Source organism: Williamsia sp. 1135 (genome assembly GCF_002095395.1).
Lineage (GTDB): Bacteria > Actinomycetota > Actinomycetes > Mycobacteriales > Mycobacteriaceae > Williamsia.
Genome location: NZ_MJEI01000085.1, coordinates 1 through 57671, shown reverse-complemented (window position 1 = coordinate 57671; position 57671 = coordinate 1). Strand labels below are relative to the sequence as shown.

Annotated in this window: 56 protein-coding genes (1 of these 56 running past the window's edge); 26 read left to right on the top strand and 30 right to left on the bottom strand. The window is 65.5% G+C overall.

The window, feature by feature from the left end; translation table 11 throughout:
- Both BFL43_RS10615 and BFL43_RS10610 read left to right on the top strand, forming a co-directional pair.
- Positions 1-454, top strand: the end of a protein-coding gene (locus tag BFL43_RS10615; protein ID WP_084892543.1) for a septum formation family protein. Its footprint begins 644 nt before the window's first position; the window shows 454 of its 1098 coding nt (coding positions 645-1098); the start codon falls outside the window, past its left edge; it ends in the stop codon at positions 452-454.
- 3 nt (positions 455-457) lie between these two features.
- On the top strand, positions 458-808 hold the full coding sequence (locus tag BFL43_RS10610; protein WP_084892510.1) for a metallopeptidase family protein: 351 nt from the start codon (positions 458-460) through the stop codon (positions 806-808).
- A gap of 13 nt (positions 809-821) precedes the next feature.
- Here the strand turns inward: BFL43_RS10610 and BFL43_RS10605 are convergent, their stop codons facing one another.
- Together BFL43_RS10605 and pheA are read right to left on the bottom strand one after the other, a co-directional pair.
- Positions 822-1484: a histidine phosphatase family protein gene (locus BFL43_RS10605; RefSeq protein WP_084892509.1), complete on the bottom strand. Its 663-nt coding sequence runs from the start codon at positions 1482-1484 to the stop codon at positions 822-824.
- Positions 1481-2401, bottom strand: coding sequence for a prephenate dehydratase (gene pheA / locus BFL43_RS10600; protein WP_084892508.1), 921 nt, complete (start codon positions 2399-2401; stop codon positions 1481-1483). Before pheA ends, BFL43_RS10605 begins: the two co-directional genes overlap by 4 nt.
- 109 nt (positions 2402-2510) lie before the next feature.
- Between pheA and BFL43_RS10595 the strand changes: the two genes are divergently transcribed.
- The 4 genes from BFL43_RS10595 to BFL43_RS10580 all read left to right on the top strand — a co-directional run bounded on the left by BFL43_RS10595 (position 2511) and on the right by BFL43_RS10580 (position 6215).
- On the top strand, positions 2511-3275 hold the full coding sequence (locus BFL43_RS10595) for a DUF2470 domain-containing protein (protein WP_084892507.1): 765 nt from the start codon (positions 2511-2513) through the stop codon (positions 3273-3275).
- A 36-nt stretch (positions 3276-3311) separates the two neighbouring features.
- Positions 3312-4118, top strand: coding sequence for a type II CAAX endopeptidase family protein (locus tag BFL43_RS10590; protein ID WP_084892506.1), 807 nt, complete (start codon positions 3312-3314; stop codon positions 4116-4118).
- A 249-nt stretch (positions 4119-4367) separates the two neighbouring features.
- A complete protein-coding gene (locus tag BFL43_RS10585; protein WP_240498188.1) occupies positions 4368-5534 on the top strand; it encodes an LCP family protein in 1167 nt (388 codons plus the stop codon).
- Positions 5535-5675: 141 nt separating this feature from the next.
- The gene (locus BFL43_RS10580) at positions 5676-6215 is read left to right on the top strand and encodes a ferritin (protein WP_084892505.1); all 540 of its coding nucleotides are present in this window, start codon (positions 5676-5678) and stop codon (positions 6213-6215) included.
- Positions 6216-6286: 71 nt separating this feature from the next.
- Here BFL43_RS10580 and BFL43_RS10575 read toward each other — a convergent pair whose 3' ends face one another.
- The 5 genes from BFL43_RS10575 to BFL43_RS10555 form a co-directional block, all read right to left on the bottom strand.
- Positions 6287-7201, bottom strand: coding sequence for a DUF5926 family protein (locus BFL43_RS10575; RefSeq protein ID WP_084892504.1), 915 nt, complete (start codon positions 7199-7201; stop codon positions 6287-6289).
- Positions 7202-7243: 42 nt separating this feature from the next.
- Positions 7244-8029, bottom strand: a complete 786-nt coding sequence (locus tag BFL43_RS10570; protein ID WP_084892541.1) for a glycerophosphodiester phosphodiesterase — start codon at positions 8027-8029, stop codon at positions 7244-7246.
- Positions 8026-9099 carry a DUF4328 domain-containing protein gene (locus BFL43_RS10565; protein ID WP_143695247.1) on the bottom strand — a complete coding sequence of 358 codons (1074 nt, stop codon included), beginning with the start codon at positions 9097-9099 and terminating at the stop codon, positions 8026-8028. Before BFL43_RS10565 ends, BFL43_RS10570 begins: the two co-directional genes overlap by 4 nt.
- A complete protein-coding gene (locus BFL43_RS10560) occupies positions 9096-9461 on the bottom strand; it encodes a rhodanese-like domain-containing protein (protein ID WP_084892502.1) in 366 nt (121 codons plus the stop codon). The genes BFL43_RS10565 and BFL43_RS10560 overlap by 4 nt, the downstream gene beginning before the upstream one ends.
- A gap of 386 nt (positions 9462-9847) precedes the next feature.
- Complete coding sequence (locus BFL43_RS10555; RefSeq protein ID WP_084892540.1) at positions 9848-10720, bottom strand: S49 family peptidase; 873 nt, start codon at positions 10718-10720, stop codon at positions 9848-9850.
- Here BFL43_RS10555 and BFL43_RS28560 point away from each other — a divergent pair.
- Positions 10719-10898, top strand: coding sequence for a hypothetical protein (locus BFL43_RS28560; protein WP_143695246.1), 180 nt, complete (start codon positions 10719-10721; stop codon positions 10896-10898). The two genes, BFL43_RS10555 and BFL43_RS28560, sit on opposite strands and share 2 nt — an antisense overlap.
- A 5-nt stretch (positions 10899-10903) precedes the next feature.
- Positions 10904-11650, top strand: a complete 747-nt coding sequence (locus tag BFL43_RS10550; protein WP_084892539.1) for a VOC family protein — start codon at positions 10904-10906, stop codon at positions 11648-11650.
- An 18-nt stretch (positions 11651-11668) separates the two neighbouring features.
- On the opposite strand, the gene BFL43_RS10545 is transcribed toward BFL43_RS10550, so the two are convergent.
- The 5 genes from BFL43_RS10545 to BFL43_RS10525 all read right to left on the bottom strand — a co-directional run bounded on the left by BFL43_RS10545 (position 11669) and on the right by BFL43_RS10525 (position 19308).
- On the bottom strand, positions 11669-12421 hold the full coding sequence (locus BFL43_RS10545; protein ID WP_084892501.1) for an SDR family oxidoreductase: 753 nt from the start codon (positions 12419-12421) through the stop codon (positions 11669-11671).
- Between the two features lie 88 nt (positions 12422-12509).
- Positions 12510-13592, bottom strand: coding sequence for a winged helix DNA-binding domain-containing protein (locus BFL43_RS10540; RefSeq protein ID WP_084892500.1), 1083 nt, complete (start codon positions 13590-13592; stop codon positions 12510-12512).
- 3 nt (positions 13593-13595) lie between these two features.
- Positions 13596-17003 (bottom strand): SbcC/MukB-like Walker B domain-containing protein, encoded by a 3408-nt coding sequence (locus tag BFL43_RS10535; protein ID WP_084892499.1) that lies wholly within the window; start codon positions 17001-17003, stop codon positions 13596-13598.
- Entirely contained in the window at positions 17000-17785 is a 786-nt protein-coding gene (locus tag BFL43_RS10530; protein ID WP_084892498.1) for a DUF4194 domain-containing protein, read from the bottom strand. The genes BFL43_RS10535 and BFL43_RS10530 overlap by 4 nt, the downstream gene beginning before the upstream one ends.
- Positions 17782-19308 (bottom strand): DUF3375 domain-containing protein, encoded by a 1527-nt coding sequence (locus tag BFL43_RS10525; protein ID WP_084892538.1) that lies wholly within the window; start codon positions 19306-19308, stop codon positions 17782-17784. The genes BFL43_RS10530 and BFL43_RS10525 overlap by 4 nt, the downstream gene beginning before the upstream one ends.
- A gap of 217 nt (positions 19309-19525) precedes the next feature.
- On the opposite strand from BFL43_RS10525, the gene BFL43_RS28915 reads away from it, so the two are divergent.
- The 8 genes from BFL43_RS28915 (at position 19526) to BFL43_RS10490 (ending at position 26217) form a co-directional block, all read left to right on the top strand.
- On the top strand, positions 19526-19690 hold the full coding sequence (locus tag BFL43_RS28915; RefSeq protein WP_168176601.1) for a hypothetical protein: 165 nt from the start codon (positions 19526-19528) through the stop codon (positions 19688-19690).
- Between the two features lie 195 nt (positions 19691-19885).
- Complete coding sequence (locus BFL43_RS10520; protein WP_084892497.1) at positions 19886-20515, top strand: superoxide dismutase; 630 nt, start codon at positions 19886-19888, stop codon at positions 20513-20515.
- Positions 20516-20786: 271 nt separating this feature from the next.
- Positions 20787-21344 carry a peptidase gene (locus tag BFL43_RS10515; RefSeq protein WP_084892496.1) on the top strand — a complete coding sequence of 186 codons (558 nt, stop codon included), beginning with the start codon at positions 20787-20789 and terminating at the stop codon, positions 21342-21344.
- Positions 21345-21526: 182 nt separating this feature from the next.
- On the top strand, positions 21527-22279 hold the full coding sequence (locus tag BFL43_RS10510; RefSeq protein ID WP_084892537.1) for a TMEM165/GDT1 family protein: 753 nt from the start codon (positions 21527-21529) through the stop codon (positions 22277-22279).
- Between the two features lie 57 nt (positions 22280-22336).
- Complete coding sequence (locus BFL43_RS10505) at positions 22337-23098, top strand: SDR family oxidoreductase (RefSeq protein WP_084892495.1); 762 nt, start codon at positions 22337-22339, stop codon at positions 23096-23098.
- Between the two features lie 80 nt (positions 23099-23178).
- Positions 23179-23529, top strand: coding sequence for a DoxX family protein (locus BFL43_RS10500; RefSeq protein WP_084892494.1), 351 nt, complete (start codon positions 23179-23181; stop codon positions 23527-23529).
- A gap of 163 nt (positions 23530-23692) precedes the next feature.
- The gene (locus tag BFL43_RS10495; protein WP_084892493.1) at positions 23693-24637 is read left to right on the top strand and encodes a diiron oxygenase; all 945 of its coding nucleotides are present in this window, start codon (positions 23693-23695) and stop codon (positions 24635-24637) included.
- Positions 24637-26217, top strand: a complete 1581-nt coding sequence (locus BFL43_RS10490; RefSeq protein WP_084892492.1) for an FAD-dependent oxidoreductase — start codon at positions 24637-24639, stop codon at positions 26215-26217. Before BFL43_RS10495 ends, BFL43_RS10490 begins: the two co-directional genes overlap by 1 nt.
- 7 nt (positions 26218-26224) lie before the next feature.
- Here BFL43_RS10490 and BFL43_RS10485 read toward each other — a convergent pair whose 3' ends face one another.
- From BFL43_RS10485 to BFL43_RS10475, 3 genes are read right to left on the bottom strand one after another with little or no spacing between them, the layout of a single operon-like run.
- Positions 26225-27355 (bottom strand): MAB_1171c family putative transporter, encoded by a 1131-nt coding sequence (locus BFL43_RS10485; RefSeq protein WP_084892491.1) that lies wholly within the window; start codon positions 27353-27355, stop codon positions 26225-26227.
- Positions 27356-27362: 7 nt separating this feature from the next.
- Complete coding sequence (locus tag BFL43_RS10480; protein ID WP_206186650.1) at positions 27363-27875, bottom strand: hypothetical protein; 513 nt, start codon at positions 27873-27875, stop codon at positions 27363-27365.
- A gap of 26 nt (positions 27876-27901) precedes the next feature.
- Complete coding sequence (locus BFL43_RS10475; RefSeq protein ID WP_143695245.1) at positions 27902-28432, bottom strand: helix-turn-helix transcriptional regulator; 531 nt, start codon at positions 28430-28432, stop codon at positions 27902-27904.
- A gap of 270 nt (positions 28433-28702) precedes the next feature.
- Between BFL43_RS10475 and BFL43_RS28910 the strand changes: the two genes are divergently transcribed.
- A complete protein-coding gene (locus tag BFL43_RS28910; RefSeq protein WP_168176600.1) occupies positions 28703-29521 on the top strand; it encodes a hypothetical protein in 819 nt (272 codons plus the stop codon).
- Between the two features lie 9 nt (positions 29522-29530).
- On the opposite strand, the gene BFL43_RS10460 is transcribed toward BFL43_RS28910, so the two are convergent.
- Positions 29531-31201, bottom strand: a complete 1671-nt coding sequence (locus BFL43_RS10460; protein ID WP_084892536.1) for a TM0106 family RecB-like putative nuclease — start codon at positions 31199-31201, stop codon at positions 29531-29533.
- Between the two features lie 138 nt (positions 31202-31339).
- Between BFL43_RS10460 and BFL43_RS10455 the strand changes: the two genes are divergently transcribed.
- From BFL43_RS10455 to BFL43_RS28905, 6 genes are all read left to right on the top strand, one after another.
- On the top strand, positions 31340-32032 hold the full coding sequence (locus BFL43_RS10455; protein ID WP_084892486.1) for a DUF6474 family protein: 693 nt from the start codon (positions 31340-31342) through the stop codon (positions 32030-32032).
- 32 nt (positions 32033-32064) lie between these two features.
- Entirely contained in the window at positions 32065-32514 is a 450-nt protein-coding gene (locus tag BFL43_RS10450; RefSeq protein WP_143695243.1) for a DUF2946 domain-containing protein, read from the top strand.
- A 73-nt stretch (positions 32515-32587) separates the two neighbouring features.
- Complete coding sequence (locus BFL43_RS10445) at positions 32588-33280, top strand: YcnI family protein (RefSeq protein ID WP_084892484.1); 693 nt, start codon at positions 32588-32590, stop codon at positions 33278-33280.
- The gene (locus BFL43_RS10440; protein ID WP_084892483.1) at positions 33277-33792 is read left to right on the top strand and encodes a copper resistance CopC family protein; all 516 of its coding nucleotides are present in this window, start codon (positions 33277-33279) and stop codon (positions 33790-33792) included. The genes BFL43_RS10445 and BFL43_RS10440 overlap by 4 nt, the downstream gene beginning before the upstream one ends.
- Before the next feature lie 3 nt (positions 33793-33795).
- Positions 33796-34722 carry a CopD family protein gene (locus tag BFL43_RS10435; RefSeq protein WP_084892482.1) on the top strand — a complete coding sequence of 309 codons (927 nt, stop codon included), beginning with the start codon at positions 33796-33798 and terminating at the stop codon, positions 34720-34722.
- A 67-nt stretch (positions 34723-34789) separates the two neighbouring features.
- On the top strand, positions 34790-35440 hold the full coding sequence (locus tag BFL43_RS28905; RefSeq protein ID WP_084892535.1) for a hypothetical protein: 651 nt from the start codon (positions 34790-34792) through the stop codon (positions 35438-35440).
- 68 nt (positions 35441-35508) lie between these two features.
- Here BFL43_RS28905 and BFL43_RS10425 read toward each other — a convergent pair whose 3' ends face one another.
- The 4 genes from BFL43_RS10425 to BFL43_RS10410 form a co-directional block, all read right to left on the bottom strand.
- Positions 35509-37308, bottom strand: a complete 1800-nt coding sequence (locus tag BFL43_RS10425) for an alkyl sulfatase dimerization domain-containing protein (RefSeq protein WP_084892481.1) — start codon at positions 37306-37308, stop codon at positions 35509-35511.
- 162 nt (positions 37309-37470) lie between these two features.
- Positions 37471-39024 carry a succinic semialdehyde dehydrogenase gene (locus BFL43_RS10420; RefSeq protein ID WP_084892480.1) on the bottom strand — a complete coding sequence of 518 codons (1554 nt, stop codon included), beginning with the start codon at positions 39022-39024 and terminating at the stop codon, positions 37471-37473.
- Between the two features lie 13 nt (positions 39025-39037).
- Positions 39038-39523: a ribonuclease E activity regulator RraA gene (rraA, locus tag BFL43_RS10415; protein ID WP_084892479.1), complete on the bottom strand. Its 486-nt coding sequence runs from the start codon at positions 39521-39523 to the stop codon at positions 39038-39040.
- A gap of 54 nt (positions 39524-39577) precedes the next feature.
- Complete coding sequence (locus BFL43_RS10410; RefSeq protein ID WP_084892478.1) at positions 39578-39823, bottom strand: RNA-binding S4 domain-containing protein; 246 nt, start codon at positions 39821-39823, stop codon at positions 39578-39580.
- 119 nt (positions 39824-39942) lie between these two features.
- On the opposite strand from BFL43_RS10410, the gene lysX reads away from it, so the two are divergent.
- The 3 genes from lysX (at position 39943) to BFL43_RS10395 (ending at position 45079) form a co-directional block, all read left to right on the top strand.
- On the top strand, positions 39943-43236 hold the full coding sequence (lysX, locus tag BFL43_RS10405) for a bifunctional lysylphosphatidylglycerol synthetase/lysine--tRNA ligase LysX (protein WP_240498187.1): 3294 nt from the start codon (positions 39943-39945) through the stop codon (positions 43234-43236).
- 204 nt (positions 43237-43440) lie between these two features.
- Positions 43441-44181: a hypothetical protein gene (locus BFL43_RS10400; protein WP_143695242.1), complete on the top strand. Its 741-nt coding sequence runs from the start codon at positions 43441-43443 to the stop codon at positions 44179-44181.
- Between the two features lie 25 nt (positions 44182-44206).
- On the top strand, positions 44207-45079 hold the full coding sequence (locus tag BFL43_RS10395; RefSeq protein WP_084892476.1) for an alpha/beta hydrolase: 873 nt from the start codon (positions 44207-44209) through the stop codon (positions 45077-45079).
- Here BFL43_RS10395 and BFL43_RS28900 read toward each other — a convergent pair.
- The 10 genes from BFL43_RS28900 to BFL43_RS10350 form a co-directional block, all read right to left on the bottom strand.
- Positions 45069-45236 carry a hypothetical protein gene (locus BFL43_RS28900; protein WP_168176599.1) on the bottom strand — a complete coding sequence of 56 codons (168 nt, stop codon included), beginning with the start codon at positions 45234-45236 and terminating at the stop codon, positions 45069-45071. The two genes, BFL43_RS10395 and BFL43_RS28900, sit on opposite strands and share 11 nt — an antisense overlap.
- A 284-nt stretch (positions 45237-45520) precedes the next feature.
- The gene (locus tag BFL43_RS10390) at positions 45521-46429 is read right to left on the bottom strand and encodes a cutinase family protein (protein WP_084892533.1); all 909 of its coding nucleotides are present in this window, start codon (positions 46427-46429) and stop codon (positions 45521-45523) included.
- Between the two features lie 111 nt (positions 46430-46540).
- Complete coding sequence (locus BFL43_RS10385; RefSeq protein ID WP_084892475.1) at positions 46541-48007, bottom strand: glutamate synthase subunit beta; 1467 nt, start codon at positions 48005-48007, stop codon at positions 46541-46543.
- Positions 48000-52583: a glutamate synthase large subunit gene (gltB, locus tag BFL43_RS10380; protein ID WP_084892474.1), complete on the bottom strand. Its 4584-nt coding sequence runs from the start codon at positions 52581-52583 to the stop codon at positions 48000-48002. Before gltB ends, BFL43_RS10385 begins: the two co-directional genes overlap by 8 nt.
- A 335-nt stretch (positions 52584-52918) precedes the next feature.
- A complete protein-coding gene (locus BFL43_RS10375; RefSeq protein WP_084892473.1) occupies positions 52919-53530 on the bottom strand; it encodes a response regulator transcription factor in 612 nt (203 codons plus the stop codon).
- Positions 53527-54546, bottom strand: coding sequence for a sensor histidine kinase (locus tag BFL43_RS10370; protein WP_240498191.1), 1020 nt, complete (start codon positions 54544-54546; stop codon positions 53527-53529). The genes BFL43_RS10375 and BFL43_RS10370 overlap by 4 nt, the downstream gene beginning before the upstream one ends.
- A gap of 82 nt (positions 54547-54628) precedes the next feature.
- Entirely contained in the window at positions 54629-55279 is a 651-nt protein-coding gene (locus BFL43_RS10365) for a PaaI family thioesterase (RefSeq protein ID WP_084892471.1), read from the bottom strand.
- A gap of 54 nt (positions 55280-55333) precedes the next feature.
- Positions 55334-55630 (bottom strand): antibiotic biosynthesis monooxygenase, encoded by a 297-nt coding sequence (locus BFL43_RS10360; protein ID WP_084892470.1) that lies wholly within the window; start codon positions 55628-55630, stop codon positions 55334-55336.
- Positions 55631-55679: 49 nt separating this feature from the next.
- Positions 55680-56480 carry an ABC transporter permease gene (locus BFL43_RS10355; RefSeq protein ID WP_084892469.1) on the bottom strand — a complete coding sequence of 267 codons (801 nt, stop codon included), beginning with the start codon at positions 56478-56480 and terminating at the stop codon, positions 55680-55682.
- The gene (locus BFL43_RS10350; RefSeq protein WP_084892468.1) at positions 56480-57409 is read right to left on the bottom strand and encodes an ABC transporter ATP-binding protein; all 930 of its coding nucleotides are present in this window, start codon (positions 57407-57409) and stop codon (positions 56480-56482) included. The genes BFL43_RS10355 and BFL43_RS10350 overlap by 1 nt, the downstream gene beginning before the upstream one ends.
- Positions 57410-57671 lie beyond the last annotated feature (262 nt).

The following is a 57671-nucleotide window of genomic DNA, read 5'->3' as shown; positions in this document are numbered from 1 at the left end:
CGATCCCGTCGATTGCTCCGAACCCCATTCGTTCCAGGTGACCGCGGTGATCGACCTCGGCCTTAAATACGGGCCTGCCGGTTCACCCTGGCCGAACGTAGACGAGCAGAACACCTACCTGCAGTCGACCTGCCCCGGTGTCACCGATCAGTACCTCGGCGGCAACGACAAACTCGACCAGACGACGCTCAACCTGCAGTGGTCCACCCTGACCGAGACCAGTTGGCTGGCCGGTAGCCGAAAAGTCGTGTGCTACATCGGCCTACCCGATCAGGGCGGATTCGCGACGCTCGTCGGAGATGCGAAGGGCAACCTGCTGATCAACGGAGCGGTGCCCATCCCACCACCGGCCGAGCCACCGGGCCGACTCAATCCCACCCCGGTTCCGCTGCCCCCCGGTGTCGAGGCCAACCCTCTCGAGACGCCGGCACCCGCCGGTGGCGGCGGAGGCTGATCGATGCCGGTTGTCATGTCGGACAAAGCGTTCGACGAGCTGGTCTCCGACGCGCTCGACACCATCCCCGAAGAACTCGCCGCGGCGATGAACAACGTCGTGATCCTGGTGGAACCGCACAACGAGGAAGAGCCCGATCTGCTCGGGCTCTACTTCGGCATTGCTCTCACCGAACGCGACAGCCACTACGGCGGCACGTTGCCCGACACCATCACGATCTATCGCGAACCGATTCTCGACATGTGCGATGACGACGAGCAGGTGGTCTCAGAGGTGGCGATCACCGTGGTGCACGAGATAGCGCACCACTTCGGCATCTCCGACGACTGGCTCCACGCCAACGGCTGGGGCTGACCGGCCCGACCCGCTAACCCATCGGGTCGCGGGCCAACTCGGGCTCGTCGTCGGTGTGGAACGGGGGCAGTTCCTGGCCCCAGCGCTCGCAGGTCCACCCGTCCGGCGTGCGGGTGAGCTCGATGGAACCAGTGTTCTTCAGGTGATGTGCCAGCGCGAACTCGGCAGGCATGCCGACCAGATGCGCAGCGACGAGCCTGATCGCGGCGCCATGGCTCACCAGGTGCACCTCGCGGGCGTTCGGCCCGGACAAATACTCCTCCGCGATCGCATCGATCACCGGCAGATAGCGGGCGTAGACGTCGTCGAGCGACTCGCCACCCGGGATCCGCACCGCGGTGTCGCCGGAGAACCAGCTGCGGACCGTGGCCCCGAACACCTTGTGCGCATCCTCGGAGGTCTGGTCCTCCAGGTCGCCCACCTGCACCTCGAACAGTCCGTCGCGGACTTCGTTCGGGACGCCCCACACCGATCCGATCAATTCGGCGGTCTGCTGGGCGCGCCGGGCTGCCGACGAGATCAGGATCGGCGTCCCGGCGTCGGGACGCTCGAGTGCGTAGCGGGCAGCCTGGCGGGCCCCGAAGTCGGTGAGTCCGGCCCCCGGTAACGCCGTGTCCAGACGTTGCAACACATTCGACGTGGTCTCACCATGTCGGACCAGGTGCAGCGTGCTCATCGGTCCTTCCCCAGCCGAATCGATTCGAGCCATCTGTCGGATTCGTCGTGGCGGGGCGGCGGGGTCCCGTTCGATCGGGCCGACGGCCATGACCCCAGGAAATGCATCGCGGTGGCGCGGCGATGCAGCGCGCCGAGCGCCTCCGCGATGGGCGGATCGTCCAGGTGCCCGACGACGTCGAGGTTGAAGAAGAATCCGCCGGTACGTCGGGGCCGGGATTCGATTCTCGTCAGATCGATGTTGCGCGAGGCGAATTCGTACATCGCAGACATCAACGACCCTGGGACGTTCGGGAGGTCGAGCGTGACCGACGTGCGGTCCTGACCCGTGCGAGGTGGCACCGGTCCCGGTCTGCCGACGAGCACGAAGCGGGTGTTGGCGTCGGGTGAATCGGCGAGTCCTGTTGCCAGCTCCAGCAATTGGTTCAAACGAGCCGCCAGCGCCGTGGTCAGGGCAGCGTCGGCCCGGCCGGCCGCGACATCCTGGGCGGCCGCGGCATTGGAGGCGCTGGTGACCACCTGCGCGGCCGGAAAGCGTTGTTCGAGCGTCTCACGGACCTGCGCCGACGCCACCGGATACGCCGCGATGGTCCGGATGTCCGCCGCGTCGAGGTGTTCGCGAGCGGCGAGCGTGAACGCGATGTCCAGCACGGTCTCGGCGAAGATCTGTACTCGCGACCCCTTGATCAAGGCGTCCAGCGTCGCAGATACCGACCCTTCGATGGAGCTTTCTATCGGTACGCAGCCGTAATCGGCGCGCCCCTCGCGGACAAGGGTCACGGTTCCGGCGGGACTGCTGGCGCTGATCCGCTCGGCGGGGCCCTGGTCGGTGAGCCATGCGTTCTGCGCGAGCAACTGGTCGAGCGCCATCTCGGTGAACGTCCCGGATGGTCCGAAGTAGGCGATGGCAGGCACCATCCGAGATTACGGCAGAGATCAGAGTCGCTTCGAGGGTTGCCAACTCACCGCCAGCGGGTTTAGGTTAGGGTTACCTACACCGGCTCACCAACACCCCGCGAGGACCGAGATGCAGAAAACCGCGATCGATCGACCGTCCGACGCCGAGTCGGTTCGTACCGCCTGCATGCGGGTGACCGATGCGATGCTCGCCATCGAAGGCAGCGAACCCTCACCGGTGACGATGGTGCATCTGTATGACTCGCAGGCGTTTGTTCTCGTACCCACCGACAGCGCGGCCAGTGCACTGGCGTGGCAGGCCGGATCGAACGGGTTGCCCGCGATGGTAGAGGTCACCGACGTGGCTCCCATCGACCTGCGAGAGCAGGTCCGCTCCCTCATCTGGCTCAACGGCACCCTGCACTCGGTCCCGTCGGACCTCGAGCGCGACCTCGCCTGCGAGATCGCCACAGACCATCCCTGTCCCGGCCTGCTCGACATCGGCCACGGCTACTCACTGCTCAGACTGGGCCTGACATCGGCGGTCCTCGCGAACAGCGGCGGCGCAGCCTCGGTCAGCTCGGATGAACTCGCGCAGGCCGTGCCCGACCCCTTCTGGGAGTTCGAGGCCGACTGGGTCGCACACATGGATTCCGATCACGCCGACCTGGTCACCGCACTCAGCAACCGCCTCCCCACCGAACTCCGCGACGGCCGGGTGCGGCCGCTGGGCATCGATCGCTTCGGTATCCGGTTCCGGATCGAAGGTCCGGAGAGCGACTCCGACGTGCGGCTGCCATTCCCGCGCCCGGTCGGCGATGTCTTGGAGCTGTCCAAGGCACTGCGCACGCTGGCCGGCTGCCCATTCCTCAACAGCCTCCCCGGTCACAGCTGAGAACGCCTCACATACTCCGTCAGTAATCTCAATCGGGTGAACCTGCGCCCATGGCTGACGCCGACTCGTCCGGCGCAGATCGAGGTCGTCACCGATCCCACTGCGCGCCGCGGGATCGGTATCGAGATAGCGATCGTCCTGACCCTGACGTTCGGTCTTTCGGCCGCGTCCTCGCTCCTCTCGATCATCGAGGACCTGCTGTCCACGGAAGGTCTCGGCGGCGCCAGCGTCGCGCTGAACTCCAGCTCGTCCGACCTGGGTCTCATCGACTTCTTCCGGCAGTTGCTCTCTGCCACGAAACTCTTCGCCATCGCGGCGTTGGGGATCTACCTGATCTGGCGCGCCGGGGTTCCTTTGGCTCGCATCGGTTTCCCGAAGCTCAGGGCCAAGTTCGACGTGGGCCTGGGCGCCGGTCTCGCCGCGCTGATCGGCATCCCCGGACTGGGCCTCTATCTGGTGGCCCGAGCCCTCGACCTCAACGTCCAGGTGTTGCCGTCGAACCTCGACGAGACGTTCTGGCGCCTTCCCATGCTGGTGTTCTCTGCGATCGCCAACTCTGCGGCCGAAGAGTTCGTGGTGGTCGCCTACCTCATCACCCGGCTCCGGCAGCTCGGGTGGAGCGAGAACCGCAGTGTGCTGTTCTCGGCGGTGCTGCGCGGCAGCTACCACCTGTACCAGGGTTTCGGCGCGGCCCTCGGCAACATCGTCATGGGCCTGGTCTTCGGCAGGGTGTTCCAGCGCACCGATCGGATATGGCCGCTGGTCATCGGACATGCCCTCATCGACACCGTCGCCTTCGTCGGCTTCGCGCTCCTGAGGGACCATCTCAGCTGGCTTCGCTAAAGTCTGTGCAATGACAGCTGGCCAGATGCGATGAGCGACCGGGAAGAGCCGTTCATCCGCCGCCCCCGCCAGGGCCCGCCGGCGGCCAATCAACCTGATCCGACCCGGCGGATGGGGCCTGGTCAGCCGCCACATCAGGGACCGCCCCAGCAGGGACCGCCGCGACACGGGCGTCCACCCCAACCGAACCCGCAGCAGCGTCCGCGGCCCAATCCGAACCAACAGGGCGTTCCTCCCATTCCCCCGCCCATGACCCGCAAGGGCCCACCCCCGGCTCAACCCGGCTATCAGTCCCCGCGGGCCTGGTCGCAGTCCGAGGCTCCGGAGACCCGCACCGGGCAGCCGCCGCGGCAGAGTCCGCCACCGCCGATCGTCGCCTACAACCGGCCCCGACCACCCGAACCACCGCGGGATCGGCCACCGCGGCCGGCAGATCGCTATGCGCCGCCTCCGCCGTCCCGAACGCGCCGCAAGCGTCGTATCCCGATCCTGCGCACGATTCTCATCCTGCTGCTGGTGATGGTGCTGGGCACCGTCGGCCTGCTCGCGTACTTCGACACCAAACTGAACCGGGTCGATGCGCTATCCAACTACGAGGGCAGGGTCGCAGGCACGGCCGGGACGAACTGGCTCCTCGTCGGTTCCGATTCACGGGCCGACCTCAGCGAGGAAGAACGAGCAGCGCTGGCCACCGGGGACAGCGAGGGGTCCCGGACCGACACCATCATGCTGGTTCACTTCGGGTCGGGCGGTAAGCCGATGATCATCTCGATCCCCCGCGATCTCTTCGTCGACATCCCCGGCAACGGCGCGCACAAGATCAACGCCGCCTTCAGCATCGGCGGCCCGGAGCTGCTGGTGCAGACGATCGAGACGAACACCGGGGTGCACATCGATCACTATGCCGAGATCGGCTTCGGCGGTTTCGACAAACTCGTCGACGCCGTCGGCGGCATCGAGATGTGCCTCGACGCACCCATCAACGATCCCCTCGCCGGCATCGACCTGCAAGCCGGATGCCAGACACTGAACGGCAAAGAGGCCCTTGGCTTCGTCCGGACCCGGGCCTTCGCGAACGCCGACCTCGATCGCGTGGTGAATCAGCGCAAGTTCATGGCCGCGCTCATGCAGAAGGCCACCAGCTTCTCGACCATCCTGAACCCTTTTCGCTTCTGGCCGTTGGTCAGTGGCACTGTGGGATCGCTCACTGTCGACAACGGCGACCACATCTGGCACCTCGCCAGACTCGCGTGGGCGCTGCGCAGCGATCCCGTCACCGTCACCACCCCCAACGGAGGACCGGTCTTCACCGATGACGGAGACTCACTTGCGTGGGGAGATAACACAACTCAGTTCTTCAAAGCCATCGCCGATGGTGACGAAGTACCGCCGGAGCTGATTCAAACAGGCGGATGAGGGTTCGCGCCGGACTGAGATTGGGCGTCAAATCCCTTGTATTCCAAGGTTAACCTTGCCTCAGAACCCTTTGGATAAGCCATCCTAAGTAAGGATGAACTTGGGTGACAAGGGGTTTGACCTGCTACTACCTTGGTTTCCATGAGCAACAAGATGACCAAGTTCCACTCGCTGCTGCAGGAGCAGATCCGCCACGAGTTCTCGTCCTCACAGCAGTACATCGCCGTGGCCGCCTTCTACGACAACGAGGACCTCCCGCAATTGGCCAAGCACTTCTACGGCCAGTCCGTCGAAGAGCGCAACCACGCGATGATGATCGTGCAGTACTTCCTCGATCGCGACATCACTGTGCAGCTGCCCGGCATCGAGCAGCCCGAGAACTCCTTCGCGGACTACCGCGCGCCCATCAAGCTCGCGCTCGAGCAGGAGCAGCGTGTCACCGACCAGATCGTCCAGCTGGCCAAGGTCGCCCGCGACGAAGGTGATTACCTCGGCGAGCAGTTCATGCAGTGGTTCCTCAAGGAGCAGGTCGAAGAGGTCGCTGTGATGCGCACCCTCCAGACCGTCGCGGACCGCTGCGACGGCAACCTGTTCGACCTCGAGAACTTCATCTCGCGTGAGATCGGCGTCGCCGCCACAACCGACGCCACCGCACCGGCCGCCGCCGGTGGCTCGATCTAGACCATCTCTGCAGCCAGCAACGGGCGCCCCCTTCTCGGGGGCGCCCGTTGTGTTGTGTACAGCGCTTGTTGCTAGCGCAGGGTGACCTGACGGCCACGGATGCCGTCGCGAGACCTGCGCTCGGCACTTGTCAGTTCGGCGTCCGAGGCCAGCGCCTCGTTGAGAGCGGCGTTGAACTTTTCCGCGCCCTCTGTCCACTCCTGATGGTGCATTTCGCGGTCCAGGTCGAACACCGGCACCAGCAGACCGTGGGTGCGGAACGATCCTGCGAATCGCGAGCCCTCACCCAGGGTCAGACCGCCTGCGGCATGGACCCGCGCGAGTGCTGCCATCACGTCATCTTCGTCTTCGGGACGGACCCAGCGCAGATGTGCACGTTCGCCGGCGTCGACCCACCAGGGTGCGCCGACGAAGTCGCCGACAAGTCGCGCCGTCGGGAGGATGGCGGCGTTGGCCTGCTCGATCATCTGAACGATCTGCGGGGCCGGATCGGACTGGCCTTCAATCCACCAGTTGAAGTCCTTCTGCACGGTGACATCCAGCGACGCCTTCGGGTCGAGGATGTCGGAGAGCGCCTTGGCCTCGGACGCGTCGACCTCGGTGAGCGTCTCGCCCGCCTCGGCCCCTGCGGCCCACTCGATCGCGACGGACAACGCATCACCCGGGTCCGCGGGCTCGGGTTCGGTCTGCAATGCCACCAAGGCCACCGGCTTGCCGTCCTCTTCACGAACCAGCGCGGGGCCGGCGCCGGGCAGGACGGTGACCAATCGAACGGTGTTCGCGGACGAACCGACGAGGGTCAGATCTGCCGTTGCAGAGGCGACGAACGACCGCAGCGCGACCAGATCGCATTCCGCGGCGACACCGGCGAACGGGCGCTCGACGGGCGCGATCTCTTGTGCTTGACGCTCTTTACGTGCGGCGACCCGCTCAGCGCGGTTACTTCCGGGGCGCGGACCACTGCCGCGTTTGCTCTTTTTAGCCACGCTACGACGTTACGCAGCGTTCGGAAGTCTCGGACTCCCGGGTCAGGCAGCGAGCCAGCCCAGGACCCGGTCGGGATAGTTGGTGGCGATCCAACCGACGCCCAGATCTGCGCAGTAGGTCGCGTCACGACGTTCATCGACGGTCCAGCAGTATGTTGCCCGTCCGGCGGCAGCGGCTCGATCGACGGCATCCGGATGCTCGCGCAGGGTGGTGATCGACGGCCCGATCGCGGTGGCGCCGACCGCCGTCGCAGCGCTGCCCCCCAGGAATCGTGCGGTGTCACCGAGCAGCACCGTCGGGAGCATCGGGGCGTTGCGGCGAATGCGCCAGACCCCGGCGGTCGAGAACGAGATGACCACTGCCCGGCTGTGATCAGCCGATGCCGGGGCCGCGACCCCGAACCGCTGCAACTCGGCCAGCAGGAGTTGTTCGACCAGCCCGCCGAAACGAACCGGATGCTTGGTCTCGATGAACAACCGGACCGGACGTCTCCAGTCGAGCGTCAGCTCGAGCAGCTCCCGCAGCGTGAGCACCTGTGCGTCCAGACCGGAGGTGTGCCATCCACCGAAGTTGAACTCGCGTAGCTGGGCGAGGGTCAACTCGCTCACGGCACCTGATCCGTCGGACGTCCGGTCGATGGTGCGGTCGTGGATGCAGACCAGTTCGTGGTCGGCAGTCAGTCGCACGTCGCACTCCAGGCCGTCGGCGCCCTGCTCGAGCGCCAGCTCGTAGGCCGCGAGAGTGTGTTCGGGTTTGTGCCCGGACGCACCGCGGTGCGCAACCACTGCCGGCATGTCCTGTCGCAGTACCCGGTGGGTATCGCTCATACCGCGGCCAGCCATCGCGTCGGGGCGGCCGCCGGGGCTTCGCGGGCGAACAGCCGGGTGATCGTCCACCAGAGCCCGCCGGCGAACGCGGCACTCACGAGATTCGAGATGATCACCAGCACGACGGCATTGGCCTGCCAGACCAATGATTCCGAAAAGATCCGCACCAGGACCCCGACGACCACCAGCGCGTTGACGGCCAACCATCCGGACCACAACCACCACAGTCGCTTACGCGTGTGGTCGGGCAGGAGATCGTCGCGGCGGTCGAGCAGTTCACGGAAGAACGCGACCGGCCAGAAGAGATTCAGGACAGGTACCCACAGGCCGATCATCAACTGCCTGCGCGACCTCGGGTCGAGTTGTCCGTGATCGGAGTACGCCTTCTTGCGTTCGTCGATCAGCCAGCCGGCAACACCGCCGAGGCAGGCCACCATGAGGACGACCGCGGCCAGACCGGTGATCCAGACCGCGGTCTCGGCCGCGACCTGCATCGGCCTGCTGATCGGGTCTTCCAGGTTCACCACGAGCAATGCGTAGATCCACGCCTCGGCCGCCGCGGCCAGCACCAGTACTCCCGCGGCTGAGAGCAAGAGGTTCGGCAGCCAGTCCCGGAGCCGTTCGATCGGACTGCGTTGCGGCTCCGCGGGCTCGACCGGCGGGAGGTCGCGCAGTCCCCAGCCCGGGGTGTGTTCGTATCGCGGCGTAGGGCTCGTCTCGGCATCGGCGACGGCGCGGGGCTTCGGTCGTGCAGACGGGGGCCGCAGCGCCACCCAGCGCACCCGCGCTCGGCCTCCATGCGCCCGGCCGCCTGCAGGCCGCGCGGGCGCAGGCCGCGTCGGTGAGGTGCGCGCCGGAACGTACAAGTTGTTCGCCTGGGCCCGCGGCATCGGCGGGGCCGGCATCCTGACCGGCTGCGCCACCCTGCCGTAGGCGTCGAGCGGGGTCAGCGGCCCACCACACCGGGGGCACTGCGGCCTGCCGATGTCGTGGGGTCCCGCGATCCGGCACCGCGGGCAGTAATCCCTGGCGGGCGGCCCGCTGGGCGTGCCGCCCCGGGGTCCACTCACAGGGAGGCTCCAGAATCCGGGGCAACGCCCCGGGACCCTCCCGGACCGGTCTGCATCGGCCGGCCTGCACCTGCCCACGCGGCCATGCCTCCACTGACGTTGGTTCCCTCATAACCGCGCTGGATAAGATAACCCAGCACTCGCTCCGATCGACCGCCCGCGTGACAGATGACGAACAGCTCGGCATCGGGGTCGATCTCATCTATGCGTGCGGGAACGTCGCCCAGCGGGATGTGCAGGGCTCCGGCCACGTGGCCGGACTCCCATTCGTCGTGCTCGCGGACATCGAGCAGGAGGCGGCTTGTCTCTTCGGTGAAATCGTCCGGCAATTCGGAAACGGGCACCGACGGAATCTCCGACATATTCACCTGACCATGGTGGCACGCAGCTGGGGAATGCGCCGTCACCCCGCACTTTTCAACAGGTTATCCACAGGCCTTTGTTCTGCTCAATTTTCTTACACCATAAGAGCAGTAATTAACCATCTGACATTCTTTTAGATCAGAGTGAACTCAAATTGTGACCCGATTCACTAATGCTGCCGGATAGTTGCCGAGTTCTCCACAGTTTCCACAGCCTCATCCACAGGTTGAGTGTTGGTCAGCACGCGCCGAACCAGCACATTAGGAGCAGCCTGTGGATAACTTCGGAACTCGGCCCGGCGACTACTCACAGGTGGCCGGCGGGTGGACGTCGGACATCGACACACGCCACAGATCCGACTCGCCGCGCCCGACGCGCCGAACCACTACAGGCCGTATCGCGTCCAGTGGGCGCGTCGTTCCATGGCGGCCACGACACCGGTGACGATCCCGTCGACAGCGTCCGAGGCGAACGACGACAGGGCTGCGTCCGGAGACGCGACGCTACCGGTCAGTCGCGCAAACAGAGGCTTGGGGGACGCGATCACTTCCAGCTCGGCATCGGGATAACGTTCGGCCAGCACGGACCGCAGCACGCCGACACCGTCAACCAGACCGACGTCGAGGGCGCCGCGCCCGATCCAGACGTCGCCGCTGAAGAGTTCCGCGTCGGTACCGACAAGCTTTGCACCGCGCCGCTGGCGCACCCAGGTGATGAAGGCGGCGTGCAGATCTTGCTGGAGCCCACGCAGCCACTCCACGTCCTCGGGCTTCTCCTCCAAGAACGGGTCGAGCCGGGCCTTGTTGGCTCCCGCGGTGTACACACGCCGTTCGACACCTGCCTTGCCCATCAGCTCTTGGACCCCGAAGCCGGACGACACCACACCGATGGAACCGACCATCGAGGTGTGTGCCGCATAGATCTCGTCGGCTGCGCACGCGATCCAGTAGCCCCCGGAGGCAGCAACGTCTTCGCAGAATGCGAGGACCCGAACACCCTTCTCCGACGACAGCTGCCGTATCCGCTCGGCGATGTATTCCGACTGGGCCGGCGATCCGCCCGGTGAGTTGATCACCAGAACAACCGCTTTGAGCCGCTCCGTGTCGAACGCCTTCTTCAGGTTGGATTCCAGATTGTCGGCAGTGAGTCCACCACGACCCGTGCCGCCGACGCCGATCGTGCCATCGAGACGCACCACCGCGACCTTGTCAGCGTGTGCCTTGGCCAACTTCTCTGCGATCTTCTTGAATGGACCCATGTCTGCCAGCCTATGCGGGACGTCGGTCAGGACCGCTGCTGCCGAGGCCGCCGTACCGACCGCGCGAAATGCCGCTACTGCAAGACTGAGCGTCATGGTCATCGTTCCGCCGCCCGGCCGCACTCACCCCGTATCGCCCGTCAGCGCCAGTGACGACGCGCAGACCGAGGCCCGGTGACGCCCGTGGCGATCAAATGGCTCACCGCGTTCCTCGACCTGCCTGCCGACAGCTTCGGGCCCGAGGTCACGTTCTGGCGTGCCATCGCCGGCAGCACCGTCTCGCCGGCCCGTGGGGTGGACCGGGAGTTCGCGTCGCTGGAACCCTTCAACGGTGATCCACACCTGAGAGTGCAACGCGTCAAAGAAGGACCCGGCGGCGTTCACCTCGACATCCACGTCGACGATCTACGCGAGTCCACCGCCCACGCGAAAGCGCTCGGCGCGAAAGTGGTCTCGGAGAGCAAGAGCCTCGTGGTCTTGCGCTCGCCTGCCGGCTTCCCGTTCTGCCTGGTGCCCTGGCAGGGCGAGCACGAACGTTCGCGGCCCATTCGCTGGCCCGGAGACACCATCAGCATCATCGACCAGTTGTGCATCGATGTGCCCGCGGCGGCGTTCGACGCCGAATGCGCGTTCTGGGCGACCCTGACGAACTGGGCATGGCGCCAGGGGGTGATGCCGGAGTTCCGAAACCTGCAGCGACCCAAGGACATGCCGCTACGCATCTTGTTGCAACGGGTGGGATCACCCGAGGTCGGGGGTCATCTCGACCTGGCGAGCACACATCCCGAGGAGGAGGTTGCCCGGCACGAGGGCTGGGGTGCGAGGGTGCTCGAGCACCAACGCTTCTGGACGGTGATGGCGGATCCGATCGGTCGCCGATACTGCATCACCCACCGAAATCCGCGCTCCGGCAACTTGCCCGACGACTGAGTGTGCGCGGGGGCCGACCTACATCGAGGGGTGGGTGTTGACGATGCCGCCGTCGACGACGAACTGGGCGCCTGTCGAGAAAGTCGAATCGTCCGAGGCCAGGTAGACCGCCATCGATGCCACCTCCGAGGCATCACCCATACGTCCCACCGGGGCCATATTGCTGAAAACCTCGAACAATTCGGGCCGCTTCTCGACGTGCCCCTGCAAGATCGCCGTGTAAATGGCGCCCGGGTGCAGGGTGTTGACCCGGATGCCCAACCGTTCCTGGGCGCAATACGCGGCGCTCGACCGGGTGATGCCGACGACAGCGTGCTTCGACGCCGTGTACGCGACGTCGAAGGCCAGGCCGAGGAACGACGTGGTCGACGCGACGTTGATGATCGATCCGCCGCCACTCTTGCTCATGCTGGTGATGGCGGCCTGGGTTCCGAGGGCGACGCCGGTCACGTTGATGGCCAAGACCCGGTTGAACGTCTCCAGGTCGGCATCGACGATGGACTGATTGCCGACGATCCCGGCATTGTTCACCAGGACGTCGAGGCGGCCGTGCTGCTCTTCGATCGAGCGCACCACCTCGGTCCAGGTCTCGGGGTCTGCGACATCCTGCCGCAGGAACGTCGACCCGGTCTCTCCGGCCAGCTCGGTACCGTCCGCGACATCGGTGAAGACCACTCGAGCGCCTTCGTCGACGAACCTGCGAACAGTGGCTTCACCGATTCCGGAGGCCCCGCCGGTGACCAGGGCGACCTTGTCCTGCAAACGCGTCATGATGAAACCTCCGGGCTCGACGGCACGTACTCGGCAACGATGACTTACTTGTCACCATAGACAGTAACTGCCGCACGCGGCGGTCGCCTCAGGTGTTGCAGAAATCGACCAGCTGCTCCCGCTCGTCCTCTACTGCCCGACGATCGGCGGCGGAGATCTTCGAGAAGACATCCACCTCGATCGTGGTGGCCTTGCCGTTCTTGCGCGGGTGCCACATGCCTGCGACGCGACCATCGATCAGCACGAAACCAGGCGAGCGGCCGTTCGGGGTGGCGAGCTTCTTGAGGATGTCGTCGTCGACGACCCGCCCACGATCGGGGCCCTGGGCCAGCACGATGTTGTCGAAGGGGGCCACCAACCTCACCGGCGCCGCGGCGTCCTCGTCGGCCAGCGCGAGTCCGTCGATGTCGAACAGCTCTTCGCCATCCGGACCTTCGAGCTTCCCCAGTTCCCAGTCGGCTTCCATGGCCTCCACGATCGGCCGCAGCCTGGTCATGCCGGCCCAGGTCTGGATGCCTTTGATGCTGGCCGGCCCAAACCCGCGCAGGTACAGCCTGATCAGATCCTTGATCGCGTCCTCGCCCGTGACCGACGATTCGCCGGGGCCGCACCACTCGTCGTAGAGGCTGTAAGTGGTGGTCGCCGAACCCGTCCAGGTCCCCCTCGGTGGCACCTGCACCAGGGGCTCCAGGCATCGGACCACGGTGACCAGGGAAGAACTGTCGGCATCGGGCCAGCGAGCCGCCAACGAGTCCTTCAGCGACTTGACGGGAAGCTGTGTGCCCGAGAGCAATTGCCGACCGTATTCGGCGACGTCGGCAAGATCGGCACCGGCAAGCCTTTTCGCGTGGTTGGACCGTAGTTCACCGTCCAGACTCGCCTGGGCGAGCGGACGGACCCAGCGGGCGTCCTCGGCATCCATCAGGAAGACGGTGCTCCTCAGCAACGCCATTCGGATCACTTCGCGGTCCGTCATCAGATCGTCGAGATCCAGCGGATCGAAATCGGAGATACGGGACCACAATCCGTAGAACGCGGCGCGAGGATCCTGGGATTGCAGTCCGACGCAGCGATCGAGCACCTCCAGGATGTCCTCGTCGACGCGCTCGAGTAGATGCTGGCGCTGCAGCAGCGTCCGATTCCACTGTCTGAGCGTGATCTGGCGGGCCACGATCTACTTTCTTCCGCCGGTTGCCCGGGCCGCTGCGAGCTCACCGAAGGTCGCTGCGCGAGCATCCGAGCGAGCGCCGCCTTCCCCGGTCTGCTTGTCCACCAGGATGACCTGACCGATGAACGGTTCGACGATGCCGACCATGCGGATCGGGGCCGCGATGATCAGTTGGAAACCGAACTGCTCGAACGCCCGCAGCGATTGCGAGCTGAAGGTCTCGTCCGATTTGCTGAACGCCTCGTCCAGCATCAACGGAGCGAAGCCCGGTCGGTGGTCTTCTCCGTGCGAGAGAGAAAAGCTCAGTGCCGCAGCAAGACAGAAGGCGACGAGCTTCTCCTGCTCGCCACCGGAGTTGGACGCGGTGTTGCGGTAGGTGTGTACCGGAGGGTCGTCAGCGGGGGCCCCGGAGCTGAGTTCCTTACCGTAGAAGGTGTAGCTGTTGCGAACATCCAGCACGTTGTCGCACCAGCGGCGGTTCTCCGCATCGGTTCCTGTGAGCCGCGCGACGAGACCGCGGATGCGATAGAACTGCCGCGCCAGTACGGCACCGTCGCCGGACTTGGCCGCCGGAGCATCCCGGATCATCGAGTCGACGATCTTGGCGAACTCCCGTGACTCCTCCGTCGGGTTGTGCAGTTGGGCGATCTGCAGGTAGGTGTCCTCGTTGAAGTCGACCCGCTGCAAGCCGATGTTGACCTCGGCGATACCGCGGGTGATCCGCTTGTTGGTGTCCGCGATCTCCTTGTACAGGTTGGACACCGAATGACTGATGTCGGTGGTGATCAGCTGCCGGAAGCGCTGCTGCGTCGAGGCCAGTCCGTGCTCGACCAGACTCTGGTGGATGGACACCAGGTCGGCTGCGTATTCGACACTCGCACTGAGGTTCGCCGACGCCTCGGGCCACTCCCGCAGGAACGCCTCACCCGCACGCACGATCCGGTTCTCCGCGCCGTCACGCTCGGCATTGGCCTTTCCGACCACAGCTTCCAGGGCGTTTCGCAGGTCCGAGCGCACCTCGCCGTAATTGTCGAGGGTCAGCGTCTTGCCGCCTGCCGCGAGAGTCTCCGCGAGCACACCCGCGAGATACTCCCGGTCCGCGTCATCGAGTTTCGTGCTCTCGGCCTTCACCTGTTCGGCTTCGGCAAACCACCGGTCCCAATCCGAACCGACATGGCCCAGTTGGTCACCGAGCGCACCGACCCGGGCCACGGCCTCTCTCCAGTCAGCGCGGGCGATCTCGACCTGCTCTTCGAGTTCTGCGAGATCGACCCGATTCTCGCGGACACGGTCGATCCGGGCGTTGAGTTCATCGGCGTCGCGACGAGAGGACCACCAGTTGAGCTCGGCCCACGAGGCGTACGCCGCGAGCGCGTCGGCGTTCTTCGCGCGTTCGCGATTGGCCTCCAACAGATCTCGCTTGTCCTGGGCCGCCTGCCGGGCCTCGGCGAACAGCGCTTCCCGGTGATCGCGCAGTTCCTCGAGCGCGGTCCGCTTGCCGTCGGTGTTCGATCCGAGAATCCACTGCGTGCGATCGGAGACCGAGCGTCGATCGTCCTTGCGGAATCGGTCTCGCCCCGACTTCACCAGGCCCTGCGGTGTGACGGCGAGTGGATGCTGGTCGAGCTGCGCCGGGAGATCGACACAGATGTGTTCCGCGCTCCGCGCCACCACACCCGCGAGCCAGCCGCCTGCCGGATGGCGTTCGTCGACCAGCAGCTTCTCCGCCAGTGAACCCGGAACCGGATCAGCGCCGCCGGATGAATGGTTCTGATAAACACGGTATTCGAGGACCCCACCGAGATTCGTGCGGTTCACGAAGTCACCGATCGTCGTCCGGTGCGCCTCGGGTACGAGCATTGTCATGCCCAACCCCCGCAGCACCCGCTCGGCGGCACCGGCCCACCGATCCTTCTCGGCCGGATCGACGTCGATCAGCTCCGCGGCGAACGGCAGGTCTTCGGCGGGCACACCCGTGGCCTGGGCTATCCCGTCCCGCTGGCCCAAGACCTCGCGGGGCAACAGGGATCGTCGGGTGTTGAGGCTGGCGAGTTCCTCGACCGCGGCTTCGAACTCGCGGCGGGCATCGGTCTCCGCAGCGAAGAAGCTGTGCGCCGTGGTGGCCAGCTTGTCTGCGGATTCTCGTGCCGCACGAGCGATTTCGGGGGCCCGCAACCGCAACGCCGCGAACTCGTCCTGCGTCTCCGGGGTCTGTTCCCCGAGGCCACCGACCAGGGTCGCATACCGCTCGTACGCCCGGTTCCGCGCAGTGACCTGCTGCTCGAACGATTTCAGCTCGGATTCGAGGGTGGTCAGCTCGCCCTTCTCCGAGGTCAGTTGATCACGCAGCGACGTGTGGCGCTCCTCGCGCTCGTCGGCAAGGTTCTCCCAATTGGCCACCTCGTTGTCGAGACGCTCACGGTCGGTGTCGATCTGGTCCAGGCGCGCTTGCAGCAGCGTCATCCGGTGCTCGCGCATGAACGCACGCATCGGAGGACCCAGCAGAGTCCCCGCGCGGGTCGTCGATTCTTCTGCGCTGCAATAGGTGTCCCAAGCGTCAGGGATGGGACGCAGTACCTGCTCCTGCGCGTTGGCGCGGGCGGCAGCCTGGTAGGCCTCGTCCAGCTGGGTGAAGTTCTCCACCAGCCGTTCCGCTTTCGCGTACGTCTCCGGCCGGTCGAGCATGTAGGTACGGATGAACAGGTTGAGGTCGCCGACGTTCTTCATCGCCTTCGCCTTGCCCATCAAAGACAGCGCGGCCGACGACTGGCCGATACCGACCCGGCGCCGCAAGGCCTCCTGATACGCACTCTGCACGTCGAAGCACTCCACCGCCGGATTCGCCGCGCGGTACCTGCGGATGTCGAAACCGCTCTGCGCCCAGACGTTCAGCGACAGCAGGTCGAAATGTCCGGTGTGCAACTGATACCAGGAACGCAGCGAACTGCCGTCTGTACCCGAACCCGGGAACCACTTGATGGCCACCGCCGTGGTGGACGAGCCGGCACCGTTGTCGTAGGTCGCGGCGATCGCCGACCACGTGGCTCCGTCGGCCCGCAGGTACTGCACCTGCGACTGGTTGTAGCGGTCATCGTTCTCGGCCCATGCCCCACGGACATAATCGGCCATGGAACGAGCGGCCTTCTTCGCGCCCTTCGCGGACAGATCGGCGGAGGCGTTGAACACCTGGTCGTAGGTGGGCAGCAAGACCACCGAGTGACCGTCCATCATCGACGACTTACCCGACCCCGACGGTCCGGTGAGCATCACGCCGCGCTCGTCGATCGGATAATCCTTGTAACCGTCGAACGTGCCCCAGTTCACCAATTGAATACGGGTAAGGCGGAATTGACCGATGTTCATGGTGCGCTTACCCGCCACCGCCGGCTCGTTCTTCTCGAGGATCTCGGTCATGGCGTGCGCTCCCGGTCGTCGAGCTCGGTCAGGTCGGTCCCGTCTTCGGCATGCTCCCCGGCGAGTCGCCGATAGGCCTCGGTGTACGCAGCGACCTGCTCCGGCCCGAGCAACGACGCGATCACCCCGTGCACCACGTAACGATCGGTGCCCGGAAGTGCGCGGATGATCTTGCGCGACTCCAGTTGGTTGATGGCGGCATCGATACGCTTGATGAACCCGGCCTCGTCGGTGTCCGACACCGGCTTGTAGGTGAGCATGTGGTCCATGATCTCGCCGCGTTCTGCGACCACCGACTCATCTGCACTCGTCAGATACTTCTGCCGGAGGAACAGTGCCAGCACCGAGGCGGCCAGGGTGAGAGTCTGTGCGCGCAGGATATTGCGTTGCCTCGGATCGTTTTCCGAGACCTGCCGGGTGAAGGCGTACTTGTGTTCCCGATTGATCTCGAGCTGCAGGTTCAGCTCGGAGAGCCGGGATCTGATGACCTCTTCGTGCACCTCGATGGTCTTCCAGTTGCGCGAGCGCACCGAGACGTGCGCGGCGGCAACCAGCTCCTGCAGCGCGTAACAGACCGGCGCGGGTAGCGCGGAGGTGTCGCCATCGAACCGCGCGTCGACCTGCGGGTCGCTGATCGTCCCGACCGGCTCCGAGCCGTCGAAGGCGAAGTGCGACAGATCGACCGATGGTTCGGTCAATGCACCCGGATCGTCCACGAACAGGTCTTCGCCTTCCTGCTCCCGGATGTCCTGCTCGCCCGTCGGCTCTTCCGGAGTACTCACCTGACCACCTTCTGTCCCGCTTCGTCTGGCTCGTCCAGCAAGTGCATCACCTCATGTGGCTGCGCGGTAATGGGGTCGGGCAGCGAGTGCGTGAAAAGCACTGCAGGCATGGTGATCTCACGTAGACCGCGGGCCGTGTGAGCCAGGACGGTGATCTCGGCGCGGGTGTCGTCGGTCGCACCGTGCCGCTGCGCCAGCGACCAGATCCCGATCACATCGCCGGTCCGCGCGGTCGGCAGCAATGCCAGGACCTCGTCGATACCGGCGGGTCCCGATGCGATGGCATCGTTCACCGCATCGGTCAGGGCGTGCCAGTCGATCGACTCCACACCGACCAGGTCGGCCGGGTCGATCCTGATCTCACCCGCGGTGTCGGCCACCGCACCGGGTGAATCGATGATCCCGTCGTGAAAGACCAGCGCTCCAACAGAATTGGAGCTTGCAGCGCTCATCGGAACGGCGATGCCCATGTCCTTGCCCGGACCCGCATGGACAAACGCGGCGGCGGCGGCGCGCTGGGCGTCGGAGATCTGGCTACGCAGCGCCCGGTAGTGCAGGAAGTCGCCGTCCTTGACGAACGTGTTGATCCGGCGGTAGACCTGCCCCCGCACCTCGTCGACCGACTGCACTTCGTCCCACATCCGGTCGATGAATCCGGTGAGGGTGTCGAGCAGGTCGTGGGGCAGGTTGGGTAGCCCGGACGCGATCGCCGCGATACTCGCCTCGAGATCCTCGCGAAGCCGGTGGTCGGCGATCAGGGTGTAGAACGTGTCGAACGCCTTGCCCTCGTCCGAGTCGGCGAGCGCATCGTGGCCGTCGAACATCCGGTTGAGCACGTCCGCGTGAGACCCTTGCTCGGCGTCGAGGCCGCTGGTGAGCAGGGCACGAGAGTTCTCCCGCATCTTCTCCCCGTAGCCGATGATGTCTGCCGGCATCCGTTCGGCGAGCGAACTCACCATCCTGATGTCGTCGAGAACCCGGCGGGTGTCCACCGCCGGAATCGCGCCGGCGGCGAGTTCTGCTCTGCGGGCAGTCAATTCGCTGAGCTTCTGATCGATGTCACGGATGTGCTCACCTGGATCGGGATTGATCGACACCGCGATGTTCGACAATCGCGACATCACCAGCTCGAGCACCGTTTCGGTCGCGACCGTGCGGTTCTGGCGCACTGCCTGTACCTGGGCGATGGCCTGGGTGGCCCCGCGCGTGAGCTGGTACCGCTCGATCTGGGTGTCGGTCACGAGGGTGCGGGCCAGATACCCCGCGCGCACCCAGCGGTCGAGCAGGTCGTCCGCGGTGGGCAGCTCCCAGCCGCGCTGCAGCCAATGGTCGGCCAGATCTGCGAGGTCTTTTTCCACGCCCGCACTCAAATGGTCGCCGTCGACCTGACCATCGGCCAGCCGGGCAGCCATGATCGCGAGGTAAGGAACCGCGTTTCGCGAGCGCAGGAGGCGAAGGGTGACGTCGCTGTCGGCGTTGTCACCGTAGGCGGCGTACAGCTGCGCCGCAGTCGGGCGTGCCAATCGATCCACCTCCGCTCGATCTTCCTGGCTCTTGGACGCACAGCATTCGCATCGCGTGCCCCGCGGAAGATGATAGTTGGGTGGGCGCCCACGCCCCATCGCGCGATCACGGCTTGAGTCCTGGCCGCAGACATGCTTAGCTTGCGACACATACGCGCTTGTGACGGTAATCACTCACGAGTGGCGCACCGGGTGGGAACGGACGGCAGGAGAACGGGTGGCAGCCTCTACCAGTTCCGGAAACAACGCTCCACTGTTCGAGCGTCGTCCCCGAACGTGGCCGGGTGCAGAACCCATCAATGTCGGGGCTCGTTGCCTCACCACCGGTATCAGCGTCGTGGCCCTGCTACTGGTGCTCGCCATTCTGATCTTCGTCTCCTAGCACGCGCAGAGCAGGGTCGTTTTCCACGGCCGATCGGCATCGCCAAACCTCAACCAGGCTTGAGGTGCATCTGGCGCACGCTATTGCACATCCCCATATCCTGCGTAAGGGTAGGAAGTGCACTCAAACGGGTAGAGCCCATTTAGAGGACGACAAACTGGGGATTTTCCGTCCCCGCATAGTGAGAGGAACATCGTGTCTGAATACACCTTGCCGGATCTGGACTACGACTACGCAGCTCTCGAGCCGCACATCTCCGGCAGGATCATGGAGCTGCACCACAGCAAGCACCACGCCACCTACGTCAAGGGCGTGAACACTGCAGTTGAGAAGCTGGCGGCTGCTCGTGAAGACGGCACCATCGCCGACAAGGTCTTCCAGCTGTCGGCCAACCTGGCCTTCCACCTCGGCGGGCACACCAACCACTCGATCTTCTGGAAGAACCTGTCGCCCAACGGTGGCGACAAGCCAGAAGGTGACCTCGCCGCAGCCATCGACGATCAGTTCGGCGGGTTCGACAAGTTCCAGGCGCACTTCACCGCCGCAGCCACCACATTGCAGGGCAGCGGCTGGGCGATCCTGGGCTACGACACCATCGAAGGCAAGCTCCTGATCGAGCAACTGACCGATCAGCACGGAAATACTTCCGTTGGTTTTATCCCCATCGTCATGCTCGACATGTGGGAGCACGCCTTCTACCTCGACTACCAGAACGTCAAGCCTGACTACGTCAAGGCTTGGTGGAACGTGGTCAACTGGGCCGACGCCGCCGAGCGTTTCGCCAAGGCTCAGGCACAGGGCTCCGGCCTCATCGTGCCTGCCTGAGCGCACCCCGCTCCGCGCTATTTCACACGGCGGTCGCCCTTCGGGGCGGCCGTTGTGCTTTTGGCTCGCTTTCGCCCGCCGGGCGGTGTCAGTTCGCTTGGCTCACGGCATGCGAACGGGCCGGATGAGAACTCCGTGTTAAACCGCCGTTTTAGCAGTCGAGTCGGCTTGTGTGCCAACCATTCACCGGGCATGCTGCGATAGCAGGCAAAAATTTGAGATCAAGGGCGATCACATAAACGAATAGCACTTCCGGCAACAGGAGGTCACCATGAGCGAGGACGCCACCGGTCACGAGAAGTCGCGGTCCGGATCCATTCCGATCGGGCTCACTCCCTTCCACCGAGACGGCGAACTACGCGGGATCCTGATCTCGGGTCGCTGGCCGGACACCACGCTCGAATGGACACAGACCCTTGTCGCATCGGTGCGGATCGCCTGCCGCCCCGGCTTCCTGCGCACGACGACGGTGTTCAGCGTGATCGAGGACCGCCCTGAGGTGTGCGACCCCGACACCGTCGGTCTGATGCTCGCGGTCGGCAGTGTCATCGACAACGACTTCGTGGACGCCGGCCCGTTCTATACGCCGCCACCTGCACTGTTGATGCTGCATCCACCGTCAGAGACGCGTCCGTCGCTCCCCGAGTGCTCCGATGTCGCCTCCGGCTGCGTGCTGCTGCCCGGCCTCCCCGAGCTCGGGCTCGAGCATCGTGCTGGGTGGGCCGAGGCCGAGGCCGACGGCACCGTGGTGATGATGCGCAATCAGGTGGGTGTCGATCTCGGCAACGACCCCGACACCGCCGTCCTTGCAATGCTCCTCGCTGCGTAGATCCCGACCGGCAGACCACCTTTCCCGCAGGTCAGGGCAACGCGGCCCACCGGCCTCGAAATACCGGGTAAGGGAAACCTAAGTTTCGGGTCCCCAAACTTTAAAGAAAGGGCCTCCCACCTGCGTAAATACGGGTGCGCAAGCTGTTGCGGCAACGGAACACGCAGGCTTACGTTGGTCGTGTGATTACCGCATTCCTGGTCAGCTTCGGCGTGATCTTCGTTGCCGAACTCGGCGACAAGTCTCAGCTGATGGCGATGACGTTCGCCCTCCGCTACCGGTGGTGGGTCGTTGTCCTCGGCATCACCATCGCCACGACTGCGGTGCATGCGGTTTCCGTCGGCCTCGGCCATTTCCTCGGCCTGTCGATCCCCGGCGACCTGATGTCCATCGTCGGCGGGCTGGCGATGTTGGTCTTCGGATTCTGGACGCTGCGCGGCGATTCCCTCGATGACGACGAATCGGTGAAGGCCGAACGGGTCAGCAAATCGATCCTGCTCGCGGTGGTCGGGTCGTTCTTCCTCGCCGAACTCGGCGACAAGACAATGCTCGCCACCATCACCCTGGCCACGGACCACAACTGGGCAGGCGTGTGGATCGGGTCGACCATCGGCATGGTGGCTGCAGATGGTCTCGCCATCGCCGTGGGCGCCCTGCTGGGTCGTCGTCTCCCGGAGAAGGCCATCGCCTACGGAGCAGCTGTGCTGTTCTTCGTCTTCGCCGTCTGGCTGACGGCCGAGGGGCTCGTGACCGCGAACAACTTCGTCGTCACCATATTCACCATCACCGCGATCGCGATCATTGTCAGCGGGGGTACCTGGTACGTCCGCAGTCACCGCGAGCACGCCCGCCTGGAAGCCGAACGCGCGGAGCGCGGGCGCATCGCCGACGAACAGGCCCCAGCCGAGCGATCGCTCACCACAGCCGCTGACTAGGGTGTTCACAGCGGGGTCGACAACCCGCGGACACTTGTAGAAGGGACGGCAACACCAGTGGAGATCTCAGGTTCAGCAGTATTGGTCACAGGCGGCGCATCAGGTCTGGGAGCGGCCACCGCCAAGTGGTTCGCAGACGCGGGCGCGGTCGTCTTCGGGCTGGATCTGCAGCCGTCGATCGACAAGGCCGGCGCGACCGAAGGCGTCACGCTGATCGCCGCAGACGTGACCAGCGAAGCCGACGTCGAGGCAGCACTGGACACCATTGCAGAGTCCGGCGCCCCGCTGCGGGTCGCGGTCAACTGCGCCGGAGTGGGCTGGGCCAGCCGTATCCTGACCAAGAAGGGCCCGCACGAACTCGACCTGTTCAAGAAGATCATCGAGATCAACCTGGTCGGCACGTTCAACGTCATGCGCTTGGCCGCCAACCGCATGCAGAAGCAGGACGCGGTCGACGAGAACAACCAGCGCGGCATCATCATCAACACCGCCTCGGTGGCCGCGTTCGAAGGGCAGATCGGTCAGATCGCCTACACCGCCTCCAAGGGCGGCGTGCACGCCATGACGATCACCGCGGCCCGCGACCTCGCGCAGGTCGGCGTCCGCGTCAACACCATCGCGCCGGGCACCATCAACACCCCGATGCTCGACGGCATCACCCCTGAGTTCAAGAAGACCCTCGAGGCGGGGATCCCGTTCCCTCAGCGCCTGGGCGAGCCGGCCGACTACGCGAAGCTGGCCGCGTTCCTGGTCGATCACGACTACATCAACGGTGAGACGGTCCGTATGGACGGTGCGCTGCGCATGGCGCCGCGTTAAAATCTCTCCACCCTGACGACAAGGCCGGACTCACTCGAGTCCGGCTTTGTCGTACGCCTACAGAATGCGATCACAACACCATGTTCATCGCGACACTCATTGTTTCGATCTTTCTTGCTGTGGCGCTGACGGTCTCTGCCGTCGGCAAACTGACCAAGATGCCCGCTGTCATCGAATCGATGAGCACCGTGGGAGTTCCGGCGCAGCGGATTCCGGTGCTCGCCTATCTCGAGATCGCCGGCGCGATCGGCCTGGTGATCGGCCTGTTCTGGTGGCCGATCGGCGTCGCGGCAGCAATCGGCGTGATCCTGTACTTCGTCGGGGCGGTCATCGCGCACCTGCGCGTCAAGGACGTGGCGGGTGTGGGTCCGGCCGCGTTCCTGACCGTGGTTGCACTTGCGGCGCTGATCCTTCGATTCCTCAGCGTGTGATCGCACCGCACTGACCAGTTCCTTCGGAACTCAGAGGAAAGCCGGGCTCACCTCGAGCCCGGCTTTCTCGTCTCCGGTCACCCCTTGACCACCTCGGCTCATCGTGACAACATCTATTGTTATATCAATGAGCATTGTCGGACTCGGGTGAAAGGGACTCCCCATGGTGACCACAGCTGCGAACACATCGTCCATACGCGATCACGGAGACAACGTCGTCAGCCTGCGCGATCAGGGTGCCGACGAGGTGTCCAAGCGTCTGTTGGCGTCGTCGGCGCGGTTGTCGCGCAACGCCATGACCGAGATCGACTGGGACCAGCCGATGGACCCCGCCAAGTACGGGTGCAGCCCGGAATGGTCGTCGCTGTACGGCACGGACTACTGGGACGAGATGACCGAGGAGCAGCGAGTTGCGCTGACCCGGCACGAGTTCGCGTCCATCATGAACATCGGCATCTGGTTCGAGATGATCCTGCAAGAGATGGTGATTCGCGATCAGTACCTCGGTGATTACCACAGCCCCGAGTTCCAATTCGCGCTGACCGAGGTCGCCGACGAGTGCCGCCACTCCATCATGTTCGCGAAGGCGTCGCAGAAGATGGTCGGAAAGTCTTACCACCCTTCGAAGTTCGTCGGCCGGCTCGGCAAGGTGTTCATGCGTACCGCGCGTGCCGAGGTCGCCTACAGCGGCATCCTGGTCGCCGAAGAGATCCTGGATGTCTTCCAGCGCGGCTGCATGCGCGACGAACAGGTACTCCCCTTCATCCGCACCGTCAACGAGATCCATGTCCTCGAAGAATCACGGCACATGAAGTTCGCCCGGGAAGAGGTCCGGGATTCGATGAAGAGTGTCGGATGGGCGCGCCGCCAGTGGAGCGCCTTCGTCATCTCCGTGGGCGCGGCGTTCATCTTCACGAGCATGATCCGGCCACAGGCCTACTCCGATGCCGGACTGGACGCCCAGCGCGCAGTCGCCGCTCGCCGAGAGAACGAGCACTTCAAGTCGATGGTCCGGAGCAGCTGCGCACACCTGATGAGCTTCCTCGACGAGGTCGGGCTTCTCACCAAGCCCGCCGCGCGGGTCTACCGGAAAGTCAACATGCTCTGATGTTCGTCATCACCCAAACCTGCTGCAGCGACGCAGCATGCGTCTCGGTCTGCCCGGTCAACTGCATCCACCCGACACCGGAGGAGCGCGGGTTCGGCAGCTCCGACATCCTGCACATCGACCCCGAGGCCTGCATCGACTGCGGCGCATGCGCCGACGCCTGTCCCGTGGACGCCATCTATCCCGCGGACAAGCTCGGCACCCGGGACAAGGTCTTCATCGAGATCAACGCCTCGTACTACCGCGACAACTCCGACGTCACATCCGGCTGGACCCCGATCACCTACCCGGTCATCCCGAAAGTCCCTGCCGGACTTCGCGTTGCGCTGGTGGGCACCGGTCCCTCGGGTGGATATGCCCTGCGCACCCTGCTCGACCGCAGCTCCGCGCAGGTGACCGTGATCGACAAGCTTCCCACCCCAGGCGGCCTGGTGCGGGCCGGCGTCGCCCCCGATCACCCCGGCACCAAGAAGGTGCTCCAGGGTTTCGATCTGCTCTACCGGGACCCCCGGGTCACGATGGCGACCAACGTCGAGATCGGCGACGACGTGGCCGCCGGCCAGATCACGCCTGCCGAACTCGGCGAACACTTCGACGGTGTCATCTACGCTGTCGGCGCGAGTGACTCACGCCGCCTGGGGATTCCGGGTGAAGATCTCCCCGGCTCGACGTCGGCGACCGACCTCGTGGCCTGGTACAACTCTGCACCCGACTTGAGCGAGATCCCGATATCCGCCACCGACCGGTCCGGTCGGGTGGTGGTCATCGGCACCGGGAACGTCGCACTCGACGTCGCGCGCATCCTGGTGTCGCCACCGGAGATACTGGCGACCACGGACATCGCGGACCGCGCCTTGGCCGTCCTGCGGGAACAGAATGTCCGCGAGGTGATCGTGGTGGGCCGCAAAGATCAGGCCGGTGCCGCGTACTCCTCGGCGGAATACCGTGCGCTGTCGTCGATCCCCGGCGTCGAGGTGATCGTCCACGACGATCCGCGCACCGCTGTTGACCTCGGGGCCCCGGCGGACCCGACCCGGCGCCGCATCGTCTTCCTCTTCCACACCACGCCTGAGGCCATCGTCGGAGACGACCATGTCGAGGGACTCCGGGTCATCACGGGTGAGCGCCGGCACGAGATCGCCGCCGACCTCGTCGTCCGGTCCATCGGCTACCGCTCGACCGCGATCGCCGGCCTTCCGTTCGATGAGGGCCGCGGGGTGTTCCCCAACGTGGACGGCCGGATCGTCGGCGCTGACGGCACAGTTGTGCCCGGTGCGTACGTGGCCGGCTGGGCCCGGCGTGGACCACGCGGCGGTATCGGCGCAAACAAGGTGTGCGCCGAGAACACGGTCGAGCTGTTCCTGAAAGATGCTGCCGCCGGGTCGATCTCACGATCACACCGCTCGCCGTCGGACTTCGAGACCCTGCTGCGCAAGCGTAAGCGCACCGTCATCGGCTATCGGGGCGTACGAGCCATCGACCGCGCCGAGCGGCGCGCCGGGGCAGAAGTCGAGCGTCCACGGGTCAAGTTCACCACGGTCGGCGAGATGGTCCGCGCGGCCGGACGCCGCGCCAGGTAGTTCGCGGTCAGCCGGTCCGGTTGCGTCCCCGGGTGATCGGCTGGTCGGCCAACGAACGCGAAATACGTAGTAGGGGTGCGGCTTCGGCGTCCAGATCATCACCTGTACCGACGAGCACCTGCCGGACAGCACCGGACGAGCCGCCGGCCTCGCGATATACCTCAACGGCGTCACGCAGGTAGAAGACCTGATCCCGCTCGGTCAGATGGCCGAAGTCGTCCGGCAGCAACGGACTGAGTTGCAACAGCGCATCCCGGATCTCGACGACCCGACGCTGGTAGAGCAAATTGATCGATCCGTCGACATCGGTACCCGCGCGAAGTGGTAACACCACCTCCGGCAGTGCCGACGTGGTCAGAGACCACAGTGGCTCGAGGTCCGCGTGGTCCCGGCGGTGGCGGAGGTTGTATCGCACCTTGATCCAGCGGGCCCGCAGCATCGGGTAGCAGATCCCGGCCAGGAAGAGAACCGCCCCGACCGACGAGATCACCGCTGAGATCTTCAGCAGGACAGGGACGGTGGCCAGACTCAGCCCCGACAGCACCACGAACGCGGTCTGTACCAGCGACCCCAGCCCGACAAGTAAGAGACCGGTCAGCAGGACCATCAGGCAATGTCGGAGATAGCCGTCCGCCAATCCGACATATCGCCGGATGGAGAGCACGCACGCGCCGAGGCCGTAGACGAGGTAACACCCGGCGATCACGAAGAAGAGCGCAAATCCGAAGTGCTGCACCGTCCATTCGGAGACGTTCTCGGTGCGTACCGGGGTCGGGGTGACCAGCATCGCCACGTTCAGCCCGACCATCGCGATGACGAGCGGCACCGCTTCCATCCCGGCTCGCCGCTGACGTTGCTCCTCGGCAGACCCGAAAAAGAACACGACGACCAGCGCCGCGACCCCGAATGCGAGCAGACAGTAGAAGATCACCCGGGCCGCCCCGGTGAACAAGGTCGAATCCAGCCATTCCCGCACGTGCGGGTTGATACTCACGAACGCAAGGGTCATCGCGGAGATGGCGACGGTCATGGCCGCCGGCTGGAGTCCCGCGCCCTCTCGTCGTATCTGGTCTATGCGCCAACACAGTGCGATCGCGAACAGCGCGAGCGCAACTGCATTGACGGTTGCTATCACCATCGGTGGCCTATAACCATCCGGAATGTCCTCCAAGAATGCTCTGAATCCCCCGCAGCCCGTCGTGTTTGGCCGATTGACCGACGCCCTGCGCTGCTGTGGCCGCCCATTCGCGAATGATCGTCGCCAACATCTCGGCCTCCCACTCCCGCTCATCCGAGTAACACGTCCGGCTCAATGCCTCAGAGGTACCGGCCTCGTCCGGCGCGTCGGCGGTCAGCAACGCCCCCGGAGTGCCCAGGATCTGGTGCCCCGCGATGAGGTGCCCGAACTCGTGGATGATGATCTGATCGCGATGCAGTTTTGTGGTGTTCGCCTGGTAGAAAAAATAATCGGCGTCGCCGGCCATCAACCAGACGCCGTTGGGGGTACCTGCCGGCAGCGGGTGCGCCAGGATCTTGATCGCCCGGCCACGCCTGTCCCCATATCGGGCACACAACTGTTCGGCGTCAAGAGGCAGATCGAGGTCCAGGTCGGCGAGTTCGCGACGACACAGTGCCCGCAGGATTCGTTCGGATCGCATCAAACCATCCTTCGGTTCCTGACGTGCTAGTCGGCTGCTTCTCGCCTTTCCACCACTCGCAGACCGGAATGGCCGTGGCCGAGCTCGGGCTCTGACGACTTGAGAAGATCTGGGGGATCCGCGGGAAGGCCCTGCTGGACCCGCAGGACCTTGATGAGTTCGTTCACGACGGTGACCGAGTCGCTGGACAGTCCGGCCAACCGGAAGGCGGCCAGCTGAACGCTGGTGTCGGCCTGCAGTCGCATCAGATCGATCTGGTCGCGGGTGCGCTGCGCCGCCCGGTCCTCGAGAAAGTAGTGCACGTCGACGCCGAACGCCGCGGAGATGCCTTCGACAGTCCGGAACGACGGCGACTTCGCCTTACCTGACCGGAGCTGGCTCAAATACGACTCACCGAGGCGGAATCCCAGCTCGGTTGACCGATTCGCGATCGCTTTGGCGCTGTATGCACGCCCATTCGGGCCGGGAACGGTGCGGAACAGCTCTTCGAGACGCCGTGCGAACAGGCCCGGATCGAAGGTGGTGTCGGGATCCACCGGGTTCACAATGTCAGACATTCCACGCTCCACGCGCATCTCAGGTGTGCCTCCCAATGAGGGCCGATCGCCGCGCAGCGACCAGCTAGAAGTAAGAAATTCACTACTCCGCACGTCGTGTTTGCCATATGGTAGCTTATCGAAATATTGCTGCCACGGCGGTGCAAGCTGCCCGCGATGGCATGCGAATGACTCTCGGACTCCGAGTCGACGCTGACCGGGCCCACCTGAATAAACCGTGAACAGCACGAAATTTCAAGAGTCACGCGCCGTTCATCCCATGGAGGTTCGATGTCGAAGCACCGTGCGCCGCGGGGGCATGTCCTGCGGTGGTCGGCAGCCCTGGCGGCAGCAGCCCTGGTCGCCGGAGGCGCCGCACTCGTCTTGACCACCTCGTCTCCCGCCGAGGCGCGCTGTCATCCCGGTAATCACCACCATCACTGCAACGGTCCGAGTGAGACCCCGACAGAAACGACGACCACCGAGTCGACGACCACCACCAGCACGTCAACCACCACCAGCACGTCAACCACCGGCGGAACGACCACCACGACTTCGACAACGTCGGCCAACGTCCCACCGATCATCGGAGGTGGCTCGGACGGCACCCGCCAGACGCGCACCACGTCGACCCCGACAGCCAAGTCCACCGGAACACGTTTACCCGGCACCGTGTCGACCAAGAAGCCTTCCAACGGGAAGCCGCAGCCACAGTCCCCCATGCAATCCGCTCCCGAGCAGGCCCCCGGCCTCGCGGGGGGAGGTGGAGGGGGGACGGGTACCGGCGGAAGCGGCGGCGCCATCATCCCGGTGCCGACTGTCGAGGTCCCCGAGATCACCGCGTCGCCCGCACTGCCGCCGGCGCCCCAGGCTCCACAGAACCCCGCCGCGACGCCTGCGAGTCCGCCTCAGCCGCCGGTCGCCACAGACGCGGGAGCCCTGGTCCCCGTCTCGGCCAGTTGTCTACTCGGAACGGACTCGGCGGGCGGGTGTTCCGGCGCGGACACGGCACGCGACCTGGCCCCGGCCGGGTTGCTCGCCCTCGGCGCACTGGCACTGCTCGGCAGCGGCTCGTTCCTCGAATCCCTGCGCGGATCCCTCCGCGGCTGACAGTGCAGATCAGGTCGCCGTGGGACCGGGCAGATCGGTGCCCAACGGGACCTGTTCGGCGGCGCCTTCGCTCATCCACTCACGCAAGGCCTTCGTGGCCTGGACGTCGTCTTCGTTGTACTCGAGCAATCGAGCTCGCTGGGTGTGATCGATCTGATCACCGTCCAGTCCCACCGCGCGTCGGTACCACTGCATCGACGCCTCACCCCCGGCTTCGTCGTCGCGCCAGTGGAAACCTGCGTGGGGTGCGACCTTCTTGAGACCTTTTCCCTGCGGGCTGAGGAAGTTGCAGCTGACGGCCTCGTAGATGTCCACCCACTGAGGTGAATTGATGAACGTGAGCACCTCGTCGCGGGTCGGGACCCCGGGCTCACCGGCGAACCGGTCCGCCGAGCCGAGCAACCACCGGTTCTCGGCCTGTTGTGAATAGCAGTAGGCCGCAAAAGTCTTTCCTGCCGCCACACTGCGGTCCCGTTCGCCGATCAGCCACGTCCAGAACTCGGCGAACGAGCGGGCCTCGTCGCGGGTCGGCAACGGCGTCCAGGTGACGAACGGGCGATAGATCACGGGTCGCAACGGGTCGGTGTTGTCGGTGAGCAGGGTGCCCCACAGATAGGCCCCGTCGTCCTGGTAGCTCTCCATGTCGACATCGATCTCGACGTCGGCGCGCACGACTGCAACCTCGGGCATCCGACGGATCAACGACACGTCGGCCAGGCGGGCGCGCGCCATGAGGATCGCGTCGTCGAGTGCGCCAGGCCAGCCTTCTGGCGCCGGTCCTTCGTATCCGGCCAGCTGGTCGATGGTCCGTACACCGACTGTAGCGAGCAACTGGGTCAGATTTCCGTTGACGACGAGGCTGACGTCTCTGGCCGCCTCGAGCTCGGGGCCACACTTCGACCACCAGGCGCAGCTGCGGCACTCGCCGATCCGCGACGGCGCCGTGGGCACGTCACCGGCCGCGATCCCCTGCCGTCTGATCAGCAGGGCGTCATAACGGATCAGGGCATCCGTGAGGTCAAGGACCACCATGCAGTCGATGTCGAGGCCGATGACGCCTCCTGCCGGCCCGGCGGGCAGCAGCCCGACTCCCGCGACACCGAGCGTCTGCAGCATCCGATAGAGCTGCGCCAGCCGCGTGGTGTCCCGGGAGTTCCCGCGCACCTTGCGGGTCTCGTCGATCATCGGCTGCCACGCCCACACCGGACTGGTGATGGCACCCGAACCGGGGTCAGACGCCTTGTGGTTGACGACGATCACCGGCATGTACGCCGCACCCTCGTGCGCCTCGGCACCCCGGGTGTCGTCCACCCGGATCAGCAACTCCGCCCAGCCGCGGCGACCACCCTCGACGTCGTCGGGCAGGGTGGCGCCCCAGATCCAGCGCGCGCCGGCAGCGATGGCCGCCATCGTCTGCTGCACCCGGTAGGCGCGCCCACCGGCGGACGCGTCGGCCCACCCCGCGAGTTCGTCGGAATGCAGCGCGTGGAGCATGTCCCGGACCCGGCTCCGGTGGTCGGCCGCCGCTTCTTTGCGCATGGCCACCCCGGCGTCGTCGGGGACGGCCACCGCGGCGGGAAAACTCGAGTCCAGCGCAAGACGATGCTCGCAACCGCTCAGGTCACGAGGCGTCAGCAGAGTGTGTGTCGGGCCAGATGGCACCGATGATCGTGTTGCCATCGACACCATCCTCCGTCTTGAGCGCTCGGGCCTACAACTCCGATGAGCACGCTATGTAATGCTTGTACCGCAACTGCACGACAATTCGCACACCGCCGCAGGCGGGGCTGGTCGAAACAAGCGAGAGGGTCGCACCGCATGGGTCTGTTCAGTTCCGGTCGCACAAGCCGAGCCCAGCGCAAAGCGCAGGCGAAAGCTCTCAAGGCCAAGGCCAAACTGGAGGCCCGGCTCGAGGACAAGTCCGGCCGCAAGGACGCCAAAGCCGAGCGCAAGCAGCAGCGCAAACTCGCGAAGAAGTCGTTCAAGGCTCAGGCCCAGCTGGACAAGAACGCTGCAAAGGTCCTGTCGAAGACCAACGAGAACAACCTCAAGATCGCGCAGGCCAACGCCAAGGCCGTTGCCGACGGCAAGTTGCTCTCCACCGCCCGAGTCAAGCGATACCTGCAGGTCGCGAAGGTGTTGTCCCCGGTTCTCGTCCCCATCGCCTACCGCGCGAGCACGGCGGCCCGCGAACAGATCAGCCGCGTCCAGGCCGACCGCGCCGGTGTTCCGGTCGCAGAACTGGGCCGGTACAGCGGCCACGGCGCGGCCCTGTCCGCACGGATCTCGGGCGCGACCGAGTCGCTGCACACCCTCACCGCCAAGCATTCGGACGCCGAGACCAAGACGTTCACCACGATCATGGGGCAGCGGCTGTCGGATCTGTCGACCGCGGTCGCGGCAGCCGAGCACATGCCCGCCGCGCGCCGGCGCAGCGCGCACGCCGCGATCAGTCGTGAACTGGCCGCCATCGACGCCGATCTCCTGGCCCGGCTGGGAGTCCGTCCCTGAAACCTCTGGCCGTCACTTTCACCGCACCGGCGTTGGCGGTTGCCGCCCACGGTGTGGCGTCCGGCCATCTGCCCGGTTCGGCCGGGCTCGTATTGCTCGTGGTGATAGGCGTCGCCGCGGGTGCCCTGGCACACCGGCTCAGTTCGATGGTGGCCTTCGTCGCGTTGCTCACCGGCGCCCAGTTGGCGGGTCATACCGTCCTGTCCCTGACCGCGGATCCGATGGCCCACGCGCATTCGTCGACGACGTCGGCCATGGCTACGACCCACCTCGTCGCCATCCCGGTCTGCGCATTGTTGATCGCCGGGTCGGGCAGGCTCTACTCCGTGATCACCTCGGTCATTCGGACCCTGCGGTTCCTGGTCGCCGGCCCGATCACCGACCTCACCCGATTCGTGGTGACGACAGCTCCGCAGCGGCGACCCCTCGTCGGTGTCCTCGCACCCGGCGGTGTCGGACTCCGGGGTCCGCCGGCGGCCTGATCGCCTCCTCCTCCCCCACCACCCGCCTCTCGTGCGCGGGTGGCATCACTGCGATATCAAGTCAGGAACAACCATGTCTTCATTTTCACGACGCGCCCGTGTCCTCGGTGCGTCACTCGCCGCCGCCACCGTGGTCGGCGGTCTGAGCCTGCTCGGCGCCGGCGTCGCGGCGGCACACGTCACCGCGGCCGGCGACGACCTCACGCAGGGCGGCTACGGCGTCATCACGTTCCGGGTCCCCAACGAGTCGGACACCGCGAGCACCACCAAGGTGGCGGTGACATTGCCGAATCTCAAATCCGCTCGTACCGAACCGATGCCGGGCTGGACCGCCGAGATCACCAAGGATCCGGCCAGCGAGGAGGCGACCTCCGTGACCTGGACGGCCGCCCCCGGGAACCCAGGCATCAATCCCGGTGAGTTCGTTCAATTCCGGCTCTCCGGCGGACCGCTGCCCGAGCAGGCGACGGTGACACTACCGACGGTGCAGACGTACTCCGACGGTGAAGTGGTGGCGTGGGATCAGCCGACGGTGGAAGGCCAGCCCGAGCCGGACAAGCCTGCTCCGACCGTGACGCTGGGGGCCAAGACCGCCGATGGGCACGGCGCCGACACCGCAACCCACGAGGAGGACACCCAGAGCAGCGCCGAATCGTCCGAATCGAACACCGACAACACCGCGCGTTGGCTCGCCGGTACCGGAATCGTATTGGGCGCCTTGGGCATCGGCGTGGCGGTCGGCGCACTGGCCCGCAAGCGCTCGTGAGGCGGTTGGCGCTGACCATCGGCGCGATCGCAATAGCACTGCTGACGACGTTCGCGTTCGCTCCGACGGCATCGGCACACTCGGCGCTCGTCAGCTCCGACCCCGCGAACGGGGCGTCCGTCAGTGCCGGACCTCCGACGGTGACGCTCACGTTCAACGAGCCACTGCAAGAGAGCTTTCCGGCGTTGACCGTGGTGGGGCCCGATCGTAACTACTGGCAGGACGGCGAACCGACCGTCACGGGCCGTAGCGTCAGCACGCAGTTGCGCGAGCTCGGGCCTGCGGGCGAGTACCTGATCAACTATCGGGTGACCTCGGCGGACGGACATCCGGTCGAGGGTCAGCTGACGTTCACCCTCACCACCGCTGGCCAAGGCACTCCCGGCGCCTCCGTCGATGACGACGACGAATCCTCGTCCTCGGGCATCCCGGTGTGGCCGTTCATCGTGGTCGCGGTGGTCGTGTTCGGAGGCGGTCTGGCCGTCGCACTCCGCCTGCAGCGCAGGAAGTAGACCGTGCGGGCTGCGGGCACGACGCGTCGTGAATGGTTGATCGGTGCCGTGCCCGCGGCCTGGCTCGGAGTCGGGTTGTGCTGGGTGATCGCCCGCCCGGCCGGTCCCGAGATGGATGCCGCGGCAAGCGCGGTGGCCATCTGCGCGGCCATCACCGTGCTGGGGTTGACCAGCCTGCGGGTGCTCGGTGGAGAACCCACCGAACCGCGGGCGCTGCAGTTGACCGCGATCCTGGCCGGCGTCTGGTTCGTGGCCGCGCTGGTCGCCGCCTGGCTCGGGGTCGCCGAGCGGACCGGGCGCTCCCCCGGAGCCGTCGGATTGTCGGACTTCGTGCGGGTGAGCGGGGCGACGCCGGCCCTGATCGGCACCGGATGCGCGCTGCTGGTGGCGGTGTTCGCGGTGGTCTGGATGTTCCGGCCGACGATGGCGGTTCCCGAGGCCGCTGCCGCAGTGACCGCTCTCGGACTGCTGATCGGACCCGTCACCGGTCACCTCGGTCAGCAGACCGGCGGGCCGGTGCTGGTCGCCGTCCACGTCCTCTCTGCGGGTTGGTGGTGCGGCGCACTGGCAGCGCTGGCGCTGACCGTTCGAGGCCGCAAGGGCTGGGCGACGAGCCTGCCACTGTTCTCCGGATACGCCCAGTGGTGCGTTCTCGTCCTGTTCGTCACCGGCGTGGTGGCGGCGTTTCTCGAACTCGATTCGCTCGGTGAGCTGACGGGTACCGGCTATGGCCGCATCCTGCTGGCCAAGTCCGCAGGTCTTGCGATGCTGATCATCGTTGCCTTTCGTCAGCGCACCACCTGGTTGCCCGCGGCACGCGCGCACCGCATCGGCGAAGAGGTGTCCCTGCGGCGCGCCATCACCGAAGTCATGCTCATGGCGCTGGTGATCGGCCTCGCCGCCGGCTTGGGAACCACCGCACCCAATTGAGCCGACTCGGTCGGTACCGGGCATGATTGACGAGGACGCAGCCGAAAGCGAAGGAGCGCAATCTTCCATGGCCGACCCGGATCCGAACTCCCTTGCCGATCAGCCTTCTCCTGACGGGCCCGGGACTCCACCGGCAAAGAAGGCACCTGCGAAGAAGGCGGCCGCCAAGAAAACTGCTCCGGCGAAAAAAGCCGCGCCGGCGAAGAAGGCCCCCGCAAAGAAGGCTCCCGTGAAGAAGGCGGCGGCAAAGAAGGCACCTGCGGAGAAGGCTCCGGTGAAGAAGGTAGCCGCCAAGAAGGCACCCGGGAAGAAGGCCGCACCCACGACAGACTCGGTGCCTGCCGCCAAGTCTGCCGCGGCGAAGTCGGCGCCTCGGAAGCCACCGACGAAGAAGGGTCCCGACAAACCGGGTAACACCGCGCCACCCAAGTCGACACCCGCTCAAGCGGTGGCACCTGCACCTCCGCCCGCGCCGCCTGCGGCGCCGAAACCTGTTGCGCCCGAGCCAGTCGTGAAGGAGCCGGTTCGGTCCGAGCCCACTCCCACCGAGGGGCCCACCCCCACCGAGGAGCACAGCGCCCGGTTCACCGCCCTCAAGCGCACCGAGCCCACGCCGGTGCCCGAGCCGTCCCGGCAGGTTCCGGTGGTCAGTCTCGGATTGGCGCTACTCGGTGCGGTGGCGATCCTGCTCGTGCGCTGGTGGAGGCGTAGGAGATGAAGAGCGCCGAGCGACAACGACTTTGAAGGTACTGCGCGGCGGTTTCCCGCAGCGGACCCGTCCTCCCGCTATGGGGTGACGATGGCGAATGCCGGATCGGGGTCGCCGGTCAGTCCGACGATCGTCGAGATGGTTCCCGAATCACCGTCCATCGCTATGCCGTCGGTGCCGGCGCCGGCGAGTAGTCCGAGCAGTTGCGCTTTGGTGAGCGTGACCACGAGGTCGGCCGGGTCGGTCCGCTGTGTCGGGTAGTGGATGAGGACGCCGTTGGACAGCTCCATCCGGTAGGTTTCGTCGGAATCGGTGAAGTGCCACCGGACCGACGCGGTGGCGTCCCAGGCGCGGGGGCCGTCGATGCGAATGGCGAGACTGTCGAAGACCTGCGTGATGGTCAACGCGGTGGCCATTCCCGCAGCACTGACGTCAGATGCGTGGGTGGGACCGTTCACCTCGTCGGCACCGACGAGGTAGTTGTTGCGCCACGTTGCGCACTCGGACCCATATCCCAGTTGTCTCAGCACGTTCTCGAGGACCTCCCTCGCGCCGGCATGGCCTGGCTCGGCGAATACTGCATGACTGGCCAGTTCGGCCGCGAAACGCAGGTCACCCTCCTCGGCGAACTCGGTGGCCTTCGCGACGGCCGCATCGATACCACCGAGTGCGCGAACATAGCGGGCACCGGACGCTTCCGGAGGGTGCTGCCACAGATGTGCGGGATTGCCGTCGTACCAACCGAGGTACCGCTGGTAGATCGCTTTCACGTTGTGGCTGACCGAACCGTAATACCCATGGGTGTGCCACACCGCATCCAACGCGGGGGGCATGGCGAAGTCTTCGGCGATCTCGGTACCGGTGAGACCGCGGTTGAGCTGACGCAGTGTCTGATCATGCAGGTAGGCGTACAGGTCGCGTTGCTCGGTGATGAACTGAATGAGTTCGGCTGTGCCCCAGGTCGGCCAGTGGTGCGAGGCGAACGCGACGTCGGAATCGTAGGCGAACATCTCGATCGCCTCGGCGAGGTACCGCGACCAGTTGCGGGCGTCGCGTACCTCGGCCCCGCGCAGCGTGAGTAGGTTGTGCAGGTTGTGAGTGGCGTTCTCTGCCAAGCACAATGCGCGGTGATCAGGGAAGTAGAAGTTCATCTCGGACGGGGCTTCGGTGCCCGGTGTCACCTGGAAGATCATCCGCACGCCGTCGAAGGTCTCTTCTTGTCCGGTGTGGGTGATGTCGAGAGTAGGTGCGATGAGCCCGACGGTTCCCTTCGACGTACTGGGCCCCAAACCCGCACCCAGAGTGCCGGTCGCGCCGACGTCGAGCACCATGCCGGTGTGGAACATTCCGCGCCGCAGCATCGCCCCTCCGGCGTAGACGTTCTCGGAGACAGCGTGCTCGAGAAAGTGCTCCGGCGCGATGATGGGCACGTCGGTGTCGGCGTCGACCACGCCGAGCACCCCACCGAAATGGTCGATGTGCGAGTGGGTATAGATGACTGCGCTCACCGGTCGGTCGCCGCGATGCTCGCGGTACAGCGCAAGCCCGGCCGATGCACATTCGGCGGACACGAGCGGGTCGATCACGACCACACCGGTGTCACCCTCGACGAGGGTCATGTTCGACAGGTCGTAGCCACGAATCTGGTAGATGCCTGCGGTGACCTCGAAGAGGCCGTGAATCGCAGTCAGCTGCGCCTGGCGCCAGAGGCTGGGATTCACAGTGTCGGGACAGTCACCGGTGGTTGCCGCGGCAAACCCGTCCGCGTCGTACACCACCCGGCCATCGTCAGCGCTGATCTTCGCGGGCTCCAACGTGGCGATCAAGCCGCGATTGGCATTGTCGAAATCGGTGCGATCGGAAAAGTCGGCAAACATTGCGCTCCCTCGACGAAGTTGCACGAACGCTATCGCAGTCAGCCGCTGTCCGTGCATGTTTCGCGTAGCCGTCGCCGCTACCTGGCCGGGATTAACGACCTGTCTATTCGGCGTACATCAATCCTTCGCACACACTGGAAAGGCAACGCACGCCTGGTGCGTTTACCGTCCGGGCAGGAACTTCAGCGACTTGATGAAGGTCGGCACGATCCGCAGGAACAGACTCCGTGGCACGCCCTTGATGCCGCCGAGACCGATGACCCGCTGTTCGGCGACGGTCTGCGGCTCGGTGTACTTCAGCAACCCCTCGGCGCCGTGGCGGCGCCCGACCCCGGAGATCCCCATCCCGCCCATCGGAGCGGCAGTGGAACCCCACGCGGCGGCGTATCCCTCGTTCAGGTTCACCGTGCCCGCCCGCAGTTCCGCGGCGATCTTGCGGCCCTCGTCCGACGACCCTGCGAAGACGCTGGCGTTCAACCCGTATTCGGTGTCGTTGGCTCGTTTCACCGCTTCGGCCACGGTGTCCACCGGATAGATCGCGACAAGTGGCCCGAAGGTCTCGGCCGCAAAGCACTCCATACCCTCGGCGACTCCGGTCAGCACGGTCGGCTCGAAGAAGAACGGTCCGAGGTCGTCACGGCGGTTACCGCCTGCCAGGACCACCGCGCCTTTCTCTTTGGCATCCGCGACATGGGCGGCGACAGTGTCGACCTGGGCCGCTGAGGCGAGCGATCCCATCTCAGTGGTGAAGTCGTACGCGCTGCCCAGTTTCATTTCGGCGACCCGTTTGGCGAACTTCGCCGAGAACTCCTCGGCGACGGGGTTCTCCACGTAGATGCGTTCGATGGAGATGCACAGCTGCCCGGAGTTGGAGTAGCAGGCGCGCACAGCCCCCTCGACCGCGTTGTCGATGTCCGCGGTCTTGGTGATGATCATCGGGTTCTTGCCCCCGAGTTCGGCGGAGAAGCCGATCAGGCGGCGACCGCACTGTTCGGCGAGCTGCGCGCCCGTCGCCGACGAGCCGGTGAACATCAGATAGTCCGCCTTGGCGACAATCGCTTGTCCCACAACTGAACCCGGACCCGGGACCACTGCGAACAGTTCCTTGGGCAGACCGGCTTTGTAGAGCAGCTCCACCATCGCCAGCGCGCAATACGGCGTCTGGCTGTCCGGCTTGAGGACCACGGCATTGCCGGCCATCAAGGCGGCCAGGCCGTCCGACACCGCGAGGGTCATCGGGTAGTTCCACGGCGAGATCACACCGACGACACCCTTGGGCTGATAGCGCACCCGGGCGTCCGTCGCGAGCGGCAGCATGCCTTTGACCTTGCCCGCGGCGAGCAGCTTCGGGCCGGTCTTGGCGTAGTGCCGTGCGGTCATCGCGACGTCGAGCACCTCTTCCTGGGCATAGCTTCGCGCCTTGCCCGTCTCGGCCTGCGCCATGTCGGCCAGCGCGTCGAGATTCTTCATCACCAAGGCGGCGAACTCGATGAGCACCGCCGCCCGCTCACGTGGCCACACCTGCGCCCACGGGCGCTGTGCTGCGCGCGCGATCTCGAACGCGGCATCGACGTCCTCGGCGGTACCCACCGGAACCGTCGTCATCTCGGTGCCACTGAACGCCTCCAGCACCGGTCGCGTCGGCCGGGATCCGAGGTCGTCGATCGCGATGAGTCCGCGCAACCGGTCAAATGTCGCTGTATCTGGTTTCGCCATGATTCTTCTTCCCCTATTCAGACGCGACGAGGACGATGCCGTCGTCGTCGCTGTACGCCAGATCGCCGGGAGTGAAGGTGATGCCACCGAGCTCGACGGGCACATCACGCTCCCCTGCGCCGGACTTGGTGGACTTGCGGGGATTGGTCCCCAGCGCCTTCACGCCGATGTCCAGGGTCCCGATGATCTTGGCGTCGCGGATCGCGCCGTTGACGATGATCCCCGCCCAGCCGTTGGAGCGACCCAGTTCCGCAATCACATCACCGACGAGGGCGGTGTGCAGCGATCCGGAGCCGTCGATCACCAGCACCCCACCGTTGCCCGGCTCGCCGAGAACCTCCTTGAGCAGGGCATTGTCCTGCAGGCAGCGCACCGTCGTGACCCGGCCGGCGAACTCACGCCTGCCCCCGTATTGGGTGAGTTGAAGATCGCAGCTGCGTACGTCCGGGCCGATCTCGTCTACCAGATCAGCCGTCGCCACAAAGGTCGTCTCAGTCATGGACAACAGCGTAACGACTCGTACTTACTCACCGGTAACAAGGCTTCGTGTCGGTCACCAATTGATGTCCGGTTCCGGCGCATCTCCGGACCCGACGACCGCCTCGGTACCACCGATCTCCACCACGTCTCCGATCACCAGTTGCCGGCCCCGTCGGGTCTCGGTGTCACCGTTGACGCTCACCAGCCCGTCGGCGATCACTTCTTTCGCTTCCGACCCGGATTCGATCAAATTTGCGAGTTTCAAGAACTGGCCCAGGCGGATGGTGTTGTCGCGGATCGGAATTGTTTCTCGGCTCACCGTTCAATCATCGCATCGCCACGCTAACGTTACGTCGGACCAGCCGTGGAAAGGCAACACCTGTGAGCGTGGATTTACCTGAAAGCCAGGAATTGGCAAGGCCAACCGAGCATCACATGGTGCGGAGGACCGTCCCGTCGGGATTTTTCAAGAACGCACCCCGGCACACGAGTTGGGTGGTCGGCGTTCTCGCCGCGATATCCCTCATCAGCAGTCTCTCGGTGCAATTCCGCCGGCTCACGGAAGTGCCTCGCACGTACGTCGACAATTACATTGTCGTTGCCCCCGACACCAGTTTCGCGTGGGCATTCGTGCTGGCGCTGTTGGCGTTTGCTCTCGCTTCGCGAAAGCGGATCGCCTGGTGGCTCACCGTCGTCTACATCCTGCTGTTCGGCACGGCCAACGTCATCTATCTGTTCGAGCCCTTCGCCTCCGAGAACGGTGTCGACACGGTGGTCCGGGTCAACATCTTCATCGGCCTCGCGATCCAGTTGCTCGCTCTCGGCTATCTCATAGCCAGTTACCGGCAGTTCTATACGAAGGTCCGCCGAGGCGCGATCTGGCGTGCGCTCGGTGTTCTCGTCGCCGGTCTGGTCGCGGCTTCCCTGATCGGTTGGGGCCTGGTGGAGATCTGGCCGCGCGACCTGAAGCAGTCCGAACGGTTGCCCTACGCGATCAACCACGTCGTGACCTTCGGCTCGATCGACGTCTCCACCGACTTCGACAACCACCACACCTACGCCGCGCTGGAGACCTTCCTCGGCCTGCTCGGTGCCCTGGCACTCATCGCGGCCGCGCTGATCCTGTTCCGGTCGCAGCGCTCCAGCAACTCCATGACGCCTGCGGACGAACGCCTCATCCGCTTGCTGATCGAGGGGTACAGCGGCGACGATTCGCTGGCGTTCTTCTCCACCCGGCACGACAAGGCTGTCGTCTTCGCTCCGAACGGCATGGCGGCGATCACCTACCGCGTCGAAGTCGGCACCGCCATGGCCGGCGGAGACCCCGTCGGCGACAAGAAGTACTGGCCCGAAGCGGTTGCCGAGTTCATCAAGGTCTGCGATCAATACGGATGGCATCCGGGTGCGATCGGCGTCAGCATCCACGGGGCCGAGGTCTGGGAAGCGGCTGGATTCACCACGCTGAACATCGGTGACGAGGCGATCGTCCACACCCGCGGATACAACCTCAACGGTCCGGACATGAAAGCCGTGCGGCAGTCGGTTGCCCGTACCAAGCGCGCTGGGATCACGGTGCGTATCGCCCGTCACGAAGACCTGAGCGAAGAGCAGATGGGCGCGATGATCGGCCGCGCCGACGCCTGGCGTGACACCGACGAAGAACGCGGCTTCTCCATGGCGCTCGGCCGCCTGGGCGATCCGCAGGACGGCCGGTCGATCCTCGTCGAAGCAGTGCAGAACGCCGGTACCGACGACGAGAAGGTCGTCGGCATGCTCTCGTTCGTGCCGTGGGGCACCACCGGAGCCTCGCTCGACGTGATGCGCCGCGACCACAACTCGATCAACGGGCTCACCGAGACCATGGTGACCGAGTTCGCCGAGAACGCCGAGGCGTTCGGGATCCTGTACATCTCGATGAACTTCGCCGCCTTCCGCGCCGTGTTCGAAGAGGGCGGCCAGATCGGCGCGGGCCCGATCATGCGCACTATGTACGGCGCATTGACCTTCGCATCCAAGTACGTGCAGATGGAATCGCTCTACAAGTCGAACGCCAAGTATCAGCCCGAGTGGGTGCCGCGCTTCCTCTGTTTCGAAGATGCCCGGACGGTTCCGCGAGTCGGGCTCGCGGCCGTCGTCAACGAGGGGTTCGTGAAACTCCCCAAGTTCGGCAAGGGCCGGGACTTCACCGGGCAGGCGTCGTCGATCCCCGAGGGTGTCGACGTCGATGCCGTCGCCGCCGAGATCGCCGGTATGGAGAAGGCCGAGCACCGCGGTCCGCGGCGGCCCGAGCAGGTCCGCGTCCGGCTGGCGAAACTCGAGCAGCTCACCGCCGCGGGCGTCGACCCCTATCCACCCGCCTATCCCCCCACCCACACCATCGCCGAGGCGGTGGCCGCCCCCGAGGGGACGACCGGCCGGATCGCCGGTCGCGTCATCCGCATGCGCGACTTCGGCAAGGTCGTCTTCGCTGACCTCCGCGACTGGAGTGGCGACATGCAGGTCCTCGTTGACGCGAGCGCACTGCGTCCCGACACCTTGGACCTGGCGAGCACCGTCGACCTCGGGGATCTCATCGAGGTCAGCGGTGTCGTCGGCCGCAGCCGCAAGGGCGAGCTGTCGCTGCTGGCCAAGGACTGGCGGATGCTCGGCAAGTGCCTGCATCCGTTGCCCGACAAGTGGAGTGGCCTGACAGATCCCGAGGCCCGCGTCCGCCAGCGGTATGTGGACCTGACGATCAACCCCAAGGCGCGCGAGCTGATGCGCGTGCACAGCGCGATCGTGAAGTCGATGCGGGACTATCTGGGTGGTCGCGACTACATGGAGGTCGAGACCCCGATCCTCCAGCAGATACACGGCGGCGCCAACGCAGCGCCGTTCCGCACGCACATCAACGCCTATGACCTCGACCTCTATCTGCGCATCGCGCCGGAGCTCTACCTCAAGCGACTGTGCGTCGGTGGGCTGGAACGCGTCTTCGAGATGGGCCGCAACTTCCGCAACGAGGGCGTGGACTTCAAGCACAACCCCGAGTTCACGAGCCTGGAAGCCTATGAGGCACACAGCGATTACGATCGGATGCTGCATCTGACCCGGGAGATGATCCAGAACGCCGCTGTTGCCGCACACGGCGAGCAGGTGGTCTACATCGAGGGCAAGGACGGGGAGATCGAGAAGGTCGACATCTCCGGCGAGTGGCCGGTGAAGACGCTGCACGGCGCGGTGTCCGAGGCGATCGACGAAGAAGTCACCCCGTACACCGACGTCGACACCCTCAAAGCGTTGTGCGACAAGCACGAGATCCCCTACCGCAACGACTGGGACGCCGGACAGGTGGCGCTCGAGATGTACGAGCATCTCGTCGAGGATCAGACGACGTTCCCGACGTTCTACAAGGACTTCCCGACGTCGGTGTCGCCGCTGACCCGGCAGCACCGGACCATTCCCGGTGTCACCGAGCGCTGGGACCTGGTGGCGTGGGGGGTCGAGCTGGGTACCGCCTACACCGAGTTGACCGATCCGGTGGAGCAACGCAAACGCCTCACCGAGCAGTCACTGCTGTCGGCCGGCGGCGACCCCGAGGCGATGGAACTCGACGAGGACTTCCTGCAGGCCCTCGAACACGGAATGTTCCCGACCGGTGGTCTGGGCATCGGTGTCGACCGGATCGTCATGCTCCTCACCGGGCAGTCGATCCGCGAAACCCTCGCGTTCCCGCTCGCCAAGCCGAAGTGACGTCGCTACCGGAACCGCCGACCGTGCCGATAACGCCGCCGACCGTGCCAAAGATCGCATCGAGCGTGCCAAAGATGCCGCTCGAGATCGGGGCCCCGAGGCCTGACGCGATGACATCGGCACGGTCGACGGCTGGTTCGGCACGGTCGACGGCTGGTTCGGCACGGTCGACGGCCGGTTCGGCACGGTCGGCGGGCTGAATCAGTGGACTGGTACATCAAGCACATCGTCGACACCGGCCGGTCCGCCGCGCTGGTGGCGTTGATCGGGTTCGTCGTCACCTACGGGATCACCCGCGCGATCACCCGGAAGATCAAGGCCCGCAGTGCGGCGCCGCCGACGGAGGACGCCGATGCCGGCGGCGCCGTCAACGACATCTACATCGGTGGCGTGCACATCCACCATCAGGTGTGGGGCATCCTGCTGATCCTCGTGGCCGGTCTGCTCGAGTTCCGCTTTCAGCCCGACTCCCCATGGCGCGAGGTCCTCGCCGCCATGTTCGGGATCGGCGCTGCGCTGGCCCTCGACGAGTTCGCCTTGTGGCTTCACCTCGAAGACGTCTACTGGTCCGAAGAGGGCCGTAAGTCGATCGACGCCGTCATGATCGCAGCCGTCGTGGGTCTGGCCCTGTTGGTGGGGACCTCACCGATCGGCGTCAACGAGCCCGGCGCAAACACGCTCGGCATCCTGGTGACCGCCGGCAGCGTCGTCATCCACATCACCTATTCCGTCATCACCCTGCTCAAGGGCAAGCTGGCCACCGGATTGATCGGGCTGCCGGTGCCGCTGCTCGGATTCGTCGGAGCGTGCCGGCTGGCCCATCCGACCTCGTTCTGGGCAAAACGGTTCTACTCCCCGAAGAAGATCGCGCGCGCGGAGCGGCGCTACGAGAAGTACGTGAACCGACGCGAACGGATGCGTGACCTCGTCGGCGGGCGCGAGTAGAGCTACCCGGCCTAAACTTGCGCAGGTGCAGCCACCCGGGAGGTTCCACGCGATTGCGGGGCTTCGTACCCATGTCGTGGTCGACGGTGAGGGGCCGCCGCTGCTGTTCCTCGCGGCGTTGGGCGGCAACTGGTTCGACTTCGATCAGGTCACCGAGATCCTCCGGGACCGCTACACGGTGATCCGGTACGACCGGCCCGGTTATGGCCTGTCCGACCCTTTGCCTCCCGGCCAGATCCCGTCGATCGCCGCGGAGGTCGACCGGATCGACGCAGTCCTCGACGTCCTCGGGATCGCCGAACCCGTCCTGCTGGCCGGGCACTCCCTGGCGTCGCTCTACGTCGAGGGCTACGCGAGGAGTAGACCGGACCGGGTCGCGGGCGTGATCATGCTCGACGGCTCGTACGTGATGCTTCCGCTGCAGCTGGTGCCACCCGGCTGGAGCAACCGGCTCGCGCATGTGGCGGCGCGGTTCATCAAGGCCCTGCGTCTGCCGCGGTCGGCCGGGATCAAGGGACACGCGATCGCGACGTCGCCGGGTCCGCCGGGCGGATTCACCGCGACGCAACGCCACTGGATATCCGAGGTGTTCAACGGAACCCGATTCCCGCGGGCTCTCTTGGTCGAGCAGGCGGCGTTCGGGGTTCTCAACTCGCAGCTGGTTGCGCTGCGGCGGACCCATCCGCTGACTGCGCCGGTCCACGTCGTGTCGGCGCTACCGGGACGACGCACGCCGGTGCGGCTGTTCTGGAACTGGAAGCAGCGTCGCTATGCGCGATTCCTCGGCGCTACGTATACGCCGGTGATCCCGGCGCGGCACTTCTTCATCGTGCAGCAACCCGACGTCGCCGCGAGATTGATCGGCGATTTCGCCGCCGGGGTGACCGTCAGAGGTTGAAGCTGCGGAGTTCGGCCGTGGTGACGAGTCGTTCGCCGTTCTCGGGCAGCCGCCGCGCGAGACGCCGGTGGGCGATGTACCCATCGGACCCGAAGATATGCGGGGTCATTCCGAGCAGTTGAGTGCGGCGGCGGGTGCGGGGGTTCGCCAGCTTCACGACGGATCACATCCTGTTTAGTGCAGTGAATACTTTTGTCGATACTGTATGTCGTCGGCCGGCACATCGCCAGTCGGGACACAAGCATCTCTCGCGATATGTCGCCAGGACCAAAAGCGTTGTTACTCTTCGCAGGTCATCGCGACAACATCTCCAAACGCTGTGACGTGGGCCACGTTACGCCGGTGCGGGCGCCCTATCGGGCAGAACACGCGGGCGAGTCACATCTGTCCCACTGATCACACGATGGGGTGGCCTGACCCTCAGGTCGGCTACGCGGAAGGTCAGGCGAGGCCTGCAAGATAGTTCTGTGCCCACTGCAGTGCGGTGACGCCCGGCTCCACCTGGAAGTTGGCGTAGTCCCCGTGCGAACCGGACTGCAGGAAACGGTTGAACGCGACGATCTGTGCGCGTGCCTTCTCGTTGCTCAGTTCGTCGACGAGTGCGCCCGGTCCACCCTTGGTCACCAGCTCGCTGACGATCGCCCAGGCCTCGGCCTGGTACTGAGCGAGCTGATCGGGGTTGGGGTCACTGGTCTCCGCAAGGTAACCGGCGATCCGCGAGACGTAGTAGTCGCGCGGAATGTTGCAGTACTGGTCGCCGGGCTCGCAGATCGTGAAGGTGCGATCACTGACCCAGCCGAATCCGCCCTGGCGGGGTCCACCGTTGCCTTCACCGGACAGCTTGGGACCGATGAGCGCGTCCCTCTTGGTGCGTCGCGGATCCGAGATCAACACGGCGCCCGCGAACTGGCTCGGCTTGATGACACCGCGTCGGGTGCCGACTTCGGCGGCGAAGTCGCCCGCAGCGTCGGCGCCTTGGCTGTAGCCGATCACCGCGACCTTGGTGGCGGGGCACCGTTTGGTCATGGTGATGGCCAGGCCCTCGGCGTTGGCGACGGCCTGGGCCTTCGACTTGCCGTAGATGCTGCCGCCGGTCTCCCACGGGAACGCGGTGGCGTTGTAACCGACCAGCTGGACCCGGGTCTCCGATCCGAGACCGGAGGTCGGGTACGACAACATGCCGGGCACCTGCCCGTCGGCCGAGTTCTCCCAGGTTCCCGGGATGGCCAGGACATAGAGCTCCGGGCAGTCCGCAGGATCAGCAAGCGCCGTCGGTGCGGATAGAACGCTGACGGTCCCCGCCGTCAAGATTCCTGCCGCCAGAGCACTGACCCACCGCCGCACACGCATGTACTGTCCTTCGTTCATAGATCGCGCCGGGCAGTTCCCCACCCGTCATCTGACTCGGAAGCTCCCCGGACCCGGACTCATCATTACAGTTCGGACTCGGTTTCGCGAGTCCTACCGCTGCGGCGCCTGCGTCGGGACGATCGGTGCCGGCAGCAGTGTCGCACCAGCGAGGAAACGGTCCGCAGCGGCGGCTGCAGCCCTTCCCTCGGCAATCGCCCAGACGATCAGCGACTGCCCACGACCGGCGTCTCCGGCGACGAAAACTCCGGGCACGGTCGTCTCGAAGTTGTCGTTACGCTTGACGTTTCCGCGCTCGTTGTAGTCGACGCCGAGCTTGTCGAGGAAGTCGGCACGCTCGGGTCCGACGAAGCCCATGGCGAGCAGGACGAGATCGGCCTCGAGTTCGAAGTCGCTGCCCTCCATCTTCTCCGGCCGGCCGTTGTTCATCTTGACCTCGTGCGCGCGCAACCCGGTGACCTTGCCGTCGTTGCCGACAAATTCCTCAGTGTTCACGGAGAACACCCGCTCGCCGCCCTCTTCGTGGGCGGAGGAGACCCGGAACATCAGCGGGTACGTCGGCCACGGGGTCGATTCGGCGCGCTCGTCCGGCGGCCTGGGCATGATCTCGAACTGGTGCACGATCTCGGCGCCCTGCCGGAGCGAGGTGCCGAGGCAGTCTGCGCCGGTGTCGCCGCCGCCGATGATGATGACCCTCTTGCCCTTGGCGCTGATCGGCGGTTGGCCCTCGCCGTCGAGGATGTCGTCGCCCTGCTGCACCCGGTTGGCCCACGGCAGGAACTCCATCGCCTGGTGGATGCCGTCGAGATCTCGTCCGGGGATGGGCAGGTCGCGACCCTGGGTCGATCCGTTGGCGAGGATCACAGAATCGAAATCGGCCCTCAACTGCTCCACCGTGAGGTCGACACCGACGTTGACGCCTGGGCGGAACTGCGTGCCCTCGGCCTCCATCTGCTCGAGGCGGCGATCGATGTGCCGCTTCTCCATCTTGAACTCGGGGATGCCGTAACGCAGCAGTCCACCGATGCGGTCAGCCCGCTCGAAGACCGTCACATCGTGGCCGGCCCGGGTTAGCTGTTGCGCCGCAGCCAGGCCCGCAGGACCGGAACCGACGACGGCTACCGACTTGCCGGTCTTGGCCGACGGGAGTACCGGCTTGACCCAGCCCTCGTCGAAGGCATTGTCGATGAGTTCGACCTCGACCTGCTTGATGGTGACCGCCGGCTGATTGATGCCGAGCACGCACGACGCCTCGCAGGGCGCCGGGCACAACCGACCGGTGAACTCCGGGAAGTTGTTGGTCGCATGCAGGCGTTCGATGCCGTCGGCCCAGCGGTCCTTGTACACCAGGTCATTCCACTCGGGAATGAGGTTGCCGAGGGGGCAACCGTTGTGGCAGAACGGGATTCCGCAGTCCATGCAGCGACTGGCCTGGGTCTTGAGGGTGTCGTGATCGAAGTCCTCGTACACCTCTTTCCAGTCCATCAACCGCAGGGGCACCGGCCGCCGCTGGGGCAATTCCCGCTCGGTGTGCTTGATAAAGCCTCTTTGATCAGCCACGTGCGGCCTCCATTACTGCCTCGTCGACATCGCGCCCGTCCTGCTCGGCCGAGGCGATCGCCTGCAACACCCTCTTGTAATCCTGGGGCATCACCTTGACGAACTTCCGGGAGTTGCTGTCCCAGTCGCTCAGAATGCTCTCTGCGACCGGCGATCCGGTCTCGTTACGGTGCTTGCCGACGATGGTTTCGAGGAACTCGAGGTCCTCGGCTTCCAGCTCTTCGGGTAGCACCAGTTCCGTGTTCAGGTTGTCCTTCAGCACATTCGCCGGGTCGTACACGTAGGCGATGCCACCGGACATGCCGGCTGCGAAGTTACGGCCCGTCGGGCCGAGAACCACCACACGCCCACCGGTCATGTACTCACACCCGTGGTCGCCGACACCTTCCACAACTGCCGTCGCTCCGGAGTTACGCACGCAGAAGCGCTCGCCCACGACACCGCGAAGGAGGATCTCACCGCCGGTGGCACCGAATCCGATGACGTTGCCGGCAATGATGTTCTCTTCTGCCACAAAGCCTTCGGGCGCGTTGTCGGCCGGGCTGACCACGATCCGGCCGCCCGAGAGTCCCTTGCCGACGAAGTCGTTGGCGTCGCCCTTGAGGCGCAGCGTCACGCCCTTCGGAACAAACGCTCCGAAGCTGTTGCCCGCAGAACCCTTGAAGTCGATGATCACCGTGCCGTCCGGCAAGCCGTTGGCACCGTAGTTCTTGGTGATCTCGTGACCCAGCATCGTGCCGACAGTGCGGTTGACGTTGGCGATGTCGGACGAGAAGCTGACCCGCTCACCCTTGTCGATGGCGGCGCGCGCCTGGGCGATCAGCTGCTGATCGAGCGCCTTGTCCAGCGCGTGATCCTGGCTGCCCGAGCAGTACAGATCCTGGTTCATGAACGGCGAATCGGCCTGCGTGAGAATGGCCGACAGGTCGAGCTTGCCCGCCTTCTCCGACTTCCAGTGATTGAGCGCCTTGGCGGTGTCGAGCATCTGCACCTGGCCGACGGCCTCTTGCAATGTCCGGAAACCGAGGCGGGCCAACAACTCCCGAACCTCTTCGGCGATGAAGAGGAAGAAGTTCTCGACGAACTCCGGCTTTCCGGTGAAGCGCTCGCGCAGAACGGGGTTCTGCGTCGCGACACCTACCGGGCAGGTGTCGAGGTGGCAGACCCGCATCATGATGCAACCCGAGACCACCAGCGGTGCGGTGGCGAAACCGAACTCCTCACCGCCGAGCAGCGCCGCGACGACGACGTCGCGACCAGTCTTGAGCTGGCCGTCGACCTGCACGACGATGCGGTCGCGCAGTCCGTTGAGCAGCAGGGTCTGCTGGGTCTCGGCCAGACCGAGTTCCCAGGGTCCGCCGGCGTGCTTCTCACTCGTCAGCGGCGTCGCACCGGTGCCACCATCGTGACCGGAGATCAGCACGACGTCGGCATGGGCCTTCGAGACACCGGCAGCAACTGTTCCGACACCGACCTCGGAGACTAGTTTCACGTGAATCCGAGCTGCCGGGTTCGCGTTCTTCAGGTCGTGGATCAGCTGCGCCAGATCCTCGATCGAGTAGATGTCGTGGTGCGGCGGCGGCGAGATCAGTCCGACACCAGGTGTCGAACCACGGACCTCGGCGACCCACGGGTACACCTTGTGCGGCGGAAGCTGTCCGCCCTCACCGGGTTTCGCACCCTGAGCCATCTTGATCTGGATGTCGGTGCAGTTCGTCAGGTAGTGCGAGTTGACGCCGAAGCGGCCTGAGGCGACCTGCTTGATGGCACTGCGCCGCCAGTCACCGTTCTCGTCGGGCTCGAAGCGGCGCACGTCTTCGCCGCCCTCGCCGGAGTTCGAGCGACCGCCAAGACGGTTCATCGCGATCGCGAGGGTCTCGTGGGCCTCCGCCGAGATGGAGCCGAAGCTCATCGCGCCGGTGGAGAACCGCTTGACGATCTCGCGCGCCGACTCGACCTTGTCGATGGGGATGGGATCGCGGTCGTCGAAGTTGAAGTCGAAGAGTCCACGCAGCGATGCCATGCGCTTGGACTGGTCGTCGACGAGCTTCGTGTACTCCTTGAACACCGAGTACTGACCGGTGCGGGTGGAGTGCTGCAACTTGAAGACGGTGTCCGGGTTGAACAGGTGGTATTCGCCCTCGCGGCGCCACTGGTATTCACCGCCGACCTCGAGCTCGCGGTGCGCCCGCTCTTCGGGCCGACCGGTGAACGCCACGGTGTGACGGGTGGCGACGTCTGCGGCGATCTCGTCGAGGCCGATGCCACCGAGATGTGACCGCAGTCCGGTGAAGAACTCGTCGACGGTGTCCTGGTTGATACCGATGACCTGGAAGAGCTGGGCGCCGGTGTAGGACGCCAGGGTGGAGATGCCCATCTTGGACATCACCTTGAGCACGCCCTTGCCTGCGGCCTTGATGTAGTTCTTCTGCGCGGTCTTGTAGTCGAGCCCACCGAGCGCGTCACGCAGCGCCATGTCCTCGATGGTCTCGAGGGCCATGTACGGGTTGATCGCGGCGGCACCGAAGCCGACGAGTGCGGCCATGTGGTGCACCTCGCGGGCGTCACCGGCCTCGACGAGGAGCCCGACCTGGGTGCGGGTCCTCTCGCGGACGAGGTGATGGTGGACGGCCGAGGTCAGCAGCAGCGACGGGATCGGCGCGAGGGTCTCGTCGGACTCGCGGTCCGACAGGACCACCAGGCGAGCGCCGCCGGCGATGGCCTCCGAGACCTGCCTGCGGACGTCGTCGAGGGCTTTGCGCAATCCGGCGCCGCCGTCGGCGACCGGGTACAGACCACGGATCTGCACGCTGCGGTAATCGGCGAAACGCTCGTCCTCCCCCAGACGCACGAGCTTGGCCAGGTTGTCGTTGTCGAGGATCGGCTGCGGCAGCACGATCTGCTTGCACGACTCCGGACCCGGGTTGAGCAGGTCGGCCTCGCGGCCGATCGTGACACCGATGCTGGTGACAACCTCTTCGCGGATGGCGTCGAGCGGCGGGTTGGTGACCTGGGCGAACATCTGCTGGAAGTAGTCGAACAGCATCCGGGGGCGCTGCGAGAGCACCGCGATGGGAGTGTCGGTACCCATCGAGCCGATCGCTTCGGCACCGGTGCGGGCCATCGGCTCGACCAGCAGGCTGATCTCTTCGGTGGTGTATCCGAAAACCTGCTGGCGCAGTTTCACCCGATCGTGCGCCATGTGGCTGTGCGGCTCACCGGGCAGGTCGTCCAGGTGCTTCATGCCCTCGTCGAGCCACTCCTGGTACGGGTGCTCGGCGGCGAGCTCGTCCTTGATCTCGTTGTCGTCGACGATGCGGCCGGCGGCGGTGTCCACGAGGAACATCCGGCCGGGCTGCAAGCGCAACTTCTGCACCACGTCACCGTGATCGATGTCGAGGACACCGACCTCCGACGCCATCACGACCAGTCCGTCCTTGGTGACCCAGATCCGGCTCGGGCGCAGTCCGTTTCGGTCGAGGACAGCACCGATCAGGGTGCCGTCGGTGAAGCACACCGACGCGGGGCCGTCCCAGGCCTCCATGAGCGTCGAGTGGTACTCGTAGAAAGCCCGGTGCTCCGGCTTCATCGACTCGTGACGCTCCCAGGCTTCCGGGATCATCATGAGCACGGCGTGCGGCAGCGAGCGTCCACCGAGATGCAGCAATTCGAGCACCTCGTCGAACCGCGCGGTGTCGGAAGCGCCTTCGGTGACGACGGGGAAGATCTTCTCGCCGGTGCCCTCACCGAACACGCTGGTGTCGATGAGCGCCTCGCGCGCCCGCATCCAGTTCTCGTTACCGGTGGCGGTGTTGATCTCACCGTTGTGGGCGACGCGGCGGAACGGGTGGGCCAGCGGCCAGCTCGGGAAGGTGTTGGTGGAAAAGCGCGAGTGGACCAGGCCCAGCGCACTCTCGACACGGTCGTCTTGCAGGTCCACGTAGAAGCCCCGCAGCTGCGGGGTGGTCAACATGCCCTTGTAGACGAAAGTACGTCCGGAAAGACTTGGGAAGTAGACCGTTTCACGGCCCGGGCCGTCCTGCCCGGCGCCCTTGTTGCCGAGTTCGGTCTCGACCCGCTTGCGCACCACGTACGCACGACGCTCGAGGTCGTCACCGGCGGCACCGGCGATGAAGATCTGGCGGAACGTCGGCATCGCGTCACGGGCCAGTGCGCCCAGCGAACTCTCGTCGATGGGGACATCGCGCCAGCCCAGGACGGTCAGGCCCTCGGACGTCACGATCTTCTCGACGCCGTCACAGGCGGTCTTGGCGTCGCCGGAGCCCTGCGGAAGGAACGCGACACCGGTGGCGTAGGAGCCCTCGGCGGGCAGATCGAAGTCGACCACGGCGCGGAAGAACGCGTCGGGGACCTGGATCATGATGCCGGCGCCGTCACCGGTGTTCGGCTCGGCGCCGGCGGCACCTCGATGTTCGAGGTTCACCAGTGCCGAGATCGCCTTGTCGACGATGTCGCGACTGCGTCGACCATGCATGTCGACGACAAAAGCAACACCGCACGAGTCGTGCTCGTTCTGCGGATCGTAGAGCCCTATGGGGCCGGGAGCGTGCTTCATACTTATTCGCCCTTAACATCGCGCCCACGCGGGGCGCACCGTTTCAGCAGAGGATACGGCAAGTGAGCTGGGACTTACCCCGTTAGGCAAGCCTTAAATCACGTCCACCAGCGCTGACACTCCACAGGTGGGCTGCACCTCTTACTCCAGGCCAGCGCCGTTGCTGACCGCAGATGATCGGAAGATCATTGCACGAAGGATCACCCCGGCAATGAGCATCGAATCATTTTCTCACGCCACCCTCGCCGTATTGAAATCGGCGACCTCAATGCCTCCACCACGCGAGCCGACAGAACTCGACTTACGGGCGCCACTTGTGCTCGACCAGCCGGCCGTCAGAGCCAGCCCCGCTGCTGCGCGATGCGGGCGGCCTGAGCCCTGGTCTCCGCGCCGGTCTTGCCGATGGCACTGGACAGGTAGTTGCGTACGGTTCCCGCCGACAGGTGGACCTGCGCCGCGATCTCGGCCACCGGCGCTCCGGCCAGCGCGATGGTGAGCACGTCGCGTTCGCGTTGGGTGAGCGGATTGCCTCCGGCGGTGAGACTTTCGGTCGCCAACGTGGGATCGATGACCCGCAGACCCGCATGGACGCGGCGCACCGCGTCGGCGAGTTCCGCGGCGGGGGTGTCCTTGACGACAAAACCCGAGGCGCCTGCCTCCACGGCTCTACGCAGGTATCCAGGCCTTCCGAACGTGGTGACGATGAGGGTCCTGACCTGCGGGAGTTCGGTGTGCAGGAGTGCCGCCACCTCGATACCGTCGGCGCCCGGCATCTCGATGTCGAGCAGACAGACATCGACAGCCGACGCGCGGGCCTGCTCGAGCACCTCGTCGCCTCGTCCGACCTGGGCAACCACATTCAGGTCGGGCTCCAGATTCAGCAGTGCCGCCAACGCTCCGCGAACGAGGGCCTGATCGTCGGCCAGAAGTAGTCGTATCTCGCTCATGACACCGTCACCTCGATCGTCGTGCCGGTTCCGTCGTCACCGACGACGCGCAGCGTGCCACCGGAGTCCTGAACGCGTTCGCGCAGCCCGCGCAGGCCGTTCCCGTCGGCCGGTCCCTGCAGACCGACGCCGTTGTCGGTGACCTCGATCCGGTTCTCCCCCAGCGTGACCCGAGCCTGCGTCGCGCCTGAGTGGCGCACCACGTTGGTGACGGCCTCGCGCAGGGTCCACGCAAACAGGATCCGGTGGGCCGGATTCACCACGTCGACGTCTGCGGGCAGTGCCGGCTCGATCCGGGCCGCGACGAGCGCGGTGCGAGCCGAGAGCAGTTCGGTGGCCAGATCCGGGGACCGCAACCCTCCGACCGTCGCCCGGATCTCGGCCAGCGCCTCGCGTGAGATCCGGTGCAGATCAGCCAATTCGGCCTTGGCTGCAGTCGGGTCGACATCGACGAGCCTGCCGGCGAGCTCCGATTTCACCGTCATCACCGTGAGGGAGTGGCCGAGGATGTCGTGGACGTCACGCGCAACTCGTTCCCGTTCCGCGACCACCGCGAGTTGTCCGTTCAGTCTTCGCGACGCGGCGGCGGATTGCTCCCGCAACTCCTCGCGGGATCGCAGGACGCGGACGGCGAGCAGCGTCGGGCCGACCACCAGCAGCATCACCACGATGCTCGTGTCGAGGGACCAGCCGTCGACGATCTCCGGCGTGAGTATCGCGGCTCCGAGAAGGAACACGCAGGTCGCCACCGCGATCGGCAGAGGGAACGCAAAGGCCGAGACCGCCATCAGGTACGGCGCGAGAGCGAAGATGTTCTCGCCGAGCGTCACCATCGCGGCCCCGGCCAGAGCGATCAGCAGTAGGAAGACCGCTATCGAGTTCCGGGTTCGAGCTGCTTCGCTGAGTCCTCGCCGGAACAGGACGTAGACGCAGGCGAGGACATAGACGAGCGCAAAGCACCCGAGCACGGTCAGGGTGAAGATGCGCTCGGTGGTACTGAGCGTGTCCGACGACATCACCGAAGCAACCGGATAGATCAGAAACAGCAGCCAGACGGCAGCAAAGCCCCAACGGACGTCTCGCCACGGGTCGAGCCGACTACTGCTCCGAGCCCCAGAGGTTCCCTTTGCCGCGGGCCCACTTCGGGACGATGAAGACCCCACGCGCCTCCACGGTGACACCTTCGGCATCAGAGATGCTCCCGACGACAAACGTCTTGTACTGCTCGTCGCGGTCGATCCGCGCCTCGACCCGCAGTGGTCCCAGCGGGGTCGCGCGCAGGAACTTGATCTCGATTGTCCCGGTGAGATTGGTCCGGCGTCCGAAACTGCCCGTCTCTCCGAGGATGTGGTCGAGCAGCAGCGCAGCCACTCCTCCGTGGACCAGTCCGGGAGGGCCCTCGTAGGCGGCACCCAGGTCGACTTCTGCCCACGAGCTGCCCTTCCCGTCGTGATTGATCACCATCGGCGGGGCCGCGGCGTTGCGTAGTCCCACCGCCGCATTGCCCCACGCCATGCTCTTGCCTGTCGGGGTGACCCGCACCCCATACGCGCCGTCGAGCTGCTTCGTCCGAAGTCGGGCGGTGGCGGCCTCGATCTCGGCTTGCACTGCGAGGAGCGTGTCCTCGTCGACCTCCGCGCGGATGGTCGCGTCCACCAGATCCCGGACGGCGTCGGTGAACGAGCCGTACAGGCCACGAAGCCGTTCGAGTTCGGCGTCGTCCACATCCTCTTGCGCGAAGTGCAACATGCAAGAACTAGAACATGTTTCTGTTTTAGTTGTCCAGGATCAGAACCGCAGAGCTCAGATGCTGTCGTCGGTGTGGTACGAGGTGAGGCTGGGAGCGCCGGCAAGCAGCGGGCCCAGTTCGGTGATCGCACCTTCACCCGCCCGGAACTCGCGGTACTTCGCGTCCTGCTCCACCGACGCCCACCGCTCGAGGATCACCCAGCGCGTCGGATCCTGCGCGTCGACGAGGACCTCGACCGATTCGCATCCGTCGAACGCCCGCGTCTCGTTCAGAGCCCGCTTGAACACTGCCGTCGCTTCTTCGAGGGCTTCGGGCTTGAACTTCACTTCGAGGAGGGCGGTGAGGGACATGTGGAATCTCCGGTCTGTGGTCGCGACGTGTGGTCACTGTCGAAGTTACCTACTGACGCGCCGTGCTCTTGCGGTAGTAGTGAATTGCCGCATATCCGAATATCGCTGCCCACACGGCGATGTTGACGAAGCAGACCAACAGCGAGATGTGATCGCCGTACGCGGTGACGCCACCGGTGATCGGATAGTTCGCCAGCTGGCTCACTCCGAACATCGGCGTGAACATGGAGAACGTCAGCATCGCGCCCTTGAGTGGGACGAACACGTTGCCCGCGAACGCCAGCAGCGTCAGGACCCCACCGAGCACCTGGGTGGCGGCGTCGGACTTCAGGGCGCTGCCGACTGCCAGGCCGAATGCGGCGAACAGCGCCGAACCGAGCCACCCGAGCAAGACCGCGGCGACCCAGTCACCGAGGGGCGCACTCGCACCGGTCGCCACGCCGACCGCCGACAGCAGGATCAGCGGCAGCGCGGCGACGGTGAGTGCGACGAGCACCTTCGACACCACGTAGGCCGCCGGTGTCATCGGGGTCATCCGGAGAGTTCTCGTCCAGCCGGCCTGCTGTTCCAGAGCCACCGACGCGGCGGTGGTCGTCGTGGCGAGGATCGCTCCGTAGATCGCCATGTGGATCATGACGTACGCCGCGGTGTTCGCGCTGCCGATCTTGTCGCTGCCGTAGTCGGCGGTGGCCCCGAAGACCAGGTACATCAGCGTGGGCACGGCCAGGGTGAAGATCATCGCTCGCCGATTCCGCATCACCCGCCGGAGGTCGAGGCGGACATAGGTAGTGGAGAAGCCGCGCAGGACACCTGTCCTCGAATGCGCGGCCGGGCTGGTCAGGGTGGCCATCAGCGGATCCTCTCGGGTGTTGCGTTCTGTTGGTGATCACTGGTCAGCACGACGAAGGCGTCTTCCAGGTTGTGGGAGGTGATCTCGACGTCGCGAGCCCCTGTTGCGGTGAGCAGGTGGCGGGCGAGCGCATCGGAGTCCGGCGTACGCAGATGGTGGCGACCACCGCGCTCGGTGACGTCGGTCAACTCCGGAAACGCTGCGCGGACCGTCGCGAGATCGTTGCGATCGAGAACGGCCGAGACGGTACGGCCGCTCGCCTGTGCCCGGATGCTCGCCGTCGAACCATCCGCGACGATCTGGCCTTTCGCGACCATCACGATGCGGTCGGCGAAATCGTCGGCCTCCTCGAGGTAGTGGGTGGCGAACACCACCGTCCGGCCGCTCTGCGCGTCGGCGCGCATCGTCGCCCAGAACGCTCGCCGTGACTCGACGTCCATCCCGGCTGTCGGTTCGTCGAGGACGATGAGGTCGGGATCGGGCAACAGCGCCAACGCGAACTTCAGCCGTTGCTGTTCACCGCCGGAGCATTTGGAGACCTTTCGGTCGGCAATGTCCGTCAGCCGGGCTCGCTCGACGACCCCGTCGACGGCGGCGGCTGCACCAAACGTGCCGGCGACGATGCGTACGGTCTCCGCGACAGTGAAGTCAGGCAGCAGCCCTCCGGTCTGCATCACTGCGGCGATCCGGCCGTTCCCCGCTGCTGTCACCGGGTCGGTACCGAACACCCGGACTGTCCCTGAATCGGGCGAGGACAGTCCGAGCATCATGTCGATGGTGCTCGTCTTGCCTGCGCCGTTCGGGCCCAGGAACGCGACGATCTCGCCCGCACCGATGCGCAGATCGATCCCGTTGACGGCCCTGACGGGTCCCTTCGAGGAAGCGAACGTCTTGGTCAGTCCGCTCAGTTCTATTGCGGTTGTGGTCATGAGAGAAACACTGCTGCAACCGGAGCTGTCGCACCCACTGCCGATGTCACGAGAACCGCATGACAGATGTCATGCCGCTGCTGCCTCTCCGTCGACGGGGCGGCTCACACTATGGAGTTGTCAATGTTCGAGCCGCACCGGTGTCATCCGGTGCTGCGGTAGTAACTTCGGACTGCGTCGTCGTCTGGAGTTTCCCGTGAACTTGTAGGCCTGTTAGGCGGCGAGTGGTTCGTTGGTCATGGTCCGTCTGGCGTGCGACCGC

What these genes read in the sequence shown, in the direction of transcription:
- BFL43_RS10570 (WP_084892541.1), bottom strand. Translation starts at nt 8,029, where the DNA reads ATGAGCGATACCCACCGGGTACTGCGACAGGACATGCCGGCAGTGGTT.
- BFL43_RS10350 (WP_084892468.1), bottom strand. Translation starts at nt 57,409, where the DNA reads ATGACCACAACCGCAATAGAACTGAGCGGACTGACCAAGACGTTCGCT.
- pheA (WP_084892508.1), bottom strand. Translation starts at nt 2,401, where the DNA reads ATGGTGCCTGCCATCGCCTACTTCGGACCATCCGGGACGTTCACCGAG.
- BFL43_RS10355 (WP_084892469.1), bottom strand. Translation starts at nt 56,480, where the DNA reads ATGGCCACCCTGACCAGCCCGGCCGCGCATTCGAGGACAGGTGTCCTG.
- BFL43_RS10580 (WP_084892505.1), top strand. Translation starts at nt 5,676, where the DNA reads ATGAGCAACAAGATGACCAAGTTCCACTCGCTGCTGCAGGAGCAGATC.
- BFL43_RS10555 (WP_084892540.1), bottom strand. Translation starts at nt 10,720, where the DNA reads ATGGGTCCATTCAAGAAGATCGCAGAGAAGTTGGCCAAGGCACACGCT.
- rraA (WP_084892479.1), bottom strand. Translation starts at nt 39,523, where the DNA reads ATGACTGAGACGACCTTTGTGGCGACGGCTGATCTGGTAGACGAGATC.
- BFL43_RS10375 (WP_084892473.1), bottom strand. Translation starts at nt 53,530, where the DNA reads ATGAGCGAGATACGACTACTTCTGGCCGACGATCAGGCCCTCGTTCGC.
- BFL43_RS28910 (WP_168176600.1), top strand. Translation starts at nt 28,703, where the DNA reads ATGTCGAAGCACCGTGCGCCGCGGGGGCATGTCCTGCGGTGGTCGGCA.
- BFL43_RS10585 (WP_240498188.1), top strand. Translation starts at nt 4,368, where the DNA reads ATGACCCGCAAGGGCCCACCCCCGGCTCAACCCGGCTATCAGTCCCCG.
- BFL43_RS10475 (WP_143695245.1), bottom strand. Translation starts at nt 28,432, where the DNA reads ATGTCTGACATTGTGAACCCGGTGGATCCCGACACCACCTTCGATCCG.
- BFL43_RS10370 (WP_240498191.1), bottom strand. Translation starts at nt 54,546, where the DNA reads ATGTCGTCGGACACGCTCAGTACCACCGAGCGCATCTTCACCCTGACC.
- BFL43_RS10515 (WP_084892496.1), top strand. Translation starts at nt 20,787, where the DNA reads ATGAGCGAGGACGCCACCGGTCACGAGAAGTCGCGGTCCGGATCCATT.
- gltB (WP_084892474.1), bottom strand. Translation starts at nt 52,583, where the DNA reads ATGAAGCACGCTCCCGGCCCCATAGGGCTCTACGATCCGCAGAACGAG.
- BFL43_RS10535 (WP_084892499.1), bottom strand. Translation starts at nt 17,003, where the DNA reads ATGACCGAGATCCTCGAGAAGAACGAGCCGGCGGTGGCGGGTAAGCGC.
- BFL43_RS10480 (WP_206186650.1), bottom strand. Translation starts at nt 27,875, where the DNA reads ATGCGATCCGAACGAATCCTGCGGGCACTGTGTCGTCGCGAACTCGCC.
- BFL43_RS10500 (WP_084892494.1), top strand. Translation starts at nt 23,179, where the DNA reads ATGTTCATCGCGACACTCATTGTTTCGATCTTTCTTGCTGTGGCGCTG.
- BFL43_RS10445 (WP_084892484.1), top strand. Translation starts at nt 32,588, where the DNA reads ATGTCTTCATTTTCACGACGCGCCCGTGTCCTCGGTGCGTCACTCGCC.
- BFL43_RS10485 (WP_084892491.1), bottom strand. Translation starts at nt 27,355, where the DNA reads ATGGTGATAGCAACCGTCAATGCAGTTGCGCTCGCGCTGTTCGCGATC.
- BFL43_RS10425 (WP_084892481.1), bottom strand. Translation starts at nt 37,308, where the DNA reads ATGTTTGCCGACTTTTCCGATCGCACCGATTTCGACAATGCCAATCGC.
- BFL43_RS10545 (WP_084892501.1), bottom strand. Translation starts at nt 12,421, where the DNA reads ATGACGCGTTTGCAGGACAAGGTCGCCCTGGTCACCGGCGGGGCCTCC.
- BFL43_RS10455 (WP_084892486.1), top strand. Translation starts at nt 31,340, where the DNA reads ATGGGTCTGTTCAGTTCCGGTCGCACAAGCCGAGCCCAGCGCAAAGCG.
- BFL43_RS28560 (WP_143695246.1), top strand. Translation starts at nt 10,719, where the DNA reads ATGTCTGCCAGCCTATGCGGGACGTCGGTCAGGACCGCTGCTGCCGAG.
- BFL43_RS10365 (WP_084892471.1), bottom strand. Translation starts at nt 55,279, where the DNA reads ATGTTGCACTTCGCGCAAGAGGATGTGGACGACGCCGAACTCGAACGG.
- BFL43_RS10390 (WP_084892533.1), bottom strand. Translation starts at nt 46,429, where the DNA reads ATGCGTGTGCGGCGGTGGGTCAGTGCTCTGGCGGCAGGAATCTTGACG.
- BFL43_RS10490 (WP_084892492.1), top strand. Translation starts at nt 24,637, where the DNA reads ATGTTCGTCATCACCCAAACCTGCTGCAGCGACGCAGCATGCGTCTCG.
- BFL43_RS10560 (WP_084892502.1), bottom strand. Translation starts at nt 9,461, where the DNA reads ATGTCGGAGATTCCGTCGGTGCCCGTTTCCGAATTGCCGGACGATTTC.
- BFL43_RS10420 (WP_084892480.1), bottom strand. Translation starts at nt 39,024, where the DNA reads ATGGCGAAACCAGATACAGCGACATTTGACCGGTTGCGCGGACTCATC.
- BFL43_RS10495 (WP_084892493.1), top strand. Translation starts at nt 23,693, where the DNA reads ATGGTGACCACAGCTGCGAACACATCGTCCATACGCGATCACGGAGAC.
- BFL43_RS10460 (WP_084892536.1), bottom strand. Translation starts at nt 31,201, where the DNA reads ATGGCAACACGATCATCGGTGCCATCTGGCCCGACACACACTCTGCTG.
- BFL43_RS10595 (WP_084892507.1), top strand. Translation starts at nt 2,511, where the DNA reads ATGCAGAAAACCGCGATCGATCGACCGTCCGACGCCGAGTCGGTTCGT.
- BFL43_RS28905 (WP_084892535.1), top strand. Translation starts at nt 34,790, where the DNA reads ATGGCCGACCCGGATCCGAACTCCCTTGCCGATCAGCCTTCTCCTGAC.
- BFL43_RS10605 (WP_084892509.1), bottom strand. Translation starts at nt 1,484, where the DNA reads ATGAGCACGCTGCACCTGGTCCGACATGGTGAGACCACGTCGAATGTG.
- BFL43_RS10610 (WP_084892510.1), top strand. Translation starts at nt 458, where the DNA reads ATGCCGGTTGTCATGTCGGACAAAGCGTTCGACGAGCTGGTCTCCGAC.
- BFL43_RS10360 (WP_084892470.1), bottom strand. Translation starts at nt 55,630, where the DNA reads ATGTCCCTCACCGCCCTCCTCGAAGTGAAGTTCAAGCCCGAAGCCCTC.